Annotated in this window: 57 protein-coding genes, 2 pseudogenes and 1 riboswitch (2 of these 60 cut by a window edge); of the genes and pseudogenes, 9 read left to right on the plus strand and 50 right to left on the minus strand. The window is 36.9% G+C overall.

What is annotated here, in order from left to right; genetic code table 11:
* Both P3T75_RS07985 and P3T75_RS07990 read right to left on the minus strand, forming a co-directional pair.
* Window positions 1-255 carry the 5' portion of a FecCD family ABC transporter permease gene (locus P3T75_RS07985; protein ID WP_282461286.1) on the minus strand. It extends 735 nt beyond the left edge of the window, so only the first 255 of its 990 coding nucleotides appear in the window; it begins with the start codon at window positions 253-255; its stop codon lies beyond the left edge, outside the window.
* Window positions 245-1045, minus strand: coding sequence for an ABC transporter ATP-binding protein (locus P3T75_RS07990; protein ID WP_282461287.1), 801 nt, complete (start codon window positions 1043-1045; stop codon window positions 245-247). The genes P3T75_RS07985 and P3T75_RS07990 overlap by 11 nt, the downstream gene beginning before the upstream one ends.
* 205 nt (window positions 1046-1250) lie before the next feature.
* Here P3T75_RS07990 and P3T75_RS07995 point away from each other — a divergent pair, with 205 nt between their 5' ends.
* The gene (locus tag P3T75_RS07995; protein WP_230708577.1) at window positions 1251-2180 is read left to right on the plus strand and encodes an ABC transporter substrate-binding protein; all 930 of its coding nucleotides are present in this window, start codon (window positions 1251-1253) and stop codon (window positions 2178-2180) included.
* Window positions 2181-2275: 95 nt separating this feature from the next.
* Here P3T75_RS07995 and P3T75_RS08000 read toward each other — a convergent pair whose 3' ends face one another.
* Window positions 2276-3280, minus strand: a complete 1005-nt coding sequence (locus tag P3T75_RS08000) for a zinc-dependent alcohol dehydrogenase family protein (RefSeq protein ID WP_282461288.1) — start codon at window positions 3278-3280, stop codon at window positions 2276-2278.
* Between the two features lie 326 nt (window positions 3281-3606).
* On the opposite strand from P3T75_RS08000, the gene P3T75_RS08005 reads away from it, so the two are divergent.
* Entirely contained in the window at window positions 3607-4626 is a 1020-nt protein-coding gene (locus P3T75_RS08005) for an AI-2E family transporter (protein WP_282461289.1), read from the plus strand.
* 514 nt (window positions 4627-5140) lie between these two features.
* On the opposite strand, the gene rpmG is transcribed toward P3T75_RS08005, so the two are convergent.
* The 5 genes from rpmG to P3T75_RS08030 form a co-directional block, all read right to left on the minus strand.
* Window positions 5141-5290 (minus strand): 50S ribosomal protein L33, encoded by a 150-nt coding sequence (rpmG, locus tag P3T75_RS08010; protein ID WP_016172256.1) that lies wholly within the window; start codon window positions 5288-5290, stop codon window positions 5141-5143.
* Window positions 5291-5549: 259 nt separating this feature from the next.
* Window positions 5550-6005, minus strand: coding sequence for a hypothetical protein (locus tag P3T75_RS08015; RefSeq protein ID WP_206905669.1), 456 nt, complete (start codon window positions 6003-6005; stop codon window positions 5550-5552).
* 124 nt (window positions 6006-6129) lie between these two features.
* Complete coding sequence (locus tag P3T75_RS08020) at window positions 6130-6483, minus strand: thioesterase family protein (RefSeq protein WP_206905667.1); 354 nt, start codon at window positions 6481-6483, stop codon at window positions 6130-6132.
* The gene (locus P3T75_RS08025) at window positions 6483-7700 is read right to left on the minus strand and encodes a CCA tRNA nucleotidyltransferase (RefSeq protein ID WP_282461290.1); all 1218 of its coding nucleotides are present in this window, start codon (window positions 7698-7700) and stop codon (window positions 6483-6485) included. The genes P3T75_RS08020 and P3T75_RS08025 overlap by 1 nt, the downstream gene beginning before the upstream one ends.
* Entirely contained in the window at window positions 7687-8049 is a 363-nt protein-coding gene (locus P3T75_RS08030; protein WP_282461291.1) for a nucleotide pyrophosphohydrolase, read from the minus strand. The genes P3T75_RS08025 and P3T75_RS08030 overlap by 14 nt, the downstream gene beginning before the upstream one ends.
* A 152-nt stretch (window positions 8050-8201) precedes the next feature.
* Here P3T75_RS08030 and P3T75_RS08035 point away from each other — a divergent pair, with 152 nt between their 5' ends.
* Window positions 8202-9098: a YitT family protein gene (locus tag P3T75_RS08035; RefSeq protein ID WP_206905663.1), complete on the plus strand. Its 897-nt coding sequence runs from the start codon at window positions 8202-8204 to the stop codon at window positions 9096-9098.
* A 65-nt stretch (window positions 9099-9163) separates the two neighbouring features.
* Here P3T75_RS08035 and P3T75_RS08040 read toward each other — a convergent pair whose 3' ends face one another.
* From P3T75_RS08040 to trpF, 12 genes and pseudogenes are all read right to left on the minus strand, one after another.
* Window positions 9164-9727: a ReoY family proteolytic degradation factor gene (locus tag P3T75_RS08040; RefSeq protein ID WP_206905662.1), complete on the minus strand. Its 564-nt coding sequence runs from the start codon at window positions 9725-9727 to the stop codon at window positions 9164-9166.
* A 19-nt stretch (window positions 9728-9746) separates the two neighbouring features.
* Window positions 9747-11002, minus strand: a pseudogene (locus P3T75_RS08045) (tetratricopeptide repeat protein).
* Entirely contained in the window at window positions 11002-12051 is a 1050-nt protein-coding gene (locus tag P3T75_RS08050) for a hypothetical protein (RefSeq protein WP_282461292.1), read from the minus strand. Before P3T75_RS08050 ends, P3T75_RS08045 begins: the two are co-directional and overlap by 1 nt.
* A 127-nt stretch (window positions 12052-12178) precedes the next feature.
* Window positions 12179-12448 carry a 30S ribosomal protein S14 gene (gene rpsN, locus P3T75_RS08055; protein WP_206905659.1) on the minus strand — a complete coding sequence of 90 codons (270 nt, stop codon included), beginning with the start codon at window positions 12446-12448 and terminating at the stop codon, window positions 12179-12181.
* 287 nt (window positions 12449-12735) lie between these two features.
* Window positions 12736-13992 (minus strand): threonine ammonia-lyase IlvA, encoded by a 1257-nt coding sequence (gene ilvA / locus P3T75_RS08060; protein WP_206905651.1) that lies wholly within the window; start codon window positions 13990-13992, stop codon window positions 12736-12738.
* 17 nt (window positions 13993-14009) lie between these two features.
* The gene (ilvC, locus tag P3T75_RS08065; protein WP_282461293.1) at window positions 14010-15005 is read right to left on the minus strand and encodes a ketol-acid reductoisomerase; all 996 of its coding nucleotides are present in this window, start codon (window positions 15003-15005) and stop codon (window positions 14010-14012) included.
* Between the two features lie 51 nt (window positions 15006-15056).
* On the minus strand, window positions 15057-15533 hold the full coding sequence (gene ilvN, locus P3T75_RS08070) for an acetolactate synthase small subunit (RefSeq protein ID WP_206905647.1): 477 nt from the start codon (window positions 15531-15533) through the stop codon (window positions 15057-15059).
* Window position 15534: 1 nt separating this feature from the next.
* Complete coding sequence (ilvB, locus tag P3T75_RS08075) at window positions 15535-17244, minus strand: biosynthetic-type acetolactate synthase large subunit (RefSeq protein ID WP_282461294.1); 1710 nt, start codon at window positions 17242-17244, stop codon at window positions 15535-15537.
* A gap of 5 nt (window positions 17245-17249) precedes the next feature.
* Window positions 17250-18938, minus strand: coding sequence for a dihydroxy-acid dehydratase (ilvD, locus tag P3T75_RS08080; RefSeq protein ID WP_282462587.1), 1689 nt, complete (start codon window positions 18936-18938; stop codon window positions 17250-17252).
* 428 nt (window positions 18939-19366) lie between these two features.
* Window positions 19367-20131 (minus strand): tryptophan synthase subunit alpha, encoded by a 765-nt coding sequence (trpA, locus tag P3T75_RS08085; protein ID WP_282461295.1) that lies wholly within the window; start codon window positions 20129-20131, stop codon window positions 19367-19369.
* Window position 20132: 1 nt separating this feature from the next.
* Window positions 20133-21320, minus strand: coding sequence for a tryptophan synthase subunit beta (gene trpB, locus P3T75_RS08090; RefSeq protein WP_282461296.1), 1188 nt, complete (start codon window positions 21318-21320; stop codon window positions 20133-20135).
* Window positions 21321-21340: 20 nt separating this feature from the next.
* Window positions 21341-21433 (minus strand): annotated as a pseudogene (gene trpF / locus P3T75_RS08095) (phosphoribosylanthranilate isomerase); the annotation flags it as partial.
* 24 nt (window positions 21434-21457) lie between these two features.
* On the opposite strand from trpF, the gene P3T75_RS08100 reads away from it, so the two are divergent.
* The 3 genes from P3T75_RS08100 (at window position 21458) to P3T75_RS08110 (ending at window position 23991) form a co-directional block, all read left to right on the plus strand.
* Window positions 21458-21895 carry a S24 family peptidase gene (locus P3T75_RS08100; protein ID WP_282461297.1) on the plus strand — a complete coding sequence of 146 codons (438 nt, stop codon included), beginning with the start codon at window positions 21458-21460 and terminating at the stop codon, window positions 21893-21895.
* 93 nt (window positions 21896-21988) lie between these two features.
* Entirely contained in the window at window positions 21989-22744 is a 756-nt protein-coding gene (locus P3T75_RS08105; protein WP_282461298.1) for a hypothetical protein, read from the plus strand.
* Window positions 22745-22842: 98 nt separating this feature from the next.
* Window positions 22843-23991, plus strand: a complete 1149-nt coding sequence (locus tag P3T75_RS08110) for a tyrosine-type recombinase/integrase (protein WP_282461299.1) — start codon at window positions 22843-22845, stop codon at window positions 23989-23991.
* A gap of 84 nt (window positions 23992-24075) precedes the next feature.
* Here P3T75_RS08110 and P3T75_RS08115 read toward each other — a convergent pair whose 3' ends face one another.
* From P3T75_RS08115 to P3T75_RS08145, 7 genes are all read right to left on the minus strand, one after another.
* A complete protein-coding gene (locus tag P3T75_RS08115) occupies window positions 24076-24351 on the minus strand; it encodes an HU family DNA-binding protein (protein ID WP_016172327.1) in 276 nt (91 codons plus the stop codon).
* Window positions 24352-24589: 238 nt separating this feature from the next.
* On the minus strand, window positions 24590-25900 hold the full coding sequence (gene der, locus P3T75_RS08120; protein WP_206905617.1) for a ribosome biogenesis GTPase Der: 1311 nt from the start codon (window positions 25898-25900) through the stop codon (window positions 24590-24592).
* A gap of 214 nt (window positions 25901-26114) precedes the next feature.
* Window positions 26115-27377 (minus strand): 30S ribosomal protein S1, encoded by a 1263-nt coding sequence (gene rpsA, locus P3T75_RS08125; RefSeq protein WP_206905616.1) that lies wholly within the window; start codon window positions 27375-27377, stop codon window positions 26115-26117.
* A 280-nt stretch (window positions 27378-27657) separates the two neighbouring features.
* On the minus strand, window positions 27658-28332 hold the full coding sequence (gene cmk / locus P3T75_RS08130) for a (d)CMP kinase (protein WP_282461300.1): 675 nt from the start codon (window positions 28330-28332) through the stop codon (window positions 27658-27660).
* Window positions 28333-28505: 173 nt separating this feature from the next.
* A complete protein-coding gene (locus P3T75_RS08135; RefSeq protein WP_282461301.1) occupies window positions 28506-29123 on the minus strand; it encodes an SAG1386/EF1546 family surface-associated protein in 618 nt (205 codons plus the stop codon).
* A 74-nt stretch (window positions 29124-29197) separates the two neighbouring features.
* The gene (locus P3T75_RS08140) at window positions 29198-30583 is read right to left on the minus strand and encodes a RecQ family ATP-dependent DNA helicase (RefSeq protein ID WP_282461302.1); all 1386 of its coding nucleotides are present in this window, start codon (window positions 30581-30583) and stop codon (window positions 29198-29200) included.
* Window positions 30567-31595, minus strand: a complete 1029-nt coding sequence (locus tag P3T75_RS08145) for a helix-turn-helix domain-containing protein (protein ID WP_282461303.1) — start codon at window positions 31593-31595, stop codon at window positions 30567-30569. Before P3T75_RS08145 ends, P3T75_RS08140 begins: the two co-directional genes overlap by 17 nt.
* Before the next feature lie 30 nt (window positions 31596-31625).
* On the opposite strand from P3T75_RS08145, the gene P3T75_RS08150 reads away from it, so the two are divergent.
* The gene (locus P3T75_RS08150; protein WP_206905609.1) at window positions 31626-31853 is read left to right on the plus strand and encodes a ferredoxin; all 228 of its coding nucleotides are present in this window, start codon (window positions 31626-31628) and stop codon (window positions 31851-31853) included.
* A 192-nt stretch (window positions 31854-32045) separates the two neighbouring features.
* Here P3T75_RS08150 and P3T75_RS08155 read toward each other — a convergent pair whose 3' ends face one another.
* From P3T75_RS08155 to P3T75_RS08230, 16 genes are all read right to left on the minus strand, one after another.
* Entirely contained in the window at window positions 32046-33386 is a 1341-nt protein-coding gene (locus P3T75_RS08155; protein WP_282461304.1) for a M20 family metallopeptidase, read from the minus strand.
* Window positions 33387-33566: 180 nt separating this feature from the next.
* The gene (locus P3T75_RS08160) at window positions 33567-35069 is read right to left on the minus strand and encodes a YfcC family protein (RefSeq protein ID WP_230708718.1); all 1503 of its coding nucleotides are present in this window, start codon (window positions 35067-35069) and stop codon (window positions 33567-33569) included.
* A 625-nt stretch (window positions 35070-35694) separates the two neighbouring features.
* On the minus strand, window positions 35695-36300 hold the full coding sequence (locus tag P3T75_RS08165; RefSeq protein WP_282461305.1) for an ECF transporter S component: 606 nt from the start codon (window positions 36298-36300) through the stop codon (window positions 35695-35697).
* Between the two features lie 129 nt (window positions 36301-36429).
* Window positions 36430-36552, minus strand: a riboswitch (FMN riboswitch).
* A 52-nt stretch (window positions 36553-36604) separates the two neighbouring features.
* The gene (locus tag P3T75_RS08170; protein WP_230708997.1) at window positions 36605-37324 is read right to left on the minus strand and encodes a pseudouridine synthase; all 720 of its coding nucleotides are present in this window, start codon (window positions 37322-37324) and stop codon (window positions 36605-36607) included.
* Window positions 37324-37908 carry an SMC-Scp complex subunit ScpB gene (scpB, locus tag P3T75_RS08175; protein WP_282461306.1) on the minus strand — a complete coding sequence of 195 codons (585 nt, stop codon included), beginning with the start codon at window positions 37906-37908 and terminating at the stop codon, window positions 37324-37326. Before scpB ends, P3T75_RS08170 begins: the two co-directional genes overlap by 1 nt.
* Window positions 37895-38650 (minus strand): segregation/condensation protein A, encoded by a 756-nt coding sequence (locus tag P3T75_RS08180; RefSeq protein ID WP_230708724.1) that lies wholly within the window; start codon window positions 38648-38650, stop codon window positions 37895-37897. Before P3T75_RS08180 ends, scpB begins: the two co-directional genes overlap by 14 nt.
* 13 nt (window positions 38651-38663) lie before the next feature.
* Window positions 38664-39554, minus strand: a complete 891-nt coding sequence (gene xerD, locus P3T75_RS08185; RefSeq protein ID WP_230708726.1) for a site-specific tyrosine recombinase XerD — start codon at window positions 39552-39554, stop codon at window positions 38664-38666.
* Window positions 39555-39667: 113 nt separating this feature from the next.
* On the minus strand, window positions 39668-40114 hold the full coding sequence (gene fur, locus P3T75_RS08190) for a ferric iron uptake transcriptional regulator (RefSeq protein ID WP_206905589.1): 447 nt from the start codon (window positions 40112-40114) through the stop codon (window positions 39668-39670).
* 89 nt (window positions 40115-40203) lie between these two features.
* Entirely contained in the window at window positions 40204-41073 is an 870-nt protein-coding gene (locus tag P3T75_RS08195; RefSeq protein ID WP_230708728.1) for a CvfB family protein, read from the minus strand.
* A 34-nt stretch (window positions 41074-41107) separates the two neighbouring features.
* Complete coding sequence (locus P3T75_RS08200; protein ID WP_206905777.1) at window positions 41108-41431, minus strand: AzlD domain-containing protein; 324 nt, start codon at window positions 41429-41431, stop codon at window positions 41108-41110.
* Window positions 41424-42071, minus strand: a complete 648-nt coding sequence (locus P3T75_RS08205) for an AzlC family ABC transporter permease (RefSeq protein WP_242595911.1) — start codon at window positions 42069-42071, stop codon at window positions 41424-41426. Before P3T75_RS08205 ends, P3T75_RS08200 begins: the two co-directional genes overlap by 8 nt.
* A 156-nt stretch (window positions 42072-42227) precedes the next feature.
* Complete coding sequence (locus tag P3T75_RS08210; RefSeq protein ID WP_282461307.1) at window positions 42228-44150, minus strand: cell division site-positioning protein MapZ family protein; 1923 nt, start codon at window positions 44148-44150, stop codon at window positions 42228-42230.
* 252 nt (window positions 44151-44402) lie between these two features.
* On the minus strand, window positions 44403-45509 hold the full coding sequence (rpoD, locus tag P3T75_RS08215; RefSeq protein ID WP_206905576.1) for an RNA polymerase sigma factor RpoD: 1107 nt from the start codon (window positions 45507-45509) through the stop codon (window positions 44403-44405).
* A 24-nt stretch (window positions 45510-45533) separates the two neighbouring features.
* Window positions 45534-47399 carry a DNA primase gene (gene dnaG, locus P3T75_RS08220; RefSeq protein ID WP_282461308.1) on the minus strand — a complete coding sequence of 622 codons (1866 nt, stop codon included), beginning with the start codon at window positions 47397-47399 and terminating at the stop codon, window positions 45534-45536.
* Window positions 47400-47632: 233 nt separating this feature from the next.
* On the minus strand, window positions 47633-48475 hold the full coding sequence (locus P3T75_RS08225) for a DUF368 domain-containing protein (RefSeq protein WP_282461309.1): 843 nt from the start codon (window positions 48473-48475) through the stop codon (window positions 47633-47635).
* Window positions 48476-48570: 95 nt separating this feature from the next.
* On the minus strand, window positions 48571-49191 hold the full coding sequence (locus P3T75_RS08230; RefSeq protein ID WP_206905568.1) for a lysozyme family protein: 621 nt from the start codon (window positions 49189-49191) through the stop codon (window positions 48571-48573).
* Between the two features lie 162 nt (window positions 49192-49353).
* Here P3T75_RS08230 and P3T75_RS08235 point away from each other — a divergent pair, with 162 nt between their 5' ends.
* Together P3T75_RS08235 and mprF are read left to right on the plus strand one after the other, a co-directional pair.
* On the plus strand, window positions 49354-50106 hold the full coding sequence (locus tag P3T75_RS08235; RefSeq protein ID WP_282461310.1) for an alpha/beta fold hydrolase: 753 nt from the start codon (window positions 49354-49356) through the stop codon (window positions 50104-50106).
* An 8-nt stretch (window positions 50107-50114) separates the two neighbouring features.
* The gene (gene mprF, locus P3T75_RS08240; RefSeq protein ID WP_230708739.1) at window positions 50115-52691 is read left to right on the plus strand and encodes a bifunctional lysylphosphatidylglycerol flippase/synthetase MprF; all 2577 of its coding nucleotides are present in this window, start codon (window positions 50115-50117) and stop codon (window positions 52689-52691) included.
* A 74-nt stretch (window positions 52692-52765) separates the two neighbouring features.
* On the opposite strand, the gene lepB is transcribed toward mprF, so the two are convergent.
* From lepB to P3T75_RS08275, 7 genes are all read right to left on the minus strand, one after another.
* The gene (gene lepB, locus P3T75_RS08245) at window positions 52766-53305 is read right to left on the minus strand and encodes a signal peptidase I (RefSeq protein ID WP_206905566.1); all 540 of its coding nucleotides are present in this window, start codon (window positions 53303-53305) and stop codon (window positions 52766-52768) included.
* Between the two features lie 15 nt (window positions 53306-53320).
* Window positions 53321-54751, minus strand: a complete 1431-nt coding sequence (locus tag P3T75_RS08250; RefSeq protein ID WP_282461311.1) for a S41 family peptidase — start codon at window positions 54749-54751, stop codon at window positions 53321-53323.
* 15 nt (window positions 54752-54766) lie between these two features.
* Entirely contained in the window at window positions 54767-54988 is a 222-nt protein-coding gene (locus P3T75_RS08255; protein WP_206905564.1) for a YozE family protein, read from the minus strand.
* Complete coding sequence (msrA, locus tag P3T75_RS08260; RefSeq protein WP_206905559.1) at window positions 54981-55502, minus strand: peptide-methionine (S)-S-oxide reductase MsrA; 522 nt, start codon at window positions 55500-55502, stop codon at window positions 54981-54983. The genes P3T75_RS08255 and msrA overlap by 8 nt, the downstream gene beginning before the upstream one ends.
* 4 nt (window positions 55503-55506) lie before the next feature.
* Window positions 55507-56160, minus strand: coding sequence for a YpmS family protein (locus P3T75_RS08265; protein WP_230708743.1), 654 nt, complete (start codon window positions 56158-56160; stop codon window positions 55507-55509).
* Window positions 56161-56191: 31 nt separating this feature from the next.
* Window positions 56192-57091: an SGNH/GDSL hydrolase family protein gene (locus tag P3T75_RS08270; protein ID WP_282461312.1), complete on the minus strand. Its 900-nt coding sequence runs from the start codon at window positions 57089-57091 to the stop codon at window positions 56192-56194.
* A gap of 449 nt (window positions 57092-57540) precedes the next feature.
* Window positions 57541-57671 carry the final stretch of a DegV family protein gene (locus P3T75_RS08275; protein WP_282461313.1) on the minus strand. The gene runs 715 nt beyond the window's last position, so 131 of the gene's 846 nt are visible here — the last part of the coding sequence; the start codon falls outside the window, past its right edge — the gene reads right to left on this strand; it ends in the stop codon at window positions 57541-57543.

Below are 57671 nucleotides of genomic sequence, written 5' to 3' on the forward strand. Positions count from 1 at the left end.
ATTTCTAGTCACCCCTTGCATAACTGCTCCACTTAAAGCAAATGCACTTCCCACAAAAAAAGCACCGATAATGCGAGGTAAACGTAAATTCACGATTATTTGTTGGGCTTGATTGTTTTTATCAAAGTGAAAAAAAGCACTTATAATTTCACGAATAGAAATATCAGCAGCTCCATTTGTTAATGATAAAAATAGAACTAAAAAAGCCGCGATTATTAAAAATCCCCAGGCCAAAACAAAACGACTAATCTTCATCTTCTGTCTCCTGCAATTCATAATTCATTAAAAGCGGTTTTTCCGTTTTGATATCTACTGTTAATTCCGCCTTAATGGCAAATAATTGCGCCAAAATTTCAGTGGTCATGACGTTTTGTGGTGTCCCATTAGCTATAATTTGACCTTGTTTTAAACCAATTAGGATATCAGAAAAACGGGAAGCCAAATTTAAATCGTGGATAGACATGACAATCGTTTTTTGATACTTTTGATTGATTTTTTGAAGTAGTTGTAAAATTTCCAACTGATGAGCTGGATCTAAAAAAGTTGTTGGTTCATCCAAAATCAAAATATCTGTATCTTGTGCTAATGCCATTGCCAACCAAACACGTTGCCGCTGTCCACCCGAGAGAGCTTGTAATGAACGTTGGGCTAGATTTTCAAGGCCGGTTGCAGAAAGTGCCCAATTAATTGCCTCTTGATCTTTTTGATCCAATTGTCGCAGTCCCTTTTGATAGGGAAAACGTCCGTAAGAAACTAATTCTCTAACTGTCAACTCAAGATTTTGTTCCGTGTTTTGTGCAAGTAAGGCGATCTGCTGTGCCACTTCTTTTGTCGGTAACGTTTTGATACTGACACCATTTAGATTTACTACCCCTTTTTGTGGCTGCATAATTCGCGCCAATGTTTTTAATAGTGTCGACTTGCCACTGCCATTTGGTCCAATTAAACCAATTATTTTTCCTACTGGTAATTGGAGCGACAACGATTCAATAATAATTTGTTTTTGATAACCAACAGTTATCCCTTTTGCTTCCAAGGTAGTCATTGTAATTCTCTACTTTCATTGATAATGATTATCAATTATCGCTTTAATTTTTCAATTCGTCAATAGTAGGAAAATTGATTTCATCGCATTTGTCTTAAAAATAAAATTGACAAAAAAGAGAAATATGCTAGTATCTTTAATTGATAATCATTCTCATTTAAAGAAATAAATACCAGAATTTGCTTTACAAGAAAGGAAGTCATTCATGAAGAAGTATCAAAAAATTACCACCGGTTTAGTATTATTAGCTAGTCTTTTATTATTTGCAGGTTGTGGGACGGAAAATAAAGAGTCCACTCAAAAAGAAAGTCGGACACTGACCGATCAATTGGATCATAAAGTTGAAATTCCCAATAATCCCAAGCGAATTATTGGCAGTTATTTAGAAGATTACCTAGTAGCATTAGGAGAAAAACCAGTTGCCCAATGGACTGTTGGGGGTGGATCTCGTCAAGATTATTTGCGTAAGGATCTAAAAGATGTTCCTTTAATTAATTATGACTTACCTTATGAAGATGTTTTATCCTATGAACCGGATTTATTATTAATTGAATCAAACGGTTTAGTCGAAGGGGGAAAATACGATAAATACGCCAAAATTGCTCCAACCTATGTTGTTAAAAATGGCGAAAAAGTTACTTGGCAAGCTAAATTAACTGACGTTGCCAATGTCTTGAACAAACAAAAAGAAGGCAAAAAAATCATTACGGACTATGAAAAATTAGTAGCTGAAACTAAAAAAGATTATGCCAAAAAAATAGAAGGTAAATCTGTCGCTGTTTTGTGGGTAACCAATAACTCTGCTTTTATGGTTGCTGACACACGTTCCAGCGGTGATCTGTTGTATCAACAATTAGGCTTCAAGGTCCCGAATCTAACCAAAGAAATCAGCGAAAAGGCAACTTCAGATTGGTCGGCGGTTTCACTAGAAAAATTAGCCCAAATTGATTGTGACTATTTAATTCTTGTTAATAGTGACAAAAAAGCGGCAATGTTCAAAGATCCTTTATGGCAAAATATTCCCGCAGTAAAAAATGGGAATTTATGGGAATTTGGCCCTGAAAAAAGCTGGTTGTATAATGGCCCCATCGCGTATCAAAAGATGATTGAAGATGTCAAAGCAAAACTAAAATAAATAAAAATGGCACCTGCTATAGCTGTTGTATCGCCTAAAAAATTAGCTTTTTACGCTAATTTTTGGAAAATTACTACAGTAGCAGATGCCATTTTTTATGCTTTTATGTTATCACAAAAATCAAAAAGCACTTTTCCGTTTTTGCCTGATTGCTCAAAGTCTGCAATTGCTTGTTTGAATTGTATCAATGAATAAAATGCTGAAGGTCGTGGTAAATGCCAAAGTCCACTTTTCAAGTAATAAAAAATTTCTGTAAAAGTCTGCTGCCATTTGGCATTTGTGATACGGTCTAGCCAATGACGCAAATGAAAAATTTCTACCGAAATATCCAACTGAGTAGTCAAAAACTGCCAATCAACCTGCTCTCCTGACAACAATCCTATTGTACGAAACTTTCCTCCTGCTGTTACACACTCAGCCAAAATATTGCCTTGTTGACCACCAATAGAGTCCACTGCAGCCTGAACCCCTTTTTTATTGGTTATTTTTGTGACGGTATCTTTTATATCCTCTTTAGCTGAATTCACAACAAAAAACAGGCCAAGTTTTTCTAGCTCTTTTCGCGCCTTCTCATTTCGTACTACGCAAATCAATTTAAATCCTAGTATTTTTGCAAGTTGGATAAATGATTTACCGATTGAAGAATTTGCAGCGTTGATGATTAAGAAATCATCTTTTTTTAACTTAAATTCCTCCACACACAACACCCAGGCCGTAACCGGATTGATATAAGCCTGACTGGCAGTGATGGAATCAATTTCTTCAGGAACCACGATTGCATAATCCGCCTGTGTCACTACAAATTTCTGCCAAGTTCCCTCTCCTCGTAAAGGTAAGACTCGTTTATTTAACAAGTGCTTATCTGACTCATTGTGCACACGTCGGACAAGTCCCACACCTTCATAGCCAATAAGGCTGGGTAAAGGGGTTCGGTGGGCATAGGCACCAGTTATTGGGATTAGATCAGATGGATTGATTGGTGCATACAACATCTCAACTAAAATTTTCCCCTCATTCAAACTTGTAAGCTGCTTATCTTTCATTTGAATAACTCTAGCTGGTTGACCAAATGAATCAAAATAAAGTTGTTGATTATTCATAAATCCTTTTTTCCGCCTTTGTCTGTAATTTTACTAGTTCTAACGAAGTGAAGCCTCTTTTTTATTTCAGATAGGTGTGAAGACATTCATCTATTCTAACCTCCTGTTTACGGCTAAAAGGTAATCGAGAAGTAGCTTTTGTCTCAAATTTTCACCTATAAAAAGACAGTTTAAAAAGCTGCTATTTTACTTCATTAAAAAATAGACTCCCTTAAGAATAACATGTTACTACCTAACATTTTTGTTCGTTGAACTGAATTTAATAGGTTTGCTCATCAAAAACGACTATACTAAAGAAAACATTTATAAAAACGAGGTGTGTCTAATTGAAACTTTATCATAATTTTGTTGCCAATCTTAAATTAAGACGCTATGTTGTGTTGTTGAGCATCATTTTTTTACTTTATTTTGCCCGTAGTCTTATGACACCAATCTTATTAACCTTTATTTTCACCTATTTGGCTATTCATTTTGTACAATTGGTCCAACGCTTGATCAAAATTAAACCCATTTTTATCGTGGTTGCCTTATATGGTGGAACACTATTACTTTTGTATATTGCCTTAACCAACTATATCCCAATCTTATTTCACCAAACTTGGCACATGGTCGATACGGTCATAGACTTCTACGACAACCAACCGACTAATTCCAATCAATTCCTCGACTGGATTTTACAATACGTCCAACGGAGTGAATTTCTTGACCAATTAAAAGGCGGCGCCAGCTTTATCATTGGGTACCTCCACGATTTTGGCAAACTCGCTGTTTCGCTAGCTTTATCTTTTTTACTGAGCTTCTTTTTTACCGTTGAATTAAAGAAAGTAAAAGATTTCTCAAAATTATTTTTTACTAGTGATTTTGGCTGGTTTTTTCAAGATATATTTTACTTTGCCCAAAAATTTATTAACACTTTTGGCGTCGTTTTAGAAGCACAATTTTTTATTGCTATCGTAAACACCGTTATTACAGTTATCGGCTTAGCCATTATGGGATTTCATCAACTACCAAGTTTGGGCTTAATGGTCTTCTTATTTAGTCTCATCCCTGTTGCTGGAGCCATTATTTCAAGTATTCCGCTGTCATTTATTGCCTATTCACAAGGGGGAATGTGGGACTTAATTTTTATCTTATTCATGATTCTTGGCATCCATATTCTAGAAGCCTATGTCTTAAATCCCAAATTTATGTCAAGCCGTACAGAATTACCCATCTTTTACACCTTTGTGATTCTCTTAGTGGCAGAGCGCCTTTTTGGAATTTGGGGCTTGATTGTTGGCATCCCAATTTTTACTTTCTTCTTAGATGTTATGAAAGTCAAAAAAATTCCGCATTCAGAAACTTGAGTACAATAATTAAACTCTAAGAAAGATTTCCCCTCTTATAGCGCAATAGTAAAACTTTTAACACGTTAGAAAACACTTTGGTCCATTATTTTTCAACAACACACCTTCAGCCTTTTTCTAACCTGTACTTTTATGAAATCTGATAGATTTTAACAAAAATCGGAAGAAAAAATAACTAAAAGTAGATTTCATCTGTTACTTAACTGTTGGTCTTTAAAAAATTAAGTTGGTTAATACAAGTCTTTCACTAATATTTAGTCTAAAGAAAGTGTTTTATTAAAACGATTGGCTTTTGACTAAGGTATAATATTAAAAAGGAGCTGACAAGCCTATGCGTGATATCATTGTTATAGTAGGCACTTTTGCAATAATTGGTTTTGCTGCTTGGGGAAGTGTCATGGAAGGTAAATGGTTGAAAGAAAAAATAAACAAGAAAAATCATAAGCAATAGCTTTGATTTCCGCTAAAAAAAGAAACCCTCTAAAACACTGGTCTTAAAGGGTTTCTGAAACGATTATTTAGTTTCGCGGTGTAAAGTAACTTTTCTTTCGCGTGGGCAATATTTATTTTTTTCCAAGCGGTCAGGGTTGTTACGTTTGTTTTTGCTTGTCAAATAGTTGCGTTCTTTGCAAGAAGTGCATTCTAATGTGATGTTTACGCGCATGTTTTTCCCTCCCATATCCTCATTCGTACTCTAAGATTTCTCTCAGACTTGAATATGATAGCATGTTTTTTCTCTGAATGCTAGTCTTTTAAGTGATTTTTGTTAAGTAGTTTTACTTGACGATAAAGAGTGGTAGATGATGACAATAAAATCACTTGTATTTTTCAATATGGCGATCTTACGATTGAAAAATACAGATGGTTATGATAAAAGTCTCCCACAAAATTAAAATTTTTGTGGGAGACTTTGTATTCTTTTTTTATTCGAAAAATTCACCGTAGACATCATCTACTGTTTGTTCTGGGTTAATTACGATATAAAGGCTCTTTGTCTCTTCGCTTACTTTAGTTGTTTGGTAAACATTATCCAAACCTTCTGTATCTTTGTCTTTATATGGGAAGTAGACCATATCTGGTTTGCCGGCTTTAAATAAAATTTCCATCCGTTCGATATCTTGATATTTCAAAGCACGGGCAAACATCCCCAATTCTAAACCACCCAAGTTAATATCATGGGTTGCAACATGATCACCTTCTGGATAAATTTCAATTTTAAAGCCCGCACATGGATGAATTTCAACAAATTCACTGCCATTAATTCGACCAAAACTTGTGGTAATTTGTTTAATCCACAAATCGCCAATAAAGCGACGGTTAATCGTCCAAGTTTCTCCATTACGGAAATAAAATTTCAAAGCTGTCATTTCTCTAGCCATTTGACTTCCTCCTCAGATTGTCAACAACCTTTGTGATTGATAACACAACAATTGTGACTTTAACAATTTGTTTCACTCCACTCATTAGTTTAGCACAACTTTAAAATGCAGGATAAGAAAATGCTTACAGCTGATTCAAAAAGTCAGCGGTTTTCACTTCGACGCGTTGATGTTTCCCTTTTGCAATCACAACATTTCCTTCATAACACTGAAACAAAAAGAGCGTTTTGCCTGACTGACTTAATTCAATATCCACTTCAACTGTTATTGTTGCACCAATTTTAGAAGGCTTTAGATGCACCAGCTCAAACTTTACACCAACCGTTGTCTTAGTGCTGTCTAGTTTTTCTTGCAAGTATTCAAAACAAGTATTTTCTACCATTTGTACAACAGCTGGCGTAGCTAACACCGCCAAGCCACCTGAACCCATTTTTTCTGCTGTTAAATCTTTGGTGACTGTGAATTGTTTTTGTCTCATTACTTCTCACCTGCTTGTAGTATTTCTTGTGCTGTCTTTAACAAAATTTTAGCATCATTTTCCAAGACTTGTGTTACTACTTGATATTCCAATTGACTTAAGATTTCTTTTAACCATTTACCAGGCTTTCGATCAAAAGTTTGTAATAAGTCGTTACCGTTAACTGCTAAGTCCCGTAATTGTTTAATCGGCAATTTTTCATATTGCATTTCTATTTTTTTTAAATCAGCAGTCAAGTTGTAAAATGGTGCCAAAGCTTCTACTGTCAAACTATTTTCTAAACCTAATTGATAAATTTCCCAATTTGTTAATGGTTTTTCCTGCCGTATTTTCAATCCCCAATGAAGTGCTTGGACATTTTGAATTAACTCATTTGACGCCTTCCATTGTTTTAAAAATGGACGAATTAATGTTTGCCCCATCCCCATTTGCTCAATGAGCACTGTCCACGCTTGTTCTTTTGAGGAGAAAGTCAAAGGTTTCATGTCGGCAAAGCGCAATAAAGCCTCGCCGTAATGCCGCAACCCTGGACAATACAAATAACATTCTGTTTCCACGAGAAATGAAATTGCTTGATTGCGAAATTCACCTAACAAAAGTTTACTAAACTCAACATAAATGCGTTCAACTGAAATCTTGTCGAGTAGTGCATGGTTTTCCAAAATTGCATCAAAAGTTTCAACCTCAAAAGCAAAACCTAGTTGGCTGACAAAACGCAAGCCTCTCATCATGCGTAGCGCATCTTCATGAAAGCGTTCATGAGGATCTCCTACTGCCTTTAAGACATGTTCTTCTAAATCCATTAAACCATCAAATAAATCAATGATCTCGCCATCATCTTTTAACGCAAAGGCATTAATCGTGAAATCCCGACGTTTTAAATCCTCTGTTAAAGACCGGACGAACTCCACTTGATCCGGACGTCTAAAATCCTGATACGTCGACTCTGTCCGAAAAGTCGTCACTTCATATTGTTCATCTTGCTGCAAAACTAAAACCGTGCCATGCTCGATGCCGATATCAATTGTGCGGGGGAAAATCTCTTTAATCTCTGCCGGAAATGCACTAGTAGCGATGTCAACATCATGAATTTTATGTCCCAACAAAATATCTCTCACACTACCGCCTACAAAGTAAGCTTCAAAACCAGCTGCCTCAATTTGATTGGTTACCGGTAAAGCACGTTGGAATTCTTCAGGTAATTTAGCTAATCGCATTTTCATCCTCCAGGGCACGCTTGCCGTCTTTTCTTTCAAAGCGGTAATAATCCCGCTGATTAAATTTCGCCATATTTTGATCAAAAACTTCTGTTAAATCAATTTCTAAAGAATTCGCCATTAATAATAAGACAAAAAATACATCCCCTAGTTCTTCAGCAACTGTATTTGGGGCTTCTTCTGCCTTTTTTTGTTTTTCACCGTAGTAATGATTTACCTCTCTTGCTAATTCTCCCACTTCTTCTGTCATACGCGCAAGTTGGGCTAGCGGAGAAAAATATCCTACTTTAAATTGGTCGATATAATCATCTACTTCATGTTGCATCTGTTGCAATGTTTTTTTAGTCATGTGATCACTCCTGTCATTATCTTATCAAAATAATTCTGCAATTCAAAGTATGCGCCAATTGTCAGTGTCATTTTTTCGTGCTACATTTGAGAAGGCAGAAAACAGGCGTTATCTTCCTTAGTTTCTAATTGATAAAAAAAGAAGGTGAGACCATGAATACAAACAAATATACTCCTTTATTAAAAGATCTAATTTTAATTCTGATTGGCACCTGTATTTATGCATTTGGTTTAATTTATATCAACATCCCAAACAGCCTCGCTGAAGGGGGCGTAACTGGGATTACCTTGATTTTACGGGCATTATTTGGCATTAACCCAGCCTATAGTACCTTTGTTTTAAATATCCCAATTATTATTTTAGGCGGTAAAATTTTAGGAAAACGTTCTTTTTACTACACTATTTTTGGCACCACCAGCTTGTCTGTATGGCTTTTTATTTGGCAGAAAGTTCCTTTGGCGATTAACTTGGAACATGATTTGCTTATTTCAGCTTTACTAGCCGGTATTATCGCCGGTTTTGGTAGCGGGATCGTTTACCGTGTCGGCGGTACCACCGGTGGTAGTGATGTTATCGCCCGCATTTTAGAAAAAAAACAAGGGATTTCAGTCGGTCGCTCTTTATTTTTCTTTGATATTTTAATTTTATTGGCTTCCTTAACTTATATTGATTTAAAAAGAATGATGTATACGTTAATTTTCTCTTATGTCTTTGCCAACATCGTAGATACCATTTTAGACGGCGGCTATTCAGCCAAAGGCATTCTCGTTATTTCCAATGAGACAAAACAAATGGCACCTGTCTTAATGGAAATAACCGGACGGGGTACGAGCTTTTTAAAAGGCGAGGGCGCCTATTCTGGTACAGATAAAAATATTTTGTACATGGTGGTTACTTCCAGAGAAGTTATGGAAGTAAAACGCATTATTGCTGAATTTGATGAACAAGCTTTTATTTCCGTTATCAACGTCCATGAAGTGGCAGGTGAAGGCTTCACTTACAAACGCCCCAAAAATAACTTTTTTAAAAAGGTCAAAAATCATAGTTAACCGCTCATAAAAAAGGCGGTAAAATCTTATCCTAAAATACTTAGGAATAAAATTTTACCGCCATTTTAATCAACTGTTTTTTGTCCTTTATATTGCTCTAACTCTTTGTTCACAGCTTCTGATAAACGTAAAAATGTCTCTTCATCACCTTTTTCTAACGCTGCATCAATTTCTTGGTACAATTGCTTAATCCGTGCCGTTTGCTCTTCTTCAAAGAGGAATTGATCAATACTGTCAATTACATCAGGATCGATGTTTTCATTCCACTTCATGAAAGGATTATCCTCTAAAATCGACAAATAGCCAGGATTATCCCACGCATTGTCAAAGAGGCATTCAATATATAACGCATCTTTCCAATTCAAACGAATTTCATGAAAAATTTGGTCGCTGTCGTCAAAAACTTTTCCTGAAATAAACAATTTGATAGGATCACCTTGGACTGTTAAATCACGAATCTGTAACCCCCGACTGGTCGTATCTGCATTTTCAACAAAATGAACATTGTTTAAAATTGCTTCATGATTTGCTAAGTAATTTAAAATCCAACAAACTTCCCGACGGCTAAAAGAGGCATGGGTAACAAACCAATTGAGAAAATTTTTCTTTTCTTTGACGTCGATAAACATCGTCCTCACCTTCTTTTCTTTATGATAAAGCCTCCAAAATCGACTGTACTTCTAAATCACCAGGCTCATGAGCCAGATAGTGTTCCAATAATTCTTTTGCGGCTTGAATCTGACCTTCTTCTCGTAAGAAAATCCCATATTCTTTCATAAATTCTGGTTCGTGATGCAATTCAATATTAGCTTTTTCGTAATGAATCGCTGCTTGGCTAAAGTCTTCTAATTGATTATAGGCCTGAGCCAAATTCCACTGGGCATAGGCGTCATCGGGATTTTCCATTTGGTCAATCGTCGTAATAACCGCTTCGTATTCTTCTTGTTTTAAGTATAGATTACTCAACATAAATAGTGTTTGGTCTAATTTATCACCGGTTTCCAATGCTTTTTGCAAATATTCTTCAGCTTTTTTATCATCGTGAAGTCGGTAAACATTCTCAGAGGCAAATTGATAAAAATCAACATTAAAAGGATTTTCTTTAATCCCCGCTTCAATTACTTCTTGGGCTTCTTCTAACTGCTCTTCATCTTGCATTGCTTCTGCTAAATACAAATACAAGGATTGATATTGTGGGTTTAAACTGCGTAATTGCTCAAGATATTGAATAACTTGTTCATTTTCTTTTAATTGACGGTACACAAAAGCAATTTGAAAAAGGCGATCATCGGTTACTTGCGTTTCGAGTGCGCGACGCAAATGAAGTACAGCCTCTTCAAATTGGCCCTCCATGCTTAACGCCGTGCCTAAGCGTTCCTCTAATAAGATATCTGCCATTTCTGTTATATTGGAATTTAATAAAATTTGGTAAATCGTCGCAGCCTCACCAAAACGCTCGGTTGTGAAAAATAACTCCGCTAAAGCAAATTGAATTAAAGGTTCGTCTGGCAAAATTTTTGCAGCTTCAGTCAATTTTGCTTCACTAACTTCTGGAATACCAATCATTTGATAAAGATCCGCAGCTAATAGTAGTGCTTGTACATAATAATCACTATTTTTGGGAACTTTTTCAATGAAATTCAACGCTTGGTCACTATTATCATTTTCAATGGCTACTTCAGCTAAGCCTAAATATAATTCTTCATTATTAGGATATTTCTCCAATAAATGTAAAAAGTCTGTTCCGATTCTTCTAAAAAACCAATCTGTAACAAATATTGTGCCAATTCGTGTAATTGACTATCATCATCTTTAGCTAACGCTTGATTAAATGCTAAATTAGCACTCACCAAATCTTCATTTTCTAAGGCTTCTAGCATTTGTTCACTATATGATTTTTCCATTAACTTTCACGAATCTCCTTTATGATAGCTTGATATTTTTCAATTGCTTGTTGCAATGATTGAACGGTAACCTTTGTTTTCTTACCAACTTTGCCGATTTTTGCTAACACGAAAATTGGTGCCTCTTTTTGCGCTTGAGCTAAAACTTGCAACTGGTAATCGGTTAAAGAAATCTGTTTTGGTAAATAAATAGGATAGCCTAGTCGTTGAAACCAAATTAAAAAATTTTTCAAATTAAAGTGCAGTTTGTCATTGGCATCGCTCCAGAATAAATGGAATAAAATTCCAAATAAACGTTTCATATTAGAAGATAGCAAATGCCCATTTTCGGTTTGGTAAAAAGCCGCTTCAAATAACTGCCCGAAGGTTTCAATTTCAGCTGATTCAGCATAATAATCAATCAACTCTGTTATTAATGCAGCAAAAGAACGGCGATATACTAGTTGTTGATTAGGAAAATTCTGATATAAATTTTGCAAGAAATCGTAGTCACAAACTAGACCTATTCGTATGAAAACTAGTAGATCAACTAATTTTCCCTCTGTTTGTGCTTCTGTCAAAGTTTGATCAAAATATACTGCCTGTGGCAAATTTTTAACCTGCAGTAACACTTGGCTGTTTTGTTTCATTACGGCTTGTTCTGTGATTAAGGCTTTGGCTAAAGAACGAACCGAAACCGGGAGACACCAGTAATGCCCGGGCAAAACCGTGGTCTGTGCTAAAAAGCCAGTTAACTGCATAACACCTTCATTTCCATAACCACAAAATAGATAATTGCGATTTGACGGAAATCGTTCTAAAAAGTGGAGTAAATTCATTAGTTCTTCTAAATTATTACAATATGTTTGATTGCGACAAACATACCAGTCAATGTCATAGGCATTTTTGAAAAGCTGACTAACTTTTTCAAAAGAACGATCATAATATTTCTGATTTGTTAAAATAATCACGTGTAAATTATCGCTAGCAGCAGGATTGATACTTTTATTTAATGTTTCGCCATAAAATATCTGTGTGGTTAATTGGTCTTTTTGATAGCTCTTCTCCATAAGCTCCTCCTAGTATAAGTTTATCATTAAAAGGCAGAGAACCAAAAGATTTCGCCATCATTTTCTCCTTCAAAAAAAAGAAAAAAACTTCCCACTTTTAATGAGAAGTTTCCTACGACCGATTAAATTACCAACTTGCTTTTTTTACACCAGGAATTTTGCCTTCATGGGCCAATTCTCTGAATTTCACCCGTGACATGCCAAACTTGCGCATATAGCCTCTTGGACGTCCGTCAATCCGGTCACGATTTTTCAAGCGGTTAGGATTAGAATCTTTGGGTAATTTCGCCAACGCTTCATAATCGTGGGCTTGTTTTAATTCATAGCGAATCGCCGCATAACGTGCAATCATCGCTTCTTGTTTTTTTGATTTTGCAATTTTTGATTTTTTTGCCATTTTGCTGTCCTTTCTTTTTTTAGCCAGCAGACAATTATTTGAGCATTTAAAACGTAATATTTACGCTTTGTTAATATAGCACGTTTTTCCTTTTGCCGCAAATAACTTAGCTTAGAAGGATCAAATACATTCTACATGTCAAAAAAAAGCTTCAACTAACCCTACTCTACCATTTGCTTTTAGTAGTTTTAGCTGAAGCTATTTTTTATAGTCATAAAATAATAGATACATTTCTATTTAATTAAATGTAACGATTGCCTGCTATTTCCTTTATTTTTAAAACTTAATTAAACTAATAATGAGTAAAGCGAAGGTGCTGCTTGTAAGTTAATATATGTTGGATCAAATTGCTCCAAGCGCGTTAATAACGCCGTTAAGTCAGCGGTTTCTTTAAGCAGGACACCTAACACGACTGGACCTGTCCCCCGATTAATTTTTTTTGTATATTCAAAACGCGTAATATCATCCTTTGGACCTAAAACTTCACTCACAAATTCCTTTAAAGCACCAGGACGTTGTGGAAAATTCACCACAAAATAATGCTGTAAGCCTTCATAAACAAGAGAACGTTCCTCAATTTCTGCCATGCGACTAATATCATTATTCCCACCACTGATAACGCAAATGATGGTTTTTCCTTTAATTTCATCTTTTAAAACTTCTAATGCTGCCACACTCACAGCACCAGCCGGCTCAGCCACAATCGCTTGCTTGGTATATAATTCTAAAATAGTCGAACAAACTAAACCTTCATCTACCACTGCTAACGCGTCTAAGTAAGCTTTGGCATGAAAATACGTTAATAACCCCACTTCTTTAACCGCAGCGCCGTCAACAAACTTGTCAATTTCATTTAATGAAACTGGACCACCATGATCAAAAGCCGCTTGCATAGAAGGTGCTCCTTTTGGCTCAACTCCAATAATTTTTGTTGCTGGACTCGTATTTTTTACATAAGAGGCAATCCCGCTGATTAACCCGCCGCCACCAATGGCAGCTAAAATATAATCAGGCTTAAATCCTTCTTTTTGGGCATCGGTCATCATTTCAAGCGCTAGTGTACCTTGTCCAGCAATAATATCTGGATCATTAAAAGGATCAATAAATGCCATTTTGTGTTTTACTGCGAATTCTTTTGCCGCTTTTGCTGAAGCATCAAAAGTATCGCCAACTAATCTGATTGAAACTTTCTTGCCACCAAAAAATTCTACCTGTGCAATTTTTTGGTGTGGTGTCGTTGTGGGCATAAAGATAACAGCAGAAATATTCATTTCGTGACTAGTATAAGCAACTCCTTGGGCATGATTACCAGCACTAGCACAAACTACCCCATTAACTAATTGTTCATGGGGTAGTTTTTTTATGGCATAATAAGCACCTCTTAACTTGAAGGACCGAACTTTTTGCAAATCTTCCCGCTTTAATAAAATCGTTGCCTCATACTTTTCAGATAAGTAGCGATCGTATTGTAATGGCGTATGGCTAACTGCCTCTTTTAATACTTTGTATGCCCTTTTGATTTGTACATCCGTCGTCAAATCCAAGGTGCTCACCTCCAAAACTAATCTTTTTTCGTTACAAAAGGCATCATTTTTCGTAGTTCATTACCAACTTGTTCAATTTGATGTCCGGCGTTTTCTTTTCGCATTTGCTTAAACTCAGGGAAACCAGCTTTATTATCATCAATAAAACCTTTGGCAAAGTTACCGTTTTGAATATCAGTTAAAACTTCTTTCATATGTTTTTTTGTTTCGGCTGTGATCACACGTGGCCCAGAAACATAGTCCCCATATTCAGCTGTATTTGAAATAGAATGACGCATCTTAGAAAAACCACCTTCATAAATCAAATCGATGATTAATTTCATTTCATGACATACTTCAAAATAGGCAAGTTCTGGTTGGTATCCAGCTTCGACTAAGGTTTCAAAACCTGCTTCGATCATTGAAGTTAGACCGCCACATAAAACAGCCTGTTCACCAAATAGATCTGTTTCAGTTTCTTCTTTGAAAGTTGTTTCCAATACACCAACGCGGGTGGCTCCGATTCCTTTTGCATAAGATAGCGCAATATCTTGTGCTTTGCCACTAGCATCTTGATACACTGCAAACAACGCCGGGACAGCAAATCCTTCTGTGAAAGTACGGCGAACCAAGTGTCCTGGTCCTTTTGGTGCAACTAAGAAAACATCAACATCTGCCGGAGGTGCGATAACATCAAAATGGATATTAAATCCATGGGCAAAAGCTAATGCATTACCAGCAGCAAGGTTCGGGGCGATTTCATTGTCGTAAAGTTCACCTTGAATTTCATCTGGTGCCAAAATCATTACAACGTCACTTTCTTTTGTTGCTTGGGCTACTGACTTAACGGTAAAACCGTCTTCACGGGCTGCGTCAGCTGATTTGCCTTCACGAATACCAATAATAACGTTGTGTCCTGTATCTCGCAGATTTTGCGCATGAGCATGTCCTTGTGAACCATAACCTACAATTGTAATCGTTTTGTCTTGCAATGCATCTTGTTCTACACTATTTTCGTAATAAACTTTTACCATATTAAAGTCCCTCCAAATATTCAAAATTATATTAACAGCAATTTTTTGCGATTAACCTCTAGTAAAGCCAGTAATGCCTGTACGTGCCATTTCTTTAATTCCGTATGGTCTTAAAATATCAATACACGCATCAACTTTTTCAGATGAGCCGGCAATTTGAACGGCAATAGTTTTGATACCCACGTCGACAATGTCTGCTCGAAAGGGTTCGATCATTGTTTTAATCTCTGTTCTCGTAGCAGCTGGCGCATTCACCTTGACCAGTGCCAATTCCCGCTCAAGATGTGGCTCATCGGTAATATCAGAAACTTTTACGACCGCAATTTGTTTATTGAGCTGTTTGGTGACTTGTTCAACTTCAGCTAAGGTCGCAACATTAATAACAAAGGTCATGCGAGAAATTTCTTTATCTTCAGTTTCTCCAACGGAAATACTTTCAATATTCACTTGTCGGCGATACAAGACACTACTAATCCGACTTAAAACGCCAACGTGATTGTAGACCATCGCAGTAATCATCCGTTTCATTTTAGTCCACCCCTATCATTTGATCATTGGCTTTTCCCGGAGGAATCATCGGTAAGACATGTTCGGTGGGGGAAATAACAACTTCAATTAAACCTGGTCCTGGCTTGTTAAATGCCTTAGTAAAATCAGCTTCCATCGTTGCTGGATTTTCAATTTTGACGCCATTTATGCCGTAAGCTTTTGCTAACATGACAAAGTCTGGTGAGCTTGCAAAAACTGATTGGGAACGACGATTCTCATAGAAAACTTCCTGCCATTGTCGCACCATTCCCAAAGAATTATTATTTAGCAAAATAAATTTAATATCTAATTGGTGTTCATTTAAAATAGCGAACTCTTGATTGGTCATTTGGAAACCGCCATCCCCCACAAAAACGACAATTTGACTATCGGGATTCCCAAATTTAGCACCAATACCAGCGGGAATACCATAACCCATAGTCCCTAATCCACCGCTTGTAACCAATTGATTGGCAAATTTGAAAGGATAATACTGCGCAACCCACATTTGATGTTGGCCAACATCAGTTACCACGTAAGCATTACCTTTCGTCAATTTTCCCACAAGTTCAATTACTTTTTGTGGTTTAATTTCTGTAGTGCTATTACGATCGTAAGTAAATGGTTTTTCTTGGTGACGCTGCAGGCATAAAGATTGCCATTTTCTAGTATCTTGGACTTTAATTTCTTTATTCAACATACTCAAAAGAGCTTTTTTTACGTCTGCTACGATGGGAATCGCAGTTGGAATGATTTTCCCAATTTCTGCAGGATCAATATCAACGTGAGCTACTGTTGCGTTTTGGGCAAAATCTTTTGGAGAAGTTGCCAAACGGTCTGAAAAACGACAACCAAAGTTAATCAATAAATCACAATCCACTAACGCCATATTAGCTGCATAAGATCCGTGCATACCTGCCATGCCTAAGAATAATTCATGATCGCTTTTAAGAACGCCCAAACCCAGCAAACTTGAAATTGTGGGAATCTGATATTTTTCAACAAAACGCGTAAGTTCCATTGCTGCATTTGCGGCCACAACTCCTCCACCAGCTAAAACTACAGGTCGTTTTGCTTCTGCTAATTTTTCCATCAACCGATTTATCTGCAGTGCAGAAGGCTGCGTATTGGGATGATAGCTTTCTAGGTGAACTTCATTTGCTGGTTGCGCATCAGTTTGACAAACTGTCATATCTTTAGGCAAATCAACTACTACTGGACCTTTACGACCTGTAGTGGCAATATGAAACGCTTCGTTTAAAATTTGAGGTAAATCATTGATATTACGGACTTGATAATTATTTTTTGTAATCGGTAGCGTGATACCTAAAATATCAGCTTCTTGAAAAGCATCTTTCCCGATTCCTTGCGTCACCACTTGCCCGGTAATAACCACTAAGGGGACTGAATCACTCATCGCATCAGCAATCCCTGTTACAACATTTGTTGCTCCCGGACCGCTCGTAACAACAACAACTCCCGGTTTTCCGGTTGACTTAGCATATCCTTGTGCGGCATGAACAGCTCCTTGTTCGTGTCTGGTTAAAATATTGGGAATATCTTCGTGGTAAAGCGCGTCATATAATGGCAAGACCGAGCCGCCAGGATACCCAAAAATAATTTCAACGTCTTGTTTTGCTAGACAGTCTAATAATAATTTTGCACCTGAAAATTGTTCTGCGACGCTTGCATTTTTTTGCGTACTTGCCATTTATATCACTCCATTTCTTCTGGTAATTTCATGATCCCACCGGTATGAGCCGAGGTAACTAAAGCTGAATAGCGGGCTAACCAACCCTTTTTGACTTTACGTTTAAATTGCGGTAACCCTTCTGCACGAAAAGTCATTTCTTCTTGGGATAAGGCTACGTTAATGGTTCGTTTTACTAAGTCAATTGTGATTTCATCACCATCACAAATGAGCGCTAAGGGCCCACCACTAGCAGCTTCAGGGGAAATATGACCAACTGCAATTCCTCTTGTTGCCCCAGAAAAACGTCCATCTGTAATTAACGCCACGTCTTTGCCTAAACCACGTCCAACAATGCTAGATGTTGGGGCCAGCATTTCAGGCATTCCTGGTCCGCCTTTTGGCCCTTCATAACGAATTACGACCACATGACCTTTTTGAACAATATGATTGTCAATCGCATTAACTGCTTCATCGTGAGAATTAAAACAAATTGCTTTTCCTGTGAAGACTTTAACACTAGGATCTACCCCACCAACTTTAATGACACTACCTTCTGGTGCGATATTGCCATATAAAATTGATAGTCCACCCACTGGACTATAAGGATTTTCTTTTGGATGAATAACCGCTTCATTTTGAATTGTAGCATGGGCCACATTTTCTCGAATTGTTTTACCCGTCACTGTAATCCGATCGGAATGAATCGCTCCTTCAATGTGAACTAATTCATTAATGATGGCAGAAACACCACCTGCTTTGTGGACATCATGCATTGAATAAGCAGAGGATGGGGCAATTTTAGCTAAATAAGGAACACGTTTAGCAATTGCATTAACTTCTTCCAAATTGTAATTAATTTGTGCTTCATTGGCGATCGCTAGGGTATGTAACACCGTATTGGTTGAACCGCCCATCGCCATATCCAAAGCAAAAGCATCATCGATTGCTTCTTTTGTTACAATTTCACGAGGCTTTATTTGTTTTTTCACAAGATCCATTAAATGATGAGCCGATTTTCGGACTAATTCTTTTCGTTCTTTGGAAACGGCTAAAATCGTTCCATTACCCGGTAATGCTAATCCTAAAATCTCTAACAAACAGTTCATAGAATTGGCGGTAAACATTCCAGCACAAGAACCACAAGTCGGGCAGGCATTTTGTTCTAAAAAATTAAAATCAGCTTCTGACATCTGACCTTCCTTGTAAGCACCAACAGCTTCAAACATTGAAGATAACGTCGCTTTGTGTCCTTTGGGATCAATTCCTGCTTTCATGGGACCGCCAGAACAAAAAATTGAAGGGACATCAGTTCTAACTGAAGCCATGATCATTCCCGGTGTAATCTTGTCGCAATTCGGCATATAAAAAACACCGTCAAACCAGTGCGCGTTTATCACCGTTTCAGCTGCATCAGCAATTAATTCACGACTAGGCAATGAATAGCGCATCCCAATATGTCCCATCGCAATCCCATCATCAACACCAATTGTATTAAACTCAAAAGGAATGCCACCAGCTTCGCGAATCGCTTCTTTAGCTACTTCAGCAAGCTCTCTTAAATGAACGTGACCGGGAACAATATCGATATAAGAATTGCAGATGGCAATAAAAGGTTTATTCATATCTTGAATATTTTTAACTTGTCCAGTTGCATACAATAAACTGCGAGCTGGCGCCGCATCGATTCCTTTTTTTATTTGATCACTTCTCATTTCATCAGCTCCCATTTTTATCGATTTAAGAAAAAAAGCATCCCAATGTTTTGGGATGCTTTAGTAAGAATCCCTCTCGCTAGCGCAAATAGGACTCAAACAACCGGATTTTTACTCATCTTCCGTGTTCTAAGTCCAGGACTTGATAATTAAAATGACGATTTCATGATTCAAGTCGAATTTGCACATAAAGGATTCTCCTATTCTTAAAAAGGCTTATTTTCAATTAATTTTGTTAAATATATCGTGTTCACTAAGTAAAGTCAATGAATTTTCAGAATTTTTTTATTTTCTTTCTTTATTGTTCAGAAAATTGTTTGCTGTTTTTCCCAAAAAAATTTGCGACAAACTGATTATTCTAACACTACTTATTAATTATGCTATCTCAACTCTAATATTTTGTCATTCATAACGAATGTTAGGGTTCGTTATTGCATAATTTGATAAATAATTTTCCTGGTTGCTGCTATTCCTTCATTTTCCAAAGTCGAAACGATTTTACTGCCGATGACAACGCCATCGCAATTGGCTTTAAAACGTGTCACATGTTCTTTTTGACTAATACCAAAACCAGCCAAAACCGGGATACTGCTTTGCTTGGTGATATAGGCCAAGTGGTCGTCTAATTTTTTTTCATAATCATTCTTACTTCCTGTGATGCCGTTAAGTGTTACAGCATAGACAAAGCCTTCTGCTACACTTAAAAGTTCGGTGATACGTTTTTTTGAACTAGTCAAAGAAATCAATTGTAATAATGCAATATCATTTTCATCCAACACTGGTTTGACTAAATCACGATGTTCAAAGGGCAAATCGGGAATGATCATTCCTTTTACATCCGTTTGCGCGATATCTTCAACGAACTTTTCAAGACCATAACGAAAAAAAGAATTTGTATAGCCCATCATGATTAAAGGCACTGGTGCGTGTATCTCTTTTAAGGCAGCGATAATTTTTGCCAATGTTACTTTTTTTTGTAATGCTTTTAGGCCCGCTTTTTGAATTGTTGGACCATCTGCAACTGGGTCAGAAAAAGGAATACCAATTTCAATTGCATCTGCACCACACTCGGCTAACATATGAATTTCTTGGGCTAAATTTTCTAATCCGTTAGCACCGGCCATGAGATAGGGAACAAACAATGTTTTTCCGGTTTCTCTTTTCTTTTGTAAAAAATATGTTAGTGATTTCATCTTATTTTCCCTCTCTTTCTTTGATTTGGGCTACATCTTTATCGCCACGACCAGATAAACAAATTACCATTCCTTCACTTTTTGCTAAAGTTGGGGCAAGTTTTAAAGCATACGCAATAGCATGGGAACTTTCCAAAGCAGGAATAATCCCTTCTAACTTGGAAAGCAAGTGAAAAGCAGCTACTGCCTCCTCATCTGTTACACTTACATATTCAGCTCTCTTTATTTCATGTAGATAAGAATGTTCTGGTCCAATCCCCGGATAGTCTAGTCCAGCAGAAATAGAAAAAGCTTCTTCGACTTGACCATCCGCATCTTGTAATAAGAACATTTTGCTACCATGTAAAACACCAACTGCCCCTTTAGTTATTGAAGCTGCATGCTGTGAGGTATCAAGTCCTTTACCCGAAGCTTCTACCCCAATTAATTTTACCGATTCATCATTTATAAATGGATAAAACAGCCCCATAGCATTGCTGCCACCCCCAACACAGGCAAGGGCAATTTCTGGTAGCTTTTTTTCTTTTGCAAAATATTGTTCCCGGGCTTCTTGACCAATAACACTTTGATAGTCCCGTACAATTTCAGGAAACGGATGAGGACCTAAAACTGATCCCATCACGTAATGCGTATCTTCCACCTGCGCAACCCAATAGCGTAATGCCTCATTCACCGCATCTTTTAAGGTTTTACTTCCAGAAGTTACACTAACAACTTTTGCCCCCAAAAGCTCCATCCGAAAAACATTCAATTCTTGGCGGCTAACATCTACTTCTCCCATAAAAATAATGCATTCCATTCCAAATAGCGCTGTTGCTGTCGCCGTTGCTACCCCATGTTGACCAGCACCCGTTTCAGCAACTATTTTAGTTTTGCCCATTTTTTTCGCTAGCAAAACTTGGCCTAAAGCGTTATTGATCTTATGAGCACCCGTATGATTTAAATCTTCTCTTTTTAAATAAATTTTGCCACCGCCACAATAATTTGTTAAACGTTCGGCAAAAAACAAAGGCGTTTTACGTCCAACATAATCTTTTAAATAATAGCTTAGCTCTGCTTGAAAGGCTTCGTCTTTTTTTGATGCTTCATAGGTTTTAGTCAGTTCTTTAACAGCATACATCAATGTTTCCGGGACAAACTGTCCCCCAAAAGAACCATAAAAACCCTTTTCATTTGGCATTTTATACATATAATTCCTCCTAAAAAATTTTAATTAGTTTTAACTTTCTGAATAAATGCAGTAATTTTTGCTAAATCTTTTTTTCCTCCAGTTTCAACGCCACTTGAAACATCGACAGCAAACTCGTCCCACCTCGCCAAGAAAAAGTGTATAACTTTGCTGAACGTCAACTCGAAGAGCAAAATCGAGGAAACATGGTGCACTTTCCTAAAAAGGAAAAACTTCCGACAATCAAAAATTCAGCTTCTGCCGCCAACCCGACTGAATTAGTTTATGGCGATACAGTTGTAGAGGAAGAAGAATTTGAAAGGGTTCCAAGTAGTGCTGATTTTGCCGTTCCTATTATAGGAGATTCAATGGAGCCAGTAATCAGAAATGGGCAATTTGTATTTGTTAAGGAACAACCAGACGTGGAAGACGGTGAGATTGCTATCGTTGAAATAGATGGTGATGGCGTGACGTGTAAAGAAGTATATAAGGATTATGAGAGTCAAACGATTATTCTACGCTCTATAAACGAATTATATGAAGATAGAGTCGTCTCACCGGAACAGATTAGAATAATCGGGAAGGTCGTATTCTAAAAAAATACCCCAGTCGGAGTTGGCGCTCCGGCTAGGGTTGGTATTTAAGATGTTTGCTAAGTGAAATTATTATACCAGAAATGAGGGAAATGGATGAAAAAGTTAGTTAGTTTAGTTTTGGCGGTTGGAGCTGTTTTTATACTTGGTTCCTGTGGAAGTAGCGGAGAAGATAGCAAAAAGGAGTCTCTCGTTGATTTAAAAGCTACTGAAATCCCAGTGCAAGAAGACGGAACTTTTGTAATTGAAGGGACTATGAAAAATGCAGGTACGATTTTTACGGTAGCAGGAAATGCTATGCCGATTGTAGGAGATAGCGACGGAAACTTTTCTCACTCTATCAAAATGAATGACCTTATGGATAGCGCAGATTTAGTTGCTAAATATATGAACGATGAGCAAACAATCAAGTTGAAATTTGATACAGCAAAATATGAAAAAGCTTTACAATCTTCATCCTCCGAACCAGCTTCTGAGGTTAGCACAGAACCATCAACATCCCAATCTAGCGACTCTCTACCAATAATTACCGAAGAACAAATGCCCAGCTTTATTGATTATTTAAAAACAGATTTAACAGATAAAAATGTAGATATCAGCACGTATACCTTTTACAATCGTGATAACATGCTATATATTGACGTGCCAAACGAATACAAATACTATGAAAAAGCTGACTTACAAGAGTTCGCAGACGGTATGCAAGCCAAGGAGCACGAAGCCTTTAACGTGTGGGCAGCGATGAATAATGTTGATTACAATCAATATCCAATGCTGTTTATAAAAACGGCTGATGGCAAAGCGCTAGCCTCACAAAAATTAAACGGTTCTATGGAGTTAAAAGTTAAATAAAAAACACGCCCCTCCTCCACAGATAGGCGTGTCTACCAAATAAACGGCTAGGCTTATTTAGCTATGCCTATTATATCAAATAATAGGAGTTGATTACAATGTGGATGGAGACATTGCCAGACGGCAGGTTTAAATATATCGAGCGCTACAAAGACCCGTATACGGAAAAGTACAAACGCAAGTCAGTGATACTGACCAGCGACAGTAAGCAAGCACAGAAAAAAGCGCAGAAATTGCTAGATGATAAAATTGGGAAAGCAAGTCAGAAGAAACAAACGGATCTCACACTCAAACAACTGTTTGACGAGTGGTATCCTATCCACAAGAAAAAAGAAGGTATCCGCCCCTCCACCATCAGCGCATACAACGCACAGCAGAAAGTCATTTTTGATCATATAGATGGTGAGACGTTAATCAAAAATGTAGATATCCAGTTGTTTCAGACATTTTTTGACGGCTTAGACTACTCAAACGATTATATTAGTGGCATGAAATCTCAGTTAAATCAAGCCTTCCGCTACGCTATCCGTTTGGAGTATTTAGATAGCAATCCGCTCGAAAACGTGCAAGTCGTATACAGAAAAAAAGAGCAATCTGATCGAGACAAAATTACTAATAAGTACCTCGAAAAAGACGAGGCCGAACGTTTGATCAAAGAACTATACCGCAGGCCCTCGACATATCGTGTAGGTAGGCTTGCGGAGTTTATGTACTTAACGGGCTGTCGGATAGGTGAGGCCGTCATATTAACGCCAGAGGACTTTAAAAATGATTTTGGTGTACTATGTATCACCGGCACGATTAACTACCAGAACGGCTTTAAATTAGCCATAAAGGGCCCTCCAAAAACAGTAACAAGCAACCGTGAAATTGATTTGACGAAACGATGCACAGAACTCGTCTTGCGTACGATTGACGAAACGAAGCTAGACACGCTGACTATTGACGGCTATTTACCAGGTGGTTATCTGTTTGTATCAAAAAACGGCACACCGATGCCGTACAACTCGTTTAACGTAGCGCTCAGAAAAGCTGGACAGCGCATTGGATTAGAATACAAAACGCTCACCTCGCATATCTTCCGCCACACACATGTATCCTTGTTGGCAGAAAATGGCATACAGCTTGCAGCGATTATGGAGCGTGTGGGTCACGAGGACTCGGACATCACAAATAAAATCTATACTCATGTTACCAAAAAGATGCGTGCCAGTATCACGGACAAGCTATCTGATTTAGGTTTGTAAGTTGCCCCTTAGTTGCCCCTTTTACAAATAAAAATAAAATAAAAAAAGAAGGAAGCCCGATATTACAGGCTTCCTAAAGCTGTTTTATTTTACAGCATCTTTCAATGCTTTACCTGGTTTGAAAGCAGGTACTTTGCTTGCAGGGATTTCAATTTCATCACCAGTTTGTGGGTTACGTCCTTTACGAGCCGCGCGAGAGCGAACTTCAAAGTTACCAAAACCGATTAATTGAACTTTTTCACCTTTAGCTAAAGCATCTTGGATTGTTGAGAAAACAGCATCTACAGCTGCAGTAGCGTCTTTCTTAGTTAAGTCAGTAGCTTGTGCAACTTTTTCGATCAATTCAGCTTTATTTGCCATGGATGATTTCACCTCCTAAAAAGAGTCTTGATGTAAACATCAATTCACAAAAATTTGAGTGGTCCAACTTTCTGTGAAAAATATTGATCAGTATCAATATTCTGATACTACGTTATCATAAGAACCTTGTAATATCAAGGATTTTGGGCATTTTAAGTAGCTTTTTTCACCTGCATGATTCTTTTTATCAAAAGGGAGCGTTATCTTTTGATAAAGCGATAAAAATATGATAAAATCGCTATTTTCGCCGTCTTGGAATAACTCGAATTGGCGTTCCTTCAAAGGTGAAGGCTTTCCGAATTTGGTTTTCTAAAAAGCGTGCATATGAAAAGTGCATCAATTCTTCTTCATTCACAAAAATAATAAAGGTTGGTGGTTTTACTGCCACTTGCGTTGCGTAAAAAATCTTCAAACGTTTGCCTTTATCTGTAGGTGTTGGATTAATTGCCACCGCATCCATTATAATATCATTTAAGACTGCTGATGGAACCCGAAGATTTTGATTCATGCTGACTTCTTCAATTAATTCTGGTAATTTTCCTAGGCGTTGTTTGGTTACAGCAGAAACGAAAATAATCGGTGCGTAATCCAGATATTGAAACTCATCTCTAATTTCAGCTTCAAAATCGCGCATGGTATTGGTTTCTTTTTCAACTAAATCCCACTTGTTGACAACTATAATCATTCCTTTACCGGCCTCATGAGCATAGCCTGCTACCCGTTTGTCTTGTTCCCGGATGCCTTCTTCACCATTTAAGACCATTAAAACAACGTCGGAACGTTCAATTGCCCGCATTGCTCGCATGACCGAATATTTTTCGGTACTTTCATACACTTTGCCACGCTTACGCATACCAGCTGTATCGATCATTAAAAATTCTTGCCCGTTTTCAGAAGTAAAATGCGTATCAATTGCGTCTCTAGTTGTTCCTTCAATATCTGAAACAATTACGCGATCTTCACCTAAGATTGCATTGATTAAAGAAGATTTTCCAACATTAGGACGACCGATCAAACTAAATTTAATAACACCCTCGTCTTCTTCTTCCATTTCATCACTAAAATGTTTAACAGCTTCGTCTAATACATCCCCTAGACCTAAACCATGGCTACCAGAAATTGGATACGGATCGCCTAGTCCTAAAGAATAAAACTCATAAATTTCAGAACGCATTTCGGGATTGTCGACTTTATTGACAGCTAAAATTACTGGTTTATTACTGCGATATAAAATCCGTGCGACCATTTCGTCAGCATCAGTCACGCCTTCTTTAGCGCTCGTGACAAAAATAATCACATCAGCTTCATCAATTGCAATTTCTGCTTGATGTTTAATTTGTTCCATAAAAGGTTCATCACCTAAGTCAATCCCACCAGTATCAATAATACTGAAATCGCGACCTAGCCATTCACCACTTGCATAAATACGGTCTCGCGTAACACCTGGAGTATCTTCCACAATTGAAATACGCTCACCGGCAATACGGTTAAAAATTGTCGATTTTCCCACATTGGGACGGCCGACAATCGCAAGAGTTGGATTTGCCATAACTCTACCTCCTCGTTTCTTCACAACAATTTCTTTTAATAAAAAATTTTATCTTTATCGTAACAAAATTTATCTGATAATACAGTCCACTTGCACAATCTTTCTTAGTTTACCTAAAGCACAGACAACATGCAAGTAAAAAAAAAGAAAAGAGACACTGCATCTCATAGAGAAATTATGCAGTATCTCTTCATTTTTTACAACTTATAAGAAATTATTCTTCGTCTTCTTTAACGACGTCATTTGCATCTTCAGAAACAGTTGCTTCTTCATTTGCGTCATCATTATCAGCTAAAGCTTGACCTAAAATATCACCCATTGTAAAACCAGTACTTTCTTCTGGTAATTCATAGCTGTCTTCTTCCACAACTTTTTCTTCAGCTGGTTTTTCTTCTAATGCTTTAATTGAAAGCGCAATGCGATGTTCATCAGGATTTACTTCCAAAACTTTCACTTTCACTTCGTCACCTTCATGCAATACTTCATGAGGTGTGGCAATGTGTTTGTGAGAAATTTGGGAAATGTGAACCAATCCTTCTACCCCTGGGAATACTTCTACAAAAGCACCAAAACTTGTTAGACGTTTTACAGTACCATCTAAAACTGTTCCCACTGCTGCCTTTTCTTCAATGTCAGACCAAGGTCCAGGCAAAGTATCTTTAATAGATAATGAAATACGTTCTTTTTCAGGATCAATCGATAATACTTTTACTTGTACTTTATCGCCAACTTTTAGAGCATCGCTTGGTTTGTCGACATGACTATGAGAAATTTCAGATACGTGAACTAAACCATCAATTCCCCCCAGGTCAACAAAGGCACCAAAATCAGTTAAACGTGCAACTGTCCCTTCAATCACATCACCATCGTGAATAGAACTTAACAATTCTTCTTTACGAACAGCTTTTTGTGCTTCCACAACTGCTTTATGTGATAAGATCAAACGATTTTCTGATGGTTCAATTTCGATAATTTTGAAAGTCAAAGTTTGACCTTTATATTCTTCAAAATCAGCTACAAAATGATCTTCAACCATTGAAGCTGGCACAAAACCGCGCACGCCAACATCAACAACTAAGCCACCTTTAACCACATTGGTAACAGGTGCTTCGATAATTTTGCCATCTTTAAAGTCTTGTTCAATATCTTCCCAGACTTTTTTTGCATCTAAACGGCGTTTTGATAATAAGTAACTACCGTTTTCTTTATCTTTACCAATCGAAGAGATGACAACTAACTCTAAGACATCCCCTACTTTTACAGCTTCGTTGATATCTTCAACTGGAAGAGTTGATAATTCTTTAACTGGAACTACCCCTTCAACACCAGCGCCTTCAATACCGACGATGGCTTGTTTGTCTTCAACGGCTAAAACTTCGCCTTTGACAATATCCCCCACCTTGACTTCTTGGAAGCTTTCCAAAGCATCCGCCATAGATTCGCCGTTTTCTACTTGATTGTTTTCAAATTCTGTCATGACATATGTCCTCCTAACCAACAATTAATCGATCGCTGTGCACTACACACTACAATTTTAAGTTTAAATTATTCTACCCCAAAAATAAAGCGATTTCCATTATTTCTTGAAAATTGCTCCATTTTAGCGTTTTTTCCCTTTAAAATTGATGTTACCAGTAAATTTCATCCGAAGATAGCGTTACTTTAGATAAAATTTAGCCTCTCAGTCTATTATAACGACACAAAAAACATTTCACCAAACAAAAAGACTTACACCTAAACTGTGTAAGTCTCAAAAATTACAAATAACCTTTTTCGTTAACAACTGCTTTAATCATTGCCACTACTTCTACGATTGTTTTTCCGGTCGTATCAATTAAAATTGCATCTTGCGCTTGTTTTAAAGGAGAGACTTCACGATGGGAGTCAATGTAATCCCGTTTTTCAATTTCTGCTTTTAACGTTTCAAAATCTGTTGGGATTCCTTTTGCCTGATTTTCTTTGTAGCGGCGTTCTGCTCTTTCTTTGACACTTGCAACTAGAAAAATTTTCACTTCAGCAGTTGGTAACACAGCTGTGCCAATATCCCGTCCATCCATCACCACACCACCGTCTTTTGCGATGATTTGTTGTTGCTTAACGAGCTCTTTGCGAACTAACTCATGGGCAGAAACTTCAGAGACGTTATTGGTGACATCTGATTTTCTGATAGCTAAGGTGACATCCTCACCATTAATAAAAACCAATTGTCCTGCTTCACTTTGCTTAAACGTAATCGGATAACGATGGATTAGCGCAACTAGCCCTGCTTCATCTGAAAATAAGACGTGATGTTTAATCGCCATGAAAGTCACACTACGGTACATAGCCCCTGTATCCGTATAGATGAAGCCGTAATCTTTTGCTAAAATTTTCGCTACTGTACTTTTACCAGAAGAAGCTGGTCCATCAATTGCAATATTAATTTTTTCCATTTGTTTGCCACCTATCTTTAGACATTAGAAAAGCTTTTTAAATACTTTTTTTAACAAATGCTTAAAGTAACCTTCGCTTTTAAGTAAGAACTTAGCATGTACAAAGTAAATTAAAAAACTAGACATTAAGAAAGCCGAACCAAAAATACCGTGATTTTTGGAGCGGCTATTTTTTACTTAATTCGTAATTGTTGGCCTGGATATAACAAGAAGTTATTTGGATCAATGCCATTTAGTTGATATAGTTGATCAACTGAAATCCCAGCTCGCGCTGCAACTTGATTTGGACCTTCACCATTTTGAACAGTGATGTATTGTTCACCAGCTTGTGCATTTTGATCTTGTTGATTTTGATTTTGTTGTTGATTTTGGTTTGCTTGATTTTGTTGCTCTTGATTTTGATTTTCTTGTTGATTATTTTCCGTTGAGCTTGGTACTGATTCTTCACTTGAACTTGAACTTGATTCACTTTCAGAAGATTCAGTCGTTGAACTTTCGGCTGTTGAAGATTCTTCAGTCGATAATTCTTTGGTTGAAGAAACTAATGACGAAGAAGCCGTTGATGGTGTAGAATCGGCATTCTTCTTATCATGTGTTAACCACATAACAAAGCCTGCTGGTACTAAGATACAAAGTGATAATAAGATGACCAAAATAACTAAGAACTTTGATGTTCCACGCTTTTGACGGCGCTGTTGTGCTCGTGATGAAGTTTCATCATCGGTATCATAAATTGGTTGTTCCCATGGTTCTTGTGTTTCGTTGTCAAAATCATTTTTCTTTTTACTCAATGTTCCTACCTCCTGAAAAGCTTTCGCAGTGTATTATACCATAGGCATTTTATTGTTGTCGCTAAAATATAACTTCAATCGTTTTCTTTAAATAATTTTAGGAAAATCTCCTGCCAATGTTTTGTTTCAGTCCTTCTCTTTTGTGCACTTTGGCTATATTTTATGACCGCATTGTCATTATCACAACACTCAGGCGGCTTTTGTTGCAAACTTTCAGCAAAATTATCTAAGATAAAAGCGCGGCGACAAGTAGTCGTTTGAATATAAGCTAGCATTTGAGCTAATTTATCACTTTTCACCTGCTCATTTACTTTTAGCGCTTGTAACACTTCGTTAGAACCTATACTCTGACTCAAATCAAGCCACTTTCTTTGTAGTTCGCTATTTATTTCCGAGCGTTCATTTAACAATTGTTGGAAACCACTACGTTCATCTTGGCGCATTTGTTTGAAGTAATGATGAATTTTTTCATCATTTTTTTGATAAAGTAATATTGCCTGGCTTATCTTGCCATCCCGTCCTGCGCGGCCGATTTCTTGTACATAGTTTTCAATACTGTCAGGTAGATCAAAATGGATAACAAAACGAATATCCCCTTTGTCAATCCCCATTCCAAATGCATTAGTCGCAATTAAGATATCAAGTTGGTTACTTTGAAATTGCAACTGTAAGCGACTTCTTTCACTCCCATTTAAACCACCGTGGTAAAAGCCGACATTAAATTTGTCTTTTAAGTTTTGATAAAGAAATTCTACTGTTTTTTTGGTAGCGCAATAAATAATTCCCGGACCGAGCATATTTTCTAATAAGTTTTCTAAGTCGGGCAATTTTTCTTGCGTGTGCTGTACAAAAAGACGAATGTTTTTTCGATCTACTGATTTTTTTACCAACTGATAATCGTTATCCAGTAAAAGTTGGGCAATATCGGTTTGAACAAAAGGTGTCGCCGTTGCCGTTAACGCTAGTGTAACGGGATTATCTAAAAATTCTTTGACCTTATTTAATTGCCGATACTCCGGTCTAAAATCAATGCCCCATTGCGATACACAATGAGCCTCATCTATGACAAACAAGCCAATTTTTTGACGTTTTAATACTTGTAAAACCTTTTTTTGCCATAGCATTTCAGGGCTAATAAATAAAAACTTGTAATCTGCTATATGAAGCAAGACAAATTCTTTTTCTGCGGCTGTCAACTGACTATTTAAAGCCACCGCTGATCCTAATTTAGGCTGTATTTGATTTACTTGATCTTCCATTAGTGCAATTAGCGGCGACACGACAATTGTCATCCCTGAGGTTAAATAACTGGCTAACTGATAACACAAACTTTTACCAGTTGCTGTTGGTAAAATGCCAAGAACATCTTTTTTTGCTAATAGTGCTGTAATTACTTCTTTTTGACCAGGCCGAAAAGTTGTAAAGCCAAAATAGTATTTTAGACTATCCTCTAATATCATAATTTTCGTCCCTCTTTTGTTTAATTTGATACAAACGAAACTCGATAAAATCCAACGGAAATTTTTCATTTACAGCACTATAGCGCATGGCATATACATCTTCTTTTGCAGCGAGTAAATCTAAGTTTTCCCGGCTGGCTTTTGAAATAAAGCGCTCAAAGGGAAAACTTTCTTCGTATAATGACCATTCAACAATATGGTCAGAAATTGTCCCGACTTTTAAATCACGAATCTGTGCAACTTCACCAATTGATTTTTCTTCTAATAAGAGTTGTCTTGTATAAAGCATGCTCTTGTTATAATTCTGTTGTAAAAGACCTTTTAAAAGTTGATAACACAACGCATTTTTCTGAGCTTTTTTTATTTCCTTTAATAACGGGTGCAGACAACTAGCCTGATAAAGTTGACTCCAGGGCTCCTTTTGATATTCGTCTGGCAATATTTGATAAGCTGTTTTAGCCAAAACAGTAGCCCCGCTAAATTGTTGCGCTAAAAAATCGCCTGCAACTTGTGTTAGTTTATTAAAAAGTTGCGCTAATTCTTCATATAAAATATCCGGACTTGCTTTTTGCTGTGTGATGAGTTGGGCAACTGGACGTGTAAATAACGGACTTGTCTCTAAAGGGCGCAAATTTTCTTGCCCTTTTGAAACCTGTTGAATAAAGTAAGCCAGTAGTCGAAAACAATTTTCATCACTGCGACCAAAATTAAAATAATCCACTTCAAGTAAACTTTCTCTTAACTGAAGGTTCAATTGGATTTGTCCTTTGGCTGTAATCCGAAAAGTTGCAGCCTCACTTTTAACCAACAATCCTTCATTTTCTAACGTGGCAATAGCATTTTCAAATACTTTTAAAGAAAGATCTACTTGGCAACCTAAAAAAGGTAATAAATTCGTAAAAAAAGCATAACTCATAATTGCTGATGTTCGCTTGCCTTTTAGCAAATGAAAAAGCGTACTGGTCTTTAACTTGTCAGTCATTGAAAATAAGGCTAAAATAAATTGATTCATAAAAAATCCTCCTGAAAGTTGGTGGAAAAAATGACGACGACTTGCCGTCTTGTCCCAGAACGCTGTATCGCCTGTGGTCTTTGTGCAATTTATGCACCCGATATTTTTGATTACGATGAAGAAGGTATCGTTTTGTTTAAAGAAGAACCAGAAGCTAGCCAACAGTTTGTACGTACCAAAGAACTCACTGCAGTAAAAAAAGCCGCTGCTAAATGTCCTGTCAGAGCAATTTTACTTGAAAAAGAAAAAGCGCGCTAGTTGAAATTACTTTAAAAATACTACTTTTAAATAGCATACGAAATAACAGAAAAAAAACAAAATAATAGAAAAAACGAAATAAAATACCCAAACGCTCAAGATTGTCCTTATCTCACAGTTATAAAACTGTCAGTAATAAGATCATTGCGTTTGGGTATTTGTGTTAATTTTTTCGTTTAGAGCTGTGTGAAACTATTTTACACATAAACGATAAATAGATTCAGCGTAAATGTCCATTGCTTTGTACATTTGGTCTAATTCCCATTGTTCATTGGCTTGGTGCATAAAGTCTGGTGTGTCTTCAAACATTGCACCATAAGCTACACAATTTTTCATTGTGCGGGCAAAAGTTGCACCACCAGAAATTTCAGGCTCTGTCATATCCCCTGTCATTTCCCGGTAAGTTGCTAATAATGTTTTGACTAAAGTAGAATCTTGAGGGACATATAAAGAATCTAACCAATCAAATTCTTGATAAGTCAAATCGTATTCCTTCACTTTTGCTGCAATTTTTTCTTCTAATTCTTCTTTTTTAACTGTTACTGGTAAGCGCATATCTACACCAATTTTAGTTTCTTTTGGCGAAATAACTAAACTGGCAAAGTTCATTGTCAACTCACCTGATTGCGCATCTTGTGTTTTACCAACAACATTTTCACCTGTTGCATTTTCCTTAACTAGTTTGCCTAAGAAATTCAAAGGAGCAAAGTCGACCACTTCACTTAATGCCATAGCTAAACGCGTAATTGCGTTAATTCCTTCTGGTGCGTCTTTTGCGTGAACGCTCTTACCTTGAACAACAACTGTCTCCCCTTCCATTTCATACGGGAAGCCTAATTTGTCTAAAGCAGCTTTGACTGCATTTACGTGTTCACCTTCATAAGGGGCTGTATCTGGTACAACGTTTAGCGCACCACCAGCATTAACAGCAATTTTATCCGTTCCTGGGCCAACAAGATAAGCTTGTAGCAAACCTTTTTCAGCAAATGTTAACGGGAAGCTGTGGTCTGGCGCGATTCCAGCTGTTGCACTTTCTTCTTTTTCGTTATATTTTTCCATACAACGCCATAAGTTTTCTTCATCAGAACCAAAGATAAAACGAATGCGTTGGTTAAATTCAACACCATCATCCATTAATGCTTTAACAGCATATAACGCAGCCATTGAAGGACCTTTATCATCTTGGGAACCGCGACCGTAGATAATACCATCTTTAATGACTGGATCAAACGGGTCAGTATTCCAACCTTTTTGTTCGGCGGCTGGCACTACATCCATGTGACATAAAATCGCAAATAAATCGTCTCCTTGACCGACTTCAGCATAGGCATAGTAACCTTCTGGATCTTTAAACGTCCGAAAACCAATGCTATCACAAATTTCTAAAACTTGATCTAAAGCTTTCACTACGTTTTTCCCGAATGGATGGCCTTCACCACTGTCAGATTCATCTAAAACTGAAGGAACCTGGATTAATTTTTTTAATGCTTCGACTGCTTCTTCGTGATGCTTTTGGGTAACGAATTGTTTCATTGTACTACCTCCTAAATTTTAAAAGTAAAAAAGTAAAGTTGCATAACTTTTTTACAAATTACCAAAAATAAGAAAAAGAGAGCTTCAAGAATAACCGAAACTCTCTTTTTAAAACTGAGAAACTCAGTTATAGATATAAAGTTAACTTCATCTTAGCCAAATTATGAAAATTTGTCTATCTTATAGTATTGTCCCAATTGCAAGCAAGATACAAATTGCCACAAATAAAATGGCAATTAATTTGGTGATGTATTTCCACCATTTACCAATATCAATGCGGGCAATCGCAACAGCACCCATAACAATAGCAGAAGTTGGTGTAATTAAGTTTACCAAACCTGAAGCTGATTGGTAAGCTGTGATAACTAAATCTTTACCAACACCAGCAAATTCGCCCATTGGTCCAATAATACCCATTGTTGCTGCGGCAAGACCAGATGTTGATGGAATTAAAAATGACATTGGAATGTAGAAAATAAATGTCAAGATGATAAAGACAATAGATGAAAGACCTGAAAGTCCTTTTTCACCCCAGTTTAAGATGGTATCGGTGATCATCCCGTTGTTCATCACAACTTGAATACCACGGGCAACAGCTACGACGATGGCAACCCCGATTAAATCAGAAGCACCTGTTAAAAATTCAGAAATAAAGTCTGATTCTTTAAAGCCGTAAACAATTGCAACAATAATTGACATCAATAAGAATAACATTGTAATTTCTGGGAAGTACCATTGACCAAATGGTAGCATATCTTTTCCTAACACCATGCCTAAACCTGGAAGACCGGATAACCATTTAGTAAAGTTGGCAAAAATATTAATCCCAAATTCTTCCCAAGGAATTAAACTCAAAATCATCAAGAAGAATGTCAAGATAAACAAGATATTTACGTTACGTTGTTTTTTCGTTACGCCTTCTTGACGGTTAATTGCTTCAATATCGAAATGTTTTGCGTCTTCTTCTCTTTGGCTGTAAACGATTGATTGCGTTGGATCTTTTTCAATTTTTGCTGCATAACGATAAACGTAAGCAATTGAAATACCCACCAAGACAACCCACATGATAATACGTAATAACATACCGTCTGCCATTGAAATACCAACTGCATCAGAGGCAACCCCTGTGGCAAATGGGTTAACTGTTGATGCTAAACAGCCAACTTGAGAACCAATTAGCACGATTGATACAGCAACGATAGAGTCAAAACCAACCGCCATCATAACTGGAATCAGTAATGAATAAAACGGAATTGTTTCTTCGGCCATCCCATAAGTTGAACCGCCCAAAGCAAAAATTGGTAATAAGATAAAGATTAAGTTCTTTTCACGGCCTTTAAAGCGTTTTACGATTGAGCCGATACCTGCATCTAATGCGCCGGTTTTGTTAACGATTCCAAGAAATCCCCCAACGATTAAGATGAAAAATGAAATCGAGATAGCTGGATCTGTTGTATCAGAACCTAACATCCCTAAAACTGGTGCCATCATAACATCGTAGAACCCTTGTGGATTTTGAGCAACCCGTTCATAGGTTCCTGCTAAAATGTTACCAGCATCGTCCACTTTATAATGACCGGCTGGAATGAACCAAGTCAAAATGGCGATGAATGCAATGATAATGAATAATACCGTGTACGCTGAAGGCATCTGGAATTTTTTCTTCGTTTGCGTATTTTCCATTTTTTCTCTTCCTCTCTTTTCTATATTGTAACTATAAAATAGATTACATAGTTATTTTATCAAAGATAAGACGATCTGGGAAATAATTACACAAGTTTTTTTATCGTCTTTTTCTTTTTGTTATTATGCATATTCATTTTATAGTGTACGAATTTGTAAGTAGAACGGATTGCCACGGTCTTTGTTCCACTCCTACAATAATTGTAACGCTAGATTTTTTTACTAATATGAAAAATGCCTACTTGAAAACGTGATGGATTTCTCTTTATACAATACCTTTTTGATTATTATACAATTCATTGCATATAAAAACCCAACGAGATGAAAACGATTTATCATTTTGCTTCTTTTTGTATTTTATTTCATTAAAAAAAAGCAATGTTTTTTTGAATTAAAGATTTCGTATTTTAATAATCCTAGTTAGCTAGAAAATTTGGGCACAAAACACACAAATTTCCGCAATAAGTTAAATTTGTGGGAAGTTTTTTAGCCACTGTTAATTTCTTAAAAGTTTTTTTATTTTTGAAGGATACGTTTTGAGATAGTGATTGACCGATTGCTAAAAAATTCTTATCAAAAAAGATGGCACAAATGTCTGCTCAACATTTGTGCCATCTTTTTAATTTTAACCAATGTGTTGCTGTTTACGTCGTTTTTGCTCTAAAAATGGAAGCAATTTGGTGTAAATGACTAAGAATGTTGCACTGACAATCACACCTTTTAATAAATTAAAGGGTACAACCCCAATTGCAACGTATTGAGCCAGTGACATGCCTAACATTTTATCAGCTGTCAGACCTAGTACATTTAAATAGACAGGTGTGATAACAAAATAGTTAGCAATACTCATGAAAATCGTCATAGCTAAAACGCCACTTGTTACCCCTAAAACTTTTCTGGCAATTTTTTTATTACCATTTTTATTCCCGTTAAAGAAATAATACATTGGTAAAGTAAAGAGTACACTAGCAAAAAAGCTTGCAGCATCGCCAATTAAATTACTCAACTCTAAGCCGGTTGTAAGTAGGTGTAATAAGGAACGGATAAAAGCTGTCGCAATCCCTGCCATCGGCCCGAATAAAAACATGCTCAACATTACGGGTATATCGCTAAAGTCAACTTTCATAAAAGAGAAAGCCGGTAAAAGTGGAAACGCAACATACTGTAAAATAACTCCCATTGCCGCAAATAATGCGACAGCCACCATTTTTTGTACCTTTGTGTTCTTCATTGAAATCCTCCTAGGTAAGGACCCATCTTCAATCGAACCTTTTGAAATAACTTTTCCAATAAAAAAACTCTATTTTCCATGCAGGGAAAATAGAGTTAGAGTTATCTGAAATAAGCTACTTCAAATAAGCCCTATCTTCTTTATCCAGACTATACTGTCGGTATCGGAATTACACCGATTCAACCGCAACTTAATGCAGTTCGTGGACTATTACCACCGGTCGGGAATCACACCCTGCCCCTGAAGACGAACCTTGTATTTAATTACACTTACATTATATAAGAAAAGAGAAAAATTACAAGTATTAATTCTTGGCTAAATTTAAAAGTTGGCTAACCTCTTTTTTGTGCAAAGGACGATATTCCCCGGGGCGTAAGTTTTCTAAGGTTAAATTGCCATATTTTTCCCGCTTCAACTTTTGCACAGGTAGACCTACTGCTTGCAACATTTTTTTAACTTGATGATTGCGACCTTCGTGGATCGTTAGTTGAATAATTGAGGTTTGTGCCTTTGTATCAGCAGATAAAACATCATAGCGTGCTGGCGCATATTTGACACCTTCAAAATACAAGCCGCGACTTAATGGCCGTAATTGTTGTTTTTCTGGCACGCCTTTTACTTTAGCCACATAAACTTTATCGACTTCGTGTTTGGGGTGAGTTAGTTTTTGGGCAAACGCACCATCATTTGTTAATAATAATAATCCTGACGTATCATAATCCAGACGACCGACCGGATAAATTCGTTCAGAAATTCCCATAAAGTAGTCCGTTACCACTTTGCGTCCTTTATCATCACTAACCGCAGATATGACTCCACGAGGTTTATAAAACATAAAATAAACAGGTTCTTCTTGATTAATTGGAACGTTATCTACTTCAATTTGATCTTTGGGACTGACTTTAATTCCTAGTTCTGTTACCGTTGTGCCATTAACTTTGACTCTTTTTTGCGTGATTAATTCCTCTGCTTTACGGCGTGATGCAATGCCTGCATGGGCAATTACTTTTTGTAGTCTCTCCATCATTCTTGTCCTCCATTTTCTGTTTCCTTGAAACGATCAAAAAATAAATCCATCGGGACATCTTCTGTTAATTCGTCTTCCATCGCTTCTATATCCGGCAATTCACCTAATGTTTTAAGACCAAAGTAGTCCATGAAATAATCGGTTGTTCCATATAAAATTGCCCGTCCTGGTCCATTAACTCGGCCTTTTTCTTCAATCAATTGTCGGGCGACTAATTTTTGAACAGAGCCGCTAGATTGAACGCCGCGAATCTCATCGACTTCCATTCTAGTGAGGGGCTGTTTATAAGCAATAATTGCAAGCGTTTCAAGCGCAGCTTGCGATAAGGTATTTGACAGAGGCGATTGCGCATATTTTTTTAGCAACGGAGCAAATTTCTTTTTTGTCGTTAAAACAAAATGATTCCCTACTTCTAAAATATGCAATGCGGAGTTTTCATCTTCGTCATAGCGCCCTTGCAATAATTGAATCATTTCATAAGTTTCTGCTGTTTTGGTATTTAATAAGTAGCTTAATTCTTCTAAGCCAATTCCTTCGTCTCCAACTACGAATAAAATCGCTTCTAAATCACTGATCTTCATCTTTTTCTCCTGTTGCATATAAGGTAATTTCACCATAGTTTTCTGATTGAACAATTGCCACACTTCCATTTTTCATCAGTTCCAATAACGCTAAAAAGGTAGTGACAACTTCACTTTTTGTATAGTTTTGTAAAAAATCAGCCAAATTTTTCCCCTCGTGAGGTTTTAAATTTGCCAATCCAATTTTTATAACAGACATCTTGTCTTCAATGGTGGTTTCATCAGAAGTAATAGTCGTTTCGATTACCTGACGCTTTTTCTTTTTTTCCAGCATATTATGAAAAGCCAAAAACAAATCGATGGTATTTAATTGATTCGCAGGTAAAAGTGGGCTATCCTCTTTATACTCGTCCACATCCATAGGTTCTTTGGTAAAGTAATCGCTGCGTTCTTTGGCTTTATCTGACAAGATTTCAGCTGCATATTTAAATTTGCGGTATTCCAGTAGTTGGCTGACCAAAACTTCCCTTGGATCTTCTTCATAAGCATCTTCTTCTGCCACAAATTCCTGTTTAGGCAAAAGCATTTTGGACTTAATTGCCATAAGGGTTGCTGCCATAACCAGATAATCCCCCGCAACTTCTAACTCTAAAGTCTGCATGGCATGAATGTATTGCATATATTGCTCTGTAATTGCTGCAATGGGAATATCGTAAATATCAATTTCCAATTTTTGAATCAAATGCAGCAATAAATCCAATGGACCTTCGAAAACATCCAGTTTAACATTAATCTCACTCATAATTCACCAACTTTTATGCACGCGGGAAATATTGCTTATAGACATCCGTCATGCGTTTTTTTGTAATATGGGTATAAATTTGGGTTGTGGAAATATCGGCATGACCTAATAGTTCTTGCACCGTTCTTAAATCAGCACCATTTTCTAGCAGATGGGTAGCAAAACTGTGGCGTAATGTATGAGGCGTTACCGTTTTATAAATACCGGCTTTTTGTACAATCGCCTTTAAATTTTTCCAAATTCCCTGCCGACTAAGTCCACTACCATGATTATTCACAAATAGATGGGATTCTGCTGGATTTTTACGAGTCAAATAAGGTCTGGCATCAGCGAGATAACGACGCACCCATTTTATAGCGATATCACCCAAAGGTACAATCCGCTCCTTATCGCCTTTGCCCAAAGTTTGCAACAATCCCATTTCTAAGTGGACATCGTTTAATTTTAAATTAATCAATTCACTGACCCGTAAGCCCGTTGCATACATCACTTCTAAAATTGCTCGATCTCTTAAGCCCAATGTTTCTTTGGTATCAGGTGTGCCAAGCAATTGTTCAACTTCGCCTAAACTTAATGTATCTGGCAATTTTTGCTGTTTTTTAGGAGAATCAATATGTTGCATGGGATCATGATCTGTAATGCGTTCTTGCCGTAAAAACTGGTGAAATCGTCGTAAACTCGTAATCATTCGAGCAATCGTTGCACTAGATTTTCCGCCTTCTTTTAGTTCCTGTAAAAAACTAACAACTGTAAAACGATCGACTTCTTGCCAGTCAGTTATCTTTTGTTTTTCTAAAAAAGAGAGGTATTGTAAAAGATCTCGTTGATAACTTTTCTTTGTATTTTCAGACAGACCTCTTTCAATTGTCAAATAATGTAAATAATCTGTAATTTGTTCTTGCATAATTCTCCCTTGCCTTCTTCAATTGCACCTTTATCATCATACCAAATGAAACCCATTTATAACAGATAAAAAAATAAGCTACGCCAAAGCCTTCAATTGACTCTGGCATAACTTTATTTTTTTTGACAATTTTGACATAATCCATGAAAAGTTAAACGATGATCTTTGACAACAAAATGATATTTATTTTCGACTATTTCTTCCACGTCACCTAATAAATCTTCTTCAATTTCCTCAATATTGCCACATTCAATACACAACAAGTGATGATGAAAATGTTGTGCTCCTTCTTTTCTTAAATCATAGCGCGAAACACCATCATTAAAGCTAACCTTATCCACCACGTGTAATTCTGTTAAAATTTCTAAAGTGCGATAAACAGTAGCTAAGCCAATTTCAGGACTTTTTCGTTTTACAAAAAAGAACACTTCTTCAGCAGAGAGATGATCTTTTTCATTTTCTAATAAAACTAACAACGTTGCTTCTCGCTGCGGAGTTAATTTGAATCCGGCTTCGTGAAGTTGTTGTTTCACTTTTTTCATTGTAGTTGTTGTATCCATATATCCTCCGCAACCTTCTTTATAATAATTCTAAACTAGCCTTTAATTACAAACCCTAGATTATACTTATTATAAGGAAAAAGCAAGAATTATACAAGGTCTGTTTTCTCAATTAGATAGGTAAATCCATCTTTTTGCATCACTAATTTTGCTTTTAGCAAATGTCCCATCGCCCGTTTAAATTGTCCTTTACTAATCCCAAACATCTCTTGAATGCTTTGGGGATCAGATTTGTCGGTATACGGCATTTTATTTTCTTTAGCACGACGCAAATACGCCAATAACATTTCTGCATCATCACTAATTGCCTCATAGGCCCGTGGTTTAAGAGAAACATTCAATACACCATCTGGTCTCACTCCAATGACGCGTCCTGAGACGATTTCTCCTAAGCGTGGTTCTTGGTACCGCTCGCTAGGATGAATAAAGCCAAGATAAAAATCTTCTGTTAAAAGATACGTTCCAGCAATTTTCAAGCGAAAAACGGTCCCGGTAATATTTTGATTTTTTTGTTCTTCCTTGCCCTTTTTACTCATAGAGCGAAAAACTTTTTCTTCTGCCAGCGTACCCCAAATACGGTCTTTTTGATCGACGCGTAAAGCGACAAGCAAACGATCACCTTTTTTAGGCCATAATTCCGTTAGTGTTGGTAATTCATCTAAAGAAACCGCAACTTCTTTGTCTGGTAAACCAATATCTACAAAGACACCTAAGTCTCGTCTAGTGGCAATAACCGTTGCAAAGGCATAGTGTCCTTTACGACTTTTCGGAATATTGGTTGTTAAAGCATTTTCATGCCGTTGATTTTGATAAGCAAAACCAGTGACACTTTCGCCTAATTGGTGCTCCCCTTCACTTTTTGGTAAACGAAACGTCACACCGTTTTTTTGGACAAAATAGGCCGTTTCGTTTTCATCTGTTACCATTCCACTAATAATAGTAGCTAATAATTCATTCATAATTTTTTTCTCCTTGTTGCGCACATGCGCCTAACTAGATGACTAGCCGGATTAAAGCAATCGCTACAATGCCGACAATCACAATTTTCATTAAGTCCTTCGTATAGTAACCTACCATTAAAGCAGGGATGCTGGCAAGTACTTCTGGTCCTTTAATAGTAGGCCAATTTCCTGATCTAAAGTTCAGCAGACTCTGTATTAAAAGGGCAAATAAAATGCAAAGGGGTAAATACGATAAAAATATTTCCGCTCTAGGAGGAAATTTCAATTTTTGCGCAAAGGCAAAAGGTAGAATTCGTGGGATCCAAGTGACGATGCTACAGCCTAAAATTAAAATCAAGATATTCAAATTAAGCATCATGAGTCACCGTCCCTACTAAACAACCAATCAAAGTTGCCGCAATTACTGCAATTTCAGCCGAAGTAAACCGCATAAATAAAACTAAGGCGATAACGACACTAGCAAGCACTTGTAGTGTTTGTTTCGTTCTTTTTTTTAATGGTAACTCAATTTGAAATAAACATAATCCTAAAAACATCGCGGTTAATGCAAAATCCAAGCCAAATCGATTTGGATCAGGAATAAATTGACCTAAAAGGCCTCCGCACACATTGGCTAAAGTCCAAGTCAAATAGGCAGCAACATTTAGTCCGTGCATCCATTTTGCAGTCAACGGTCGTTTTTCTTGCAGCGCTGTTGTTAAAACACCATAAGATTCGTCAGTTAAAAGTGTACCAATGCCGATATTATTTAAAATTGAGTAGGGTTTAAAATAGCTAGTTACAGATAAACTCATCAAAAAATGCCGCGAATTAACTAAAAAGACCGTTAAAATAATAGTCGAAATCGGCGCTTGAATTGCTAATAAACCACAAATAATAAATTGACCGCTACCTGCATAAACAAATAACGATAACAATAAAATTTCTAAAAGGGAAAGTCCCACACCTTTTTCCACAACACCTGCAGCAAAACCAATTCCAATATAGCCTAACATTGTGGGCACACAAGCTTTCACACCATCTGAAAAGCTTTCGTAACGCTGTACTTCTTCCACAAAAATGCCCCCTTCTTTTCGTTTGCTTTTAATCATAACGAAAAAAAGAGGGCAAGACAAGCAATTATCAGAAAATAAATAATATTCGTTTTTTTACTATCGAATGGTATGGTCATTGCCGTTACCACGGAAATAACCTGTTTTACAATTAATTGTGACAATGTAATATGGTAAAGCTTTTGCCGAAATTCCTTTTAGTAAAGAAGACTGCGTATTAGTAGCATACAAGTTATAATACCCTTCGCCATTTTCAATCGTAACAGGTTCTAAATAATAACCACCAGCAACAATATAACCTCGATCAATACAGGTTTGAATAACTTTTTCTTGGATACCAGAATTCCAGACCCAGGCAGGATTTGCACTATCTGCTACGGCACTTGGATTTGTGGCCATAATTGGTGCATTGTCTGTATTGGGGCGCATATTTGGTGATGCTTCTGCTGGTAAACTACCTGCTTGTGAATTTTGGCTGCTAGTAGTACTCTGCGCTTTTTTGGCGGCATTAGCAGCAGCTTCTGCTTCTGCTTGCTCTTGCTTTTTCTTAGCCGCAGCTGCTTCTTCCTTGCCTAATTTCGCATCAACTTTTTTTAAATTAGCTACTAAAGTTTGTTTTTGATTGCCGTCGACCAGTTTTGCTACTGCTTTTTGGGCAGCTTGATATTGTGTGCGCGTCGCTTTATCTTTAACCTTATTGTCTGCATACACAACAGCCACGGCTTTTTGGGCGCTTGTTAAATCATTAAACTGAGACTTAGCTTCACTAATCACGCCGTTGATTGTTTTTGCAAATTCATCTTCTGCAGTTAATACTTCAACATTTATTGCGTCACCTTTGATTGCGATATCTTTTTTCACTTGGTCACCACTTATAATCGGACTTTCAAACAGATTATTTACACGTGTAACAGTGGCAATTTTTTCTTTGATACGGCCAATTTCATTGGTTAAATGGTGAGCGCGATCTTTCGTTTCAGTATTGCTAGCTTTTTGTGTTAACTCTTTAACTTGCGCGGTTAAATCCGTTAGTTCATCACTTGTTTTATCCGCTTTAACAAATTGTTGCTGCTTATCAGTATAAAAGTCAGCCAGTTGGTTTTGGATAACTGTTTCTTGTTTTTCAATTTGTTGTTGCTCTTTTTGCGCCGTAGCTTTTACACTTTGATCATAACCATAATAGCCAACTCCTCCACCTAAGACAAGTACTGCGGCTAAAAGAACATATGGCCATTTCTTTTTCGGTGCTTTAGACGTTGTTGGCTTGTTATTATCATTAAGTGCCGCAGGATCAATTTCATTTTTTTCAGTTTCCTTAGGTATTTTGCTTGCTTCAGATGGTAAAACGGCGTCTTCTTTTTTATCCTGGTCTACATCTGTTTGCTCTTTTGTTGGTAAAGTTGATTTTGGCAGCATATGGTCAGCTTCAGTTTCTTCGCCTTTGCTTGTGGCAACTTTTATTTCATCTGTAGCTGTAGTTGTCTTCTTTGTGACTGAAGCCGCTTTTGACACCGTCGTTTCACTTATTGTTTTTGCTTCTTTTTGCGATTCTTCACTTGGCTCTTCGTTTAGCGCTTCACTTGGTGCTTCACTTTGTTCCTCATTTAGCTCTTCACTGGCGGCAGTGTCTTTTTCGTACGTTCTGGAATCCTTTTTACTTTCGTCAATTTCTTCATTCTTTGACTGAAAGTTAGATAACTCTTCTTTAGCCTCTTCGTTGCCCGCTATAATTTTCTCGTCTTTATCTTCAGCTTTGGTTTGTTTAACTGCTGGTGTCGACTCGTCTTCTTCATAGTCATCTTTATGCTTTTTAATATAATCAGCTAAAATTGGATTCACATCAGCCAAATCATCTTCTTTTGTCGCTTCATTTAAAGACTCTTCCATCACTGAACCAATTGAAACATCTTTAAAATCCGACCATTTAACGGAATCATTATTTTCGCGATTGTTTTCTTTAATCGTTGCAAGTTTCCCGGCAATATTTTCTTTTATTTCTTCACCACAACGCGGACAAACCATTTTACCCTCAAGAGGTTCAAACCCACAGTGGGGACATTTGTTAATCACTGTTTTTCTTGCTTCCTTTCTGCATAAAACTTTGATTTCACATTAGCCAGCTAAAAAACTGCCAGACTATCTAGTCTATTATAAACGTTTCGGCTTAGGATAGGAAGTTAGGATTTTATTAAGAAAATTACAGGTGCAAAACGTTTACTAAAAATTAGCCGCATAAAAAAACTGTTGCGCCATTTTTATAGCGCAACAGTTTTTTTATTCTAAGAAATCTTTTAATTGTTTAGAACGAGATGGATGGCGCAATTTTCGTAGTGCTTTTGCCTCGATTTGGCGAATCCGTTCTCTGGTAACACCAAAGACTTTTCCGACTTCCTCAAGGGTTCTAGTACGTCCATCATCAAGACCAAACCGGAGACGTAAGACATTTTCTTCTCGGTCTGTTAAAGTATCCAAAACATCTTCAAGTTGTTCTTTTAATAATTCATAAGCTGCATGTTCAGCAGGACTTGTTGCTTCTTGGTCTTCAATAAAATCACCCAAATGTGAATCATCTTCTTCACCAATTGGCGTTTCCAATGAAACTGGTTCTTGTGCAATTTTTAAAATTTCGCGAACTTTTTCAGTTGGCAAATCCATTTCAGCTCCGATTTCTTCAGGCGTTGGTTCCCGACCTAAATCTTGTAGCAATTGTCGCTGAATTCGAATTAATTTATTGATAGTTTCAACCATGTGCACAGGAATACGAATCGTCCGGGCTTGGTCAGCGATAGCCCGTGTAATTGCTTGACGAATCCACCACGTCGCATATGTTGAAAATTTGAAGCCTTTACGATAATCAAATTTTTCAACGGCTTTCATCAAGCCCATATTGCCCTCTTGAATTAAATCCAAAAATTGCATTCCGCGCCCAACATATCGTTTTGCAATCGAAACAACTAAACGCAAATTAGCCTCTGCCAAGCGTTGTTTTGCTTCTTGATCGCCTTCTTCAATTTTTAAAGCTAGTTCAACCTCTTCTTCAGCTGTTAAAAGCGGAACCCGGCCAATTTCTTTTAGATACATCCGCACAGGATCGTTGATTTTAACGCCTGTCGGGGCAGATAAATCTTCTTGTTTAGCTGCTTCTGCTTTTTTTTCATTGCTCTTTAAGCTGTGAACAGACGGTTCACCATTCTCATCAACAACACTGATACCAGCATCTTCGACTTTTTGGATTAATTTGTCCATTGCATCAGCATCTAATGAAAAAGGTGTGGCCAATTTATTGGACAACTCGTCGTATACGACTTGGCCATTGGGTTTATTTTCTTTGATAAAAGCATTTACCGCTTTATCATATTCTGTGTTTTGTTCTTTTGCCATGAAAAGAAGGCCCCCTTTGTGTAGTTAAGCTTGCTGCAATTTTTTTGTTAAATCTATTATTTCAACTGCCAACTCCAATGCCTGTTGCATATTGCCCAATTGACTTGCTTCTTGCTGCAGAAATTTCTTTTGATTAATTTTTTCAGCAATGCGCGCCTTTTGGAATAAATGCAAAATGCTTTTTATTTCTTCTTCTGAAGAATCTTGTGGCACAGTGAGATAGGCAATTTCAATCACTTTATTTTTTATTGACGTCTCCGTCAAATAATCGAGAAAATCCGGCAGCGAAAAACTACCAAAACTCTCAATAAAGTTTTCATACATAAAATAAATTGTTTGGTACTCGTCGTGAATAAAAACTAATTGCGCTTGCTGTAGGCGTGCCAGTAATGAACTGTCGTTGAAAAGTCGATATAAAACCAACTGCTCACCACGTTCCACCTGTGTTAACGTCCGTTTTGGTGTCTGAGGCAGCACAGTGCTTGATGAGTCGCCACTCACATCATGACTTACTTGTTCATAGTCAGCCTTTTGTTGGGTTGGCTTTTTTTCTGCTTGCCGACGCGCTTGTTTAAATTCACTTAGTTGTTGTTGCAATGTTTCACGACTCAAATGAAACTCCATTGCAATTTGGGTTAAATAACGATCTTGTGCTAACAAAGAATCGACTTTTGCCAATTCTTGCAACAGCTCCGTAACATAATCCAATTGTTCCTTTTCATTACCTAAATTGCGATTTTGGCGCAAGTAGGCCATTTTAAAACCAAAAACCGTCTCACGCCCGTGATACGCCAAATCATAAAACGCCGCACTACCATATTTTCTTACATATTCATCTGGATCGAGTTTTTCTGGTAATTGTAAAATTGCCAAATCCAAATTACTGTGTTCAGCCAATAAGCCAATCGCACGATCAGTAGCAGCTAATCCTGCTTTATCTCCATCATAGCTAATGACAATTTCACCAGCAACGCGTTCAATTGCAGCGATTTGCTGACTAGTTAAACTCGTTCCCATGCTGGCAATTCCGTTTTTCACACCAGACTGCCATGCCGCGATAACATCCATAAACCCTTCAAATAAAAACACCGTATTTTCTTTACGAATAGTTGGTCTGGCTTTATCAAAGTTAAAGAGTACTTGCCGTTTGTTGAATAATTCAGTTTCCGGCGAGTTCAAATATTTCGGTTGATTTTCTCCTTTGAATTCTTCTGTTGTTAAAATTCTGCCGGAAAAACCAATTGTCTTACCCTTTGCATCATGGATTGGGAACATAATCCGCTGGTAAAAACGATCAGCCAATTCTCCATTTTCCCGCTCAACAAAAAGTCCTGTCTGTGCTAGAAGTGCAGTTTCAACTTTCTCGTTTGCAAAAACTTGCCGTAAAAACTGTCTTTCATTTGGAGCAAAGCCAATCTCAAATTCTGCAATCAGCTCTTCTGTTAAGCCGCGGTTTAACAAATAATCTAGCGCAGCTTGTCCAGCAGCAGTATTTACCAACATATGATGATATACTTCTTTTGCTTTTTCGTGGAGCTTAATTAGCCCTTGCTGCGGCGAGTTTAGCGTGTGTGCTTGCGTATCAATTTTGTACTCAGGGGCAAAAGGAATTTGTTCAATCTCAGCCACCTTAGCCACTGCTTCTGGAAAAGTTAACCCTTCCAATTCTTCCACAAAACCAAAAACATTGCCGCCACGACCACAACCAAAACAATGGAAAATCTGCTTATCTTCAGCAACAGAAAAAGAAGGTGTTTTTTCTTCGTGAAAAGGACATAAGCCTACATAGTTTTTGCCGGCTTTTTTAAGCTGAACGTATTGGCCGATGACTTCGACGATATTGCTTTTTTCACGAATCTCATCAATTACATTCTGAGGTATTCTTGCCACTTCACTCACCTCCAGCCTGCAAATTATTAAATAATTGTTATCGGTAAAAAATCGCACTAATTAAAAATCAGCGCGACTTCAAAAAAGACCCAATAATACAAACTATATTCTAACATATTCTTATTGTTTTTCAAGTGTTACGCCCCAAAGTGTCGTAATTGAAAAAAGCAAAAAAATAGTGGTTGCAAAAAAATAATTTGTAAATCTTTCATATTTGAATGTTCAAATACATTTTATTTGTATTGATCTTCTAGTTTACTCATCCAAGCTCCTAATAATATACCTAACACACACAAGACAAAGCAGCCTGCATAACTACCGAGATTAAAACCACTGTAATTTGTTGGGACAATCATCACGGTTGAAGCAAAAACAATTCCTAAAATAAAATGGAATAATTGCGGATACGCTTTACTAAAAATATAATCCATTACTTTTGATAAGCCTAAAACGGTCACAATCCCACCAATGCCAATTGGAATAATCACACTGAAATTCAAATCTTTAATGCCGTCAGACATAGCCTTATACATTCCCATATAAACTAAAAAGTTAGAAGGACTAAGCCCAGGCACGATCATTCCCAGACCAATTAAGCCACCAGCAATAACCCAGGTGAAAAAGTTTTGATCCACATGTAAGAATAAGCCAGAACCTTTCCATAAGAACAAAAAGCCCAAAACAAAGCTGACTGCTAAGATGATAATTTCTCGCGTACTCCGCCCTTTTTTTCCTGCTTCTTGCCATAAAGCCGGTACAGTTCCAATGATACAGCCTACAAAAAACCATAAAATAATTGTTTCATAAGTTCCCAGTAAAAAACTAACGACAAAAGATAACAAGAATACTCCCGTAACACCGCCTAGTCCAACTGGGATAAAAAACAAAACATTTTCTTTAAAGTTACGGGTAATATGAGCTAAAAAAGAAATAATCCGTTCATAAATACCAAAAATCGCTGCTAACGCTCCGCCAGAAACCCCAGGTAAAATAAAGCCAGAGCCAATAAACATCCCTTTGACAAAACGCAATAGCCAATCTTTGGTTTTCGCCTCTTTTGACATTGATTTTTCCATTACAACTAAACACTCCTCATCATAAATTCAAATTAAACAACATAGCTAATGAAAATTCCCTTTTAAAGTTTAGCATACTTGCCTTGGCTTGCAAGTTAAAATAGAAAGTTTGTCCAATTGATTTTCTTTTCATTCATCTTTACTACGTCAGCATAAAATAAATTGCCGCCATTGTGATATAAAAATCCTCCATTGTAAAAAATAGACTGCAGTCCCCAATAGCGATATTTTGTTTGCTCTTCATTCCCTAAAATTGGTGACAAAACATTTTTAGAATAGCTTTCCGCCAACTTTAATGTATTTTTACCACCATTTTTTGCAACGTAATCAACATAGTCGAGACCAAAGTTATAAGCCTGAACCGCCGTCCAAATGTCACAATCGGCATCTTTTGCCTTTTTAATAGCTTGTGCCAGAAAATTTACTCCTGCGTCAATGCTTTCATCAGAAGTGGCAATTTTATTTTGCTGGCCATAACTGCTTTCAGAGCTTTGCATAATATCAGAGCCCCGACCTTTTGACTCTGTAAAAATAATTGCTTGTGCCAATTGTTTTTGATCTTGAATTTGATATTTTTTTACTGTTTGTGCCACGATAGCATCATATTGATGCACCCGTTTTAGTATTTGATAATTGCGATATCCTGTCACCATGACACCGATTAAAACGATCAAAACGATAATTTTCAATAAGAACTTGCTAATCTTTTTAAACATATAAACCATCCAAATCTTCTGAGTATTTTTCTATACTACTATTTCTAAATTCCTGTGACTATGTCTAACTAGATTCTTTGGAATAATTTTAGAAAAACAAAAGATTTCGTGCCGCTAACTTACAGTATTGTTTGTTCATTGTTACCCGTATCATTGTTCAGAATGTTAAACAATCGTTATAATGAAATTGAGGGGATGTCCATGACAAACGGCTATATTTTTTTAAACGATCAAACAAAGCTTTATTATGAGCGCTACGGTGCAGGGAAGCCTTTAATTTTTTTACATGGTAATAACAGCAGTGGGCGCTACTTCAAAGAGCAAATTCCTTTTTTTGCTGCTTATTTTGACTGCATCGTGCTTGACACCCGCGGTCACGGCCGTTCTGATAACAAAGCCAATGAACTTAATTTTCGACTTTTAGCTGGTGACTTAGCCGAAGTCATGGAGCAACTAAAGCTCAGTAAAGCAAGTATATTAGGTTTCAGCGACGGTGCTAATCTCGCCATGGTTTTTGCCCATATTTTTCCTGATAAAATAGAAAAGCTAATTTTAAATTCCGGCAATTATCGCTTAAGCGGAGAAAAATGGCCACCAAAAATGGCCACCCAATTTGGTTATTTTGCCTCTGCCTTTTTAGGTCTTTTCAGTCACTATTTTTATCGCCAAAAAAATATGCTCGGCTTAATGATAGATGACTTACCCCTAAAAGAAGCCGATTTAAAGCAGATTGTCGCGCCTACTTTAGTAATCGCGGGCACACAAGATGTCATTAAGACTAGTCACACCAAAAAAATTGCCGCTCTTTTAGCGAATAGTACGTTAATTTTGATAAAAAGAGCTGGTCACACAGCTGCACAACGTCACCCAGAATATTTCAACCATGTTGTTTACAAATTTTTACAAGAAAAGTAGGTGTTGGTATGCAAAAAATTATTACCAAAGTAAAAAGCTATGAAAGTATTTTAAAAACAATTTTTCTATTTGCTGTTATCGTAATTGTCGCCGGTGAATTAATCTCCATCAGTAAAACCATTAATATTGATCAATTAAAGATGACCTTAGTTGATGTACCTATCTATAAAGTCTTTTTAATGCTTGTAATTGGTCTTGTAGCGGTCTTGCCGATGGTAGGTTATGACTTCACCTTAAATAAAATGTTAAATTTGGATCATAAAAAAAGTTATATTTTTGAAACGAGTTGGTTAATCAACACGATTAATAATATCGCAGGCTTTGGCGGATTTGTTAGTATCGGTTTACGCTCTGAATTTTTTGGCAAAGGACAAAAAGGCAAAGATGTCGCAAGTGCCTTATCCAAGATTTTAATCTTTTTAATGTCTGGTCTTTCTATTTATAGTCTTATTTCGTTTTTCTTAGTGATGTTCACAGATATCAATCCTTATTTAAAACAATATTGGATTTGGTTAATCGGTGGTGGCCTATATTTTCCCGTTGTTTTACTTATCACCCACTTCAAAAAAACCGGCTTGTTAGGCGGCTTAAAGCCACAGTATCGCTTGGAATTAATCGCCAGTTCTTTTCTTGAGTGGACAGGTGTTGCCGGTTCATTTTTAGCAATTGGCTATCTAATGGAAGTTCCGTTTCCATTATGGCAAGTTTTACCCCTTTACATCGCTGCTTCTGTCATTGGGATTGTTTCCATGATTCCAGGTGCACTAGGCAGTTTTGATATTATGATGATCTTAGGATTATCCAATCTGGGAATTAATCGGGAAACAGTTATTGCATGGCTGCTATTGTACCGCATTTTTTATTACTTGATTCCTGTTGCAATTGGATTAGTGCTGTTTTTCAAAAATTTATGGACTAAAGTGGATACCCGCTACTCTGGTATTCCTAAACAGTTGACATTAGAGGTTTTCCATAAAATTGAAGTAGCTATGTTATATTTTTCTGGCATTATGATGGTCTTAATGGCGACTGTTCCCCAAGCTTTTTCAGAATTCAAATGGCTGCAACATGTCAATCCATTTCGTTTTCATATTATCGTTCAGTTTCCTAGTATCATTTTAGGATTTAGCTTATTGATTATGGGGCGCGCGATTGCCTCAAGGGTAAAACGAGCTTACTTTCCTACGATCATGTTGCTTGTAGCTGCCATTATTTACACCTTTTTAATTGATTTTAGTCTTGTTGCGGTTATCTTTTTAAGCCTGATTCTACTCATTACACTTTTATCAAAAACAGAATTATTCCGCGAACAATTGGTTTATTCTTTTGAGCAGTTGACCATTGATGGCATAATTATTGGTGGATTAACTTTATTGTATTTAATTATTGGGATTTACAATTTACCAACATTTCCCCATCACCACAAAAAAATCATTAGCTTTTTCTTGTTTCCATCTGAAAAATTATGGTTTTCAGGCTTTATTGCTATTTTAGTAATCGCGTTGTTTATTTTACTTTTTGTCCGCTACTTGCAAGGAAAGAAAACGCAACCTGGCGAAACGTTCAACGAAGCCAAAGTCAGTCATATATTAAACACTTACGGTGGAAATTCAGATTCGCAATTAGTTTATTTAAAAGACAAAAATATTTATGTTTATAACGACGGTACTGATGACACTGTCTTTTTACAATTTGCTACCTATAATAATAAAAATATCGTGATGGGCAGTCCTAATGGTAAAAAATCAGATTTTGAAGCAGCTATTGCGCAATTTATCCGCGATGCCGATGTGTTAGGTTACTTGCCTGTCTTTTATGAAACAGACGAAGACACCGTTATGATTTTGCATGAATTAGGATACGACTTTATCAAAATGGGTGAAGAAGCTTTAGTTGAGTTGGATACTTTTACAACTTCAGGTAAGAAAATGAAGGGGACACGAGCGGTCTTAAACAAAATTGAGAAAAATGGTTTTACCTTTGAAGTTATCCAACCGCCTTATTCAACTGAAACCATGGCTACTTTTAAAGAAATTTCCGATAGTTGGTTAGATGGCCGCAAGGAAAAAGGCTTCTCCCTTGGCTTTTTTGATGAAGATTATTTACAACGCGGACCAATGGCTGTAGTGAAAAATAGCGCAGGAGAAATCGTCTCTTTTGCAAATATTATTCCAACTTATACAAAAGAAATTGGAACGATTGATTTAATGCGACACCATGCTGACAAAGCCCCATCTGGTAGTATGGATTTTCTATTTGTTAATTTATTTGCTTATATGCAAAACGAAGGTATTCAATATTTTGATCTAGGCATGGCCCCACTTTCAAATGTTGGACAATCCCGCAAAAGTTTTATTCAAGAACGAATTGCCTATTTAGTTTATGAGTTTGGTTCCCGATTTTATTCTTTCCAAGGTTTACGAGACTATAAAGAAAAATATGCCAGTCAATGGCGTTCTCGCTACACCTTGTATTCCAGAGACAGCTGGATAGCTTACGTTATGTTAGCCATTTTATTTATTGACAATCGCGCCGTTGGCAAAAATACGCCCCTTCACGGTGTTAAGCGTTTCTTGAAACGTTAAACAGCTTTCAGGCTTAAATTAAGCGTAAAAGCACTATTAAAAAAAACCGGAGCAATTAAATTGCTCCGGTTTTTTTAAATAATACGCCAATGTTTCAAAGGATAATAAACAAAACGAGCTTTGCCTAAAATATCTTGGGACTTAATGGCACCAAAAGAGCGACTGTCCTTTGAAATACGTCGGTTATCTCCCATAACAAAATAACTGTCTCGTGCCAGTTTTTTAGTCCCCGTCAACTCCTCTAAAGAAAAATCATTGGTAAATGAACCTTCATCTGCCAAGTGCCGCTTATTTGCAACTAAAAATTTTTCTGGGACTTTTTTACCGTTAATATAAAGATTGTCATTATCATAACGCAACTCATCTCCAGGTAACGCGATGACACGTTTAATATACGTTGTACCACTTGCAAGTTGAAAAACAACCACATCAAAACGTTTAATTTTAGAAATCTTTTCCATGACAACCATATCCCCTTGCTTCAAAGTTGTCTCCATCGAATTTCCCTCAACCGGTACTGGAATTAACAAAAAACCACGAACTAAAATAGCAAGTGAAAGTGCAATAATGGCATATTTTATTGTCATCCAAAAATAATCTTTAAATTTTTTCATACCATTTCTCCTGCATCACTTCTTTGCTGTCATTTCTTTTTTTAATTCAGTAATTCCCCTGTTGTAAGCTGCATCATGGGCCCTGATTTGTAGTGCCAATTCATTTTCAATTGCATCAGCTGTTTCTTTATTTAAAATGCCGGTTACAGACAATTTATGTTTACTTTGAAAATCTTTTAAAGCATTTGTCGTTTCCGCGGTAAAAACATCTTCTTTTGTATCATAGCCCAGCGCCGCTAAAAAGCGATTCAAGCGTTTAACCTCTGTTGATGTTTGTCCTTCTTTTAATTCTTTATCCCGCGGTAAAGGCGCAAGATAAGCGTAATCGGGAAAATCAGCTTTTATGGTTGGCGTTAATCCTTTTTCGTGAATCCAATGGCCTTTTGGCGTTAACCATTTACTTACGGTTAGTTTTAAACTACTCTTGTCATCAATTGGGCTAACCGTTTGAACGGTTCCTTTACCAAAAGTTGTCGTCCCAATAATTGGTATATTAGCAGACTCGTTTAAAGCTGCTGCAAAGATTTCTGTCGCCGAAGCAGAACCACCATCAACTAGAACAACACTTGGTTCACTGACTTTAAAACCTTGATCAAACTTTTCGCCCGCCACCGCTTTTGACACGGTTCGATGATTGTCTTTAAATTCAACAATTGTTTGACCATTTTTTAAAAACATGCTCGCCATTTCCTCAACTTGATCTAATAAGCCACCAGGATTTTGTCGTACATCTAAAATAAATGACTTTGCGCCTTGTTTGCGCAATGAAACAATGGCATCCTTTAATTCTTTGGCAGTATTTTCACCAAAGCTAGCAATTTGAATTACACCAATTTGTTTGTCATCCGCGCTGATTTTATCTGTTACGGTGTGTATGGAAATTTTTGCTCTTTTTAGGCTCGTGGTAAACGTTTCATGCCCCCGCCTAATTTCTAAAGTTACCTCAGTTCCTTTTTTACCTCGAATTTTACTAACAACCTCATCTAATTTTTTACCTTTAGTTGCCATATCATCTACTTTTAAAATGATATCTTTTGCCCTCAAACCTTTTTTAGCAGCCGGTGTATCTTTAATTGGTGCTTGCGCTATTTCAGGATAATCATTTTTTATTTGCAAAGTAGCACCAATTCCTTCAAAACTATCGGATAGTGATTGGTTGAGCTGACTAGAACCTTCTTCATCTAAAAAGGTTGTATACGGGTCACCTAAAGCCTCTGTCATACCTTTAAGAGCACCATTTACTAAAGTTTTAGAATCAACATCTCGATAATAGCTACTTTTTATTTCGTCGTATAATTGATGTACTTTAGCCAGCTCATCTGTCTGAGGGCTACGGGATTCTTTTTGCAACTCGTGCAGCGTACCGTATAAATAACCGCCACCACCAAATAGAAGTGCCGCTGCAAGTAAAGAGATGAGGTATAATTTTATGGATATTTTTTTCATCCCTGGCCTACTTTCTTAACGATTGTTTTCCACGTATTGTTCATAAATACGGTCAAAAATATCCATGCTAGATAAATAATCAACATTCATTTCTAAATAACTCGATAATTCATCATAATCACTAGTATGTTTTGGAAATTGAATATCACAACTAACATGATTGGCAAAAACTTGCTCTTCACTTAAGTGATTGGGACCTTTTAAGGTGAGAACATAGTGATAAAAACTTCTACGCATCAAAATCCTCCCAATGCTCTTTGATAAATTCTGCTCTTCTTTGGTGATTTAGAGCAAAGTTTTGGGGATTTTTTTTATAATAATCTTGATGATACCCCTCTGCTTCATAAAAAGGTTGCGCAGGCTCAATTTGCGTGACAATTGGTTCTTTAAAAATACCGCTATCAGCTAAAGCTTGACGACTTTTTAAAGCTGCAACTTTTTGTTCTTCGTTCAAATAAAAAATTACCGGCCGATAATTATCACCACGATCTTGAAATTGACCAAAGGCGTCCGTTGGATCTGTTTGTTGCCAATAAATTTGCAATAAATCAGTATAACGGATCACTGCTGGATCAAAAATAATTTCAACAGCTTCGGTATGACCTGTTGTGTGGGTCAAAACTTGTTCATAAGTTGGATTTTTAACATGCCCCCCAGTATAACCAGAAGTTACTGTATAAATACCAGGTTGCTCATCAAAAGGTTGCACCATGCACCAAAAGCATCCGCCAGCAAAAATTGCTCGTTCCATCAAATCAGTCCTTTCTTTCCGGTAAATATAAGCCTACCTGAATCTCATCGTCAATTAAATTGATTTTTTTTGCTTTGACGAAAAGTCCCGTAGGTAATTGAAATTGATCCAAGCGCAACGTGATCGATTTATCTTTTGGTTTTACCTCAATCCATTCTGGAAAATCATAACCACGTTTTACCAATTTCATTACTTCTTCAATCGGTAAACCAAGTGTGCCAATCGACATGCTTTTCGCCCGTAATTGGATATTGCCATTTTCCATCACAAAAGGATCAAAATACAAATAAAAATGTACAGGAAAATTTAATACTTTGGTTTCCCCCGAAAGCATTGCTTCATTTTCCAAAGCAAATTGATACTTCACACTACTATCTTTTTGAAAATCGGTTAAATAGTAATCAATCAAAGCATTCAATTGACTTTTATTCATGGAGATCGTCGTTACTTCTTGTCCTTTTTTGTCTAATACTTTTGTTGTTTTACTATAATCGGGTTCGCGAATGGAAAAAATTCGTGTCCCCAAAAACACACCTGTTCCTAAAACAAAAGCAATTAAACACAAAAAGGCAATTTTCCAGCCGTTCATTTTTTTAAAGTCAAATTTTTTTGATGCTTGTTTTTCTTCGCGAGTTTGCGTTGATTTATTCTCTGTCATATGTGACTGCTCCTCGTCTTTATTTTTTGGTCTACTTTTTAATTAGCCATTGTGCTTGTGTTTTGATTAATTCATCCCGCAATGCATTTGCCATTAACTGATAGCCTAAATTATTGGGGTGAAATTTATCTTGATCATACAAAGCGTTGTTATCTACAATATTTAAATCACTACTATCAGAACTTTTTATCTCATCTTCGGTTGAAGAATCCAGAGTACTATCAATACCTACCTCATTATCTAAACCCCGATATAACAGGTCATTAATAGGAATAAAGTAGACATTTTTGAATGTTTTCGTGGTTTCTTCAGTCGCTAAATTCCAGTTATCAACAATTTTTTGCATATCGGTAATTTCAGGAAAGTTTAAATAAAAAGGATTATAAATACCAAAGACATAGATTGGAGCATTTTTATTTTGTTTTTGCATTAGCGCAATAATTTCAGCCACTCTTTTTTGATACTTTTCTTGTGGTCTTTTAAAAGTCTTAATCGATAAACCAAAGAAGTTATCTTGGATGACCTTCATTAAATCGTTGCCCCCCACCGTTAACGTTAGAATATCGGCAGTAGCAACATTTGATAAAATTGACTCCTCTTTTTTCATGCGCGTTAAAATCTGATCACTGCGTTCACCAGCAACACCATAGTTTTCCACTTCCACACTCGTTAAACGATAACGTTCTGTAATATCACTGGTTACTATCGGTACAAAACCACCACGTTTTGTTTCATCGCCGATGCCTTCAGTTAGGGAATCCCCAATGGCGACAAAGTGAAGTTTTTCCTTTTGATTTTTTACCACTTCACTAACTTGGGCAGGCTTTAAAATTGGTTTTGCCTGCGGAATCGTCTGATTTAATACGATATAAATAAGCAATGCTCCAATTCCTACGCTTAAAAGCGTAATCAGGGGTTTAAAAAATTTCAAAAGCTAAACCTCCCTTTAATTAAATAAACTATTATTGATGATTAAAAAAACATCCTGTTACGAATTTGGGCAAAATAATTTCTATTCCTTAACAAAAAGATTAAACCATGCGCTTTTTTTGACAACGAAAATTCCAGCCTTGTCACACTTTTACTGGACTAGTAGCAAAAGCTATAGCACCGCTTATTTTAGCAAAAAAAACATGAAATGGGTAGTTTGCCCACCGCTTTCCTATAAAGCTTTACTTTTCTACAATTTTTATTGCAGCCTTTTTTATTATTGCTGCAAAAATAAAAAAGTTGAAACAAAAACCACAAGTTGACGCTAACTGCCAAAATCGTCTAGTGAAATGCTAAGCTCTTAAAAACTACTAACCTTAAGAGCTTTAAAGCACTTTTCTATCTTATTTTGGCACTTTGCCAACTTATCTTTGTCTCAACTTCAAATTATTAGTCTTCGGTATAATAGGTGATGGCAAAAGCGCCTTTACCTGTATGGGTCGCAATAATTGGCGTGGTGTGCAACAAAGGAATATGCATTTCTGGAAATAGTTCTTGCAGTTCCTTTTTAAATTCTTCAC

The organism is Enterococcus montenegrensis, assembly GCF_029983095.1.
Lineage (GTDB): Bacteria > Bacillota > Bacilli > Lactobacillales > Enterococcaceae > Enterococcus_C > Enterococcus_C montenegrensis.

What these genes read in the sequence shown, in the direction of transcription:
- xerD (WP_230708726.1), bottom strand. Translation starts at nt 39,554, where the DNA reads ATGCAAGAACAAATTACAGATTATTTACATTATTTGACAATTGAAAGA.
- lepB (WP_206905566.1), bottom strand. Translation starts at nt 53,305, where the DNA reads ATGAAAAAATTTAAAGATTATTTTTGGATGACAATAAAATATGCCATT.
- P3T75_RS08205 (WP_242595911.1), bottom strand. Translation starts at nt 42,071, where the DNA reads ATGTTAGGCTATATTGGAATTGGTTTTGCTGCAGGTGTTGTGGAAAAA.
- mprF (WP_230708739.1), top strand. Translation starts at nt 50,115, where the DNA reads ATGCAAAAAATTATTACCAAAGTAAAAAGCTATGAAAGTATTTTAAAA.
- P3T75_RS08025 (WP_282461290.1), bottom strand. Translation starts at nt 7,700, where the DNA reads ATGCGATTAGCTAAATTACCTGAAGAATTCCAACGTGCTTTACCGGTA.
- P3T75_RS07990 (WP_282461287.1), bottom strand. Translation starts at nt 1,045, where the DNA reads ATGACTACCTTGGAAGCAAAAGGGATAACTGTTGGTTATCAAAAACAA.
- P3T75_RS08170 (WP_230708997.1), bottom strand. Translation starts at nt 37,324, where the DNA reads ATGGAGAGACTACAAAAAGTAATTGCCCATGCAGGCATTGCATCACGC.
- fur (WP_206905589.1), bottom strand. Translation starts at nt 40,114, where the DNA reads ATGGATACAACAACTACAATGAAAAAAGTGAAACAACAACTTCACGAA.
- P3T75_RS08145 (WP_282461303.1), bottom strand. Translation starts at nt 31,595, where the DNA reads ATGAATCAATTTATTTTAGCCTTATTTTCAATGACTGACAAGTTAAAG.
- P3T75_RS08255 (WP_206905564.1), bottom strand. Translation starts at nt 54,988, where the DNA reads ATGCGTAGAAGTTTTTATCACTATGTTCTCACCTTAAAAGGTCCCAAT.
- P3T75_RS08165 (WP_282461305.1), bottom strand. Translation starts at nt 36,300, where the DNA reads ATGAAGAACACAAAGGTACAAAAAATGGTGGCTGTCGCATTATTTGCG.
- P3T75_RS08230 (WP_206905568.1), bottom strand. Translation starts at nt 49,191, where the DNA reads ATGTTTAAAAAGATTAGCAAGTTCTTATTGAAAATTATCGTTTTGATC.
- scpB (WP_282461306.1), bottom strand. Translation starts at nt 37,908, where the DNA reads ATGAAGATCAGTGATTTAGAAGCGATTTTATTCGTAGTTGGAGACGAA.
- P3T75_RS08235 (WP_282461310.1), top strand. Translation starts at nt 49,354, where the DNA reads ATGTTAAACAATCGTTATAATGAAATTGAGGGGATGTCCATGACAAAC.
- ilvN (WP_206905647.1), bottom strand. Translation starts at nt 15,533, where the DNA reads ATGAAACGGATGATTACTGCGATGGTCTACAATCACGTTGGCGTTTTA.
- P3T75_RS08110 (WP_282461299.1), top strand. Translation starts at nt 22,843, where the DNA reads ATGTGGATGGAGACATTGCCAGACGGCAGGTTTAAATATATCGAGCGC.
- P3T75_RS08160 (WP_230708718.1), bottom strand. Translation starts at nt 35,069, where the DNA reads ATGGAAAATACGCAAACGAAGAAAAAATTCCAGATGCCTTCAGCGTAC.
- rpoD (WP_206905576.1), bottom strand. Translation starts at nt 45,509, where the DNA reads ATGGCAAAAGAACAAAACACAGAATATGATAAAGCGGTAAATGCTTTT.
- P3T75_RS08265 (WP_230708743.1), bottom strand. Translation starts at nt 56,160, where the DNA reads ATGACAGAGAATAAATCAACGCAAACTCGCGAAGAAAAACAAGCATCA.
- trpB (WP_282461296.1), bottom strand. Translation starts at nt 21,320, where the DNA reads ATGTATAAAATGCCAAATGAAAAGGGTTTTTATGGTTCTTTTGGGGGA.
- msrA (WP_206905559.1), bottom strand. Translation starts at nt 55,502, where the DNA reads ATGGAACGAGCAATTTTTGCTGGCGGATGCTTTTGGTGCATGGTGCAA.
- rpsA (WP_206905616.1), bottom strand. Translation starts at nt 27,377, where the DNA reads ATGACAGAATTTGAAAACAATCAAGTAGAAAACGGCGAATCTATGGCG.
- P3T75_RS08140 (WP_282461302.1), bottom strand. Translation starts at nt 30,583, where the DNA reads ATGATATTAGAGGATAGTCTAAAATACTATTTTGGCTTTACAACTTTT.
- ilvD (WP_282462587.1), bottom strand. Translation starts at nt 18,938, where the DNA reads ATGAGAAGTGATCAAATAAAAAAAGGAATCGATGCGGCGCCAGCTCGC.
- trpA (WP_282461295.1), bottom strand. Translation starts at nt 20,131, where the DNA reads ATGAAATCACTAACATATTTTTTACAAAAGAAAAGAGAAACCGGAAAA.
- P3T75_RS08225 (WP_282461309.1), bottom strand. Translation starts at nt 48,475, where the DNA reads ATGGAAAAATCAATGTCAAAAGAGGCGAAAACCAAAGATTGGCTATTG.
- P3T75_RS08155 (WP_282461304.1), bottom strand. Translation starts at nt 33,386, where the DNA reads ATGAAACAATTCGTTACCCAAAAGCATCACGAAGAAGCAGTCGAAGCA.
- P3T75_RS08250 (WP_282461311.1), bottom strand. Translation starts at nt 54,751, where the DNA reads ATGAAAAAAATATCCATAAAATTATACCTCATCTCTTTACTTGCAGCG.
- P3T75_RS08195 (WP_230708728.1), bottom strand. Translation starts at nt 41,073, where the DNA reads ATGAATGAATTATTAGCTACTATTATTAGTGGAATGGTAACAGATGAA.
- P3T75_RS08150 (WP_206905609.1), top strand. Translation starts at nt 31,626, where the DNA reads ATGACGACGACTTGCCGTCTTGTCCCAGAACGCTGTATCGCCTGTGGT.
- P3T75_RS08105 (WP_282461298.1), top strand. Translation starts at nt 21,989, where the DNA reads ATGAAAAAGTTAGTTAGTTTAGTTTTGGCGGTTGGAGCTGTTTTTATA.
- P3T75_RS08030 (WP_282461291.1), bottom strand. Translation starts at nt 8,049, where the DNA reads ATGACTAAAAAAACATTGCAACAGATGCAACATGAAGTAGATGATTAT.
- P3T75_RS08040 (WP_206905662.1), bottom strand. Translation starts at nt 9,727, where the DNA reads ATGTTTATCGACGTCAAAGAAAAGAAAAATTTTCTCAATTGGTTTGTT.
- P3T75_RS08180 (WP_230708724.1), bottom strand. Translation starts at nt 38,650, where the DNA reads ATGAGTGAGATTAATGTTAAACTGGATGTTTTCGAAGGTCCATTGGAT.
- rpsN (WP_206905659.1), bottom strand. Translation starts at nt 12,448, where the DNA reads ATGGCAAAAAAATCAAAAATTGCAAAATCAAAAAAACAAGAAGCGATG.
- ilvB (WP_282461294.1), bottom strand. Translation starts at nt 17,244, where the DNA reads ATGGCAAGTACGCAAAAAAATGCAAGCGTCGCAGAACAATTTTCAGGT.
- P3T75_RS08015 (WP_206905669.1), bottom strand. Translation starts at nt 6,005, where the DNA reads ATGGCTAGAGAAATGACAGCTTTGAAATTTTATTTCCGTAATGGAGAA.
- ilvC (WP_282461293.1), bottom strand. Translation starts at nt 15,005, where the DNA reads ATGGTAAAAGTTTATTACGAAAATAGTGTAGAACAAGATGCATTGCAA.
- P3T75_RS08050 (WP_282461292.1), bottom strand. Translation starts at nt 12,051, where the DNA reads ATGGAGAAGAGCTATCAAAAAGACCAATTAACCACACAGATATTTTAT.
- P3T75_RS07995 (WP_230708577.1), top strand. Translation starts at nt 1,251, where the DNA reads ATGAAGAAGTATCAAAAAATTACCACCGGTTTAGTATTATTAGCTAGT.
- P3T75_RS08210 (WP_282461307.1), bottom strand. Translation starts at nt 44,150, where the DNA reads ATGGTTTGTCCGCGTTGTGGTGAAGAAATAAAAGAAAATATTGCCGGG.
- rpmG (WP_016172256.1), bottom strand. Translation starts at nt 5,290, where the DNA reads ATGCGCGTAAACATCACATTAGAATGCACTTCTTGCAAAGAACGCAAC.
- cmk (WP_282461300.1), bottom strand. Translation starts at nt 28,332, where the DNA reads ATGGAAAAAATTAATATTGCAATTGATGGACCAGCTTCTTCTGGTAAA.
- P3T75_RS08200 (WP_206905777.1), bottom strand. Translation starts at nt 41,431, where the DNA reads ATGCTTAATTTGAATATCTTGATTTTAATTTTAGGCTGTAGCATCGTC.
- P3T75_RS08000 (WP_282461288.1), bottom strand. Translation starts at nt 3,280, where the DNA reads ATGAATAATCAACAACTTTATTTTGATTCATTTGGTCAACCAGCTAGA.
- P3T75_RS08020 (WP_206905667.1), bottom strand. Translation starts at nt 6,483, where the DNA reads ATGAGACAAAAACAATTCACAGTCACCAAAGATTTAACAGCAGAAAAA.
- P3T75_RS08035 (WP_206905663.1), top strand. Translation starts at nt 8,202, where the DNA reads ATGAATACAAACAAATATACTCCTTTATTAAAAGATCTAATTTTAATT.
- der (WP_206905617.1), bottom strand. Translation starts at nt 25,900, where the DNA reads ATGGCAAATCCAACTCTTGCGATTGTCGGCCGTCCCAATGTGGGAAAA.
- P3T75_RS08115 (WP_016172327.1), bottom strand. Translation starts at nt 24,351, where the DNA reads ATGGCAAATAAAGCTGAATTGATCGAAAAAGTTGCACAAGCTACTGAC.